A 53410-nucleotide genomic window follows, 5' to 3' on the forward strand; every position below is an offset into this window, starting at 1 on the left:
CGTCTGGCTGCCGTCATGATCAGCGTCCTGCTCGCCGACGACCACGCGATGGTACGCGCCGGCATCGCGGCCGTCCTGTCCGCCGAATCCGACATCACTGTCGTGGCCCAGGCCGCCGACGGCGCCGCCGCGATCGCCCTGGCAGAGGACCTGCGTCCCGACGTCATCCTGATGGACATCAAGATGCCCGGCACCGACGGCCTGTCCGCCACCCGGACGATCACCACCGCGCTGCCCGGCTCCCGCGTCGTCGTCCTGACCACGTTCGGCCTCGACGAATACGTGTATTCCGCCCTGCGCGCCGGCGCCTGCGGCTTCCTGCTGAAGGACGCCGAGCCCGGCCGCGTCATCGAGGTCGTCAGGCTGACCGCCACCGGCCAGTCGTTCCTCGACCCCGCCGTCACGGGCCGCCTGATCCAGCAGTTCGCCCGCCACCGCCCGCCCAGCCGTTCCGAGGCGCTCGCCGCGCTGACCCCCCGGGAGAACGACGTCCTCGCAGAGGTGGCCCGAGGCCACAGCAACGCCGAGATCGGCGCGAAGCTCGGCATCAGCGCCGCCACCGTCAAGGACCACGTCGCCGCCATCCTGGCCAAGCTCGGCGTCCGCGACCGCCTGCACGCCACGATCTTCGCCTACGACAACGGCCTCGTCCTGCCGGGCGGCGACTAGTACGCTGAAGTGATCGCGCGGTCGCGAGGGAGGACCCATGGTCTTACGGATCACCGTCACCCTGCTCACTGCACTGGCGCTCCCCGCTCAGCCGGGCGCCCCGGGGTTGACCATCAAGGAGAACGCCCACCAGGTCAGAGCCGTAGGCCCCGGCTTCGTCCTGAAACTCACGCCTCACAGACTGTCGGTACGCGTGGACGAGGACCGGTTCGGCGACCCCGGCACCGGTAACCCGATCGTCCGCGAGACCATCGACCTGACCGGCCGCACCCTGCGCCCGTTCGTGTGCGAGCACGGCACGTACACCATCCGGACCGGCACCTTCAAACGCATGTGGCGGATCTCCCAGCTCGCCAAGCGGCCCCAGCCGTACCCGGACGGCTTCGCCACGGCCGCCCCCGGCCTCTTCACCCCGTTCCTGGGCGAACTGGAAGGCACGGTCACCGACGCGGAAGGCCGCACCCTGCGCTTCCTGATCTCCGACCTGGTCCAGGAGGTCCAGGGCCGGCGTGGTTTCTCCGCGACCGCTCCCATCCACGGCTTCTTCGTGGACGAGCGAGGAAGGGTCCGCGACCGGATCTCCCTGACCGGCCGCTTCAACATCGGCCGCGACGGCCGCCCGATCTTCGGAATCGAGGACCGGGGCACCTGCCGCCAGATCGCCGACCTCCCCTTCGGACCGGGAAGCGAACAGGCGGTGGTCACCGGCCCTCTCTTCGTCCTCCCCTTCAAGGCGCCCCTGACCACCCAGGTCCTGCCGTGATGGACGAGGCGTTCTACGACGATCCGCACTCCCGCTACCTCGCCTGGCGGAGCGAGTCCCCGGTGCTCTGGATGGATCAGGCGCCGGGCGGCACGCCGGGCTGGCTGATCACCGGCTATGCCGAGGGGCGGGCCGCGCTGGCCGATCCCGCGCTGTCCAAGGCCAACGCGAACGTCGAGGCCGCGCTCGCCCGGCACGGCGCGCGTGCGATGATCAGCGGTCAGTGGCTCACGCAGAACATGATCAACTGCGATCCGCCCGACCACACCAGGCTCCGCCGCCTGGCGGCCAAGGCGTTCAGCCCGAAGGCGATCGACGCGCTCCGCCCCCGGATCGTCGAGATCACCGAATCGCTTCTGGACGGCCTCGTCCGGGACGGCGGGGTGGTCGATCTCATGGCCCGCTTCGCGGGGCCCCTGCCGATCACGGTGATCTGCGAGATTCTCGGCATCGTCCCCGGCGAGCGCGGCGACTTCGAGGCCTGGACCGACGCGCTGATCGGCCACGCGCCCGCCGAGGAGAAGGCGGCGGCGACCGCCGCGATGGTCGGCTACCTGTCGGCACTGGTCGCCGCCAAGCGGGCCGACCCGGGCGAGGACATGCTGTCGACGCTGGTCCAGGCCCGCGACGAGGGCGACGCCCTCACCGAGCGGGAGCTGATCGCCACGGCGTTCCTGCTGCTCGTCGCCGGGTACGAGACCACCGTCAACCTGATCTGCAACGCCCTCAACGCCCTGTTCGACCATCCCGGCCAGCTTGCCGCGCTACGCGCGGACCCGTCCCTGGTCCCGGGCGCGGTCGAGGAGTTCCTGCGCTTCGACGGCCCGGTCGGCCAGGCGAGCCTCCGGGTGACGACCGCGCCGGTGTCCTATGGCGGCGTCAAGATCCCGGCCGGCGAGGTCGTCCACGTGTCCTTGCTGGCCGCCAACCGGGATCCGGCCCGTTTCACCGAGGCCGGCCTGCTCGACGTCAGGCGACCCGCCTCCGGCCACCTGGGGTTCGGCCACGGCATCCACCACTGTCTCGGCGCGCCGCTGGCCAGGATGGAGGCGGAGATCGCCTTCAGCGCGCTGCTGGCCCGCTTCCCCTCCTTCTCCCGCGCCCCCGGACGCCCTCCGGTCTGGACACGAAGCGACCGCCTTCGGGGGCTGCGTTCCCTCTGGGTGGATCTGGGACCACCTGCTCAGGCGCTCACCCCCAGCCGCAGCGGCCGGTAGATCAGCCCGTCGGAGCTCCACCGGACCGACGCCAGATCCTCCGTCGCCCGCAACCCGGGCAGCCGCCCGGTCAGCGCGCGGAAGGCCTCCTGGAGTTCCATCCGAGCCAGGTTCGCGCCCAGGCAGTAGTGCGTCCCATGCCCGAAGGACAGATGCGGATGAGGCGGGGACGTGGCGAAGCGCCGGATGTCGAACCGGCCGGGATCGGCGTACACGGACGGGTCGTGGTTGGCGGCCGACGGGTTGGGCAGCACGACCGAACCGCCGGGCACGACCCCGCCGGACAGCTCCAGGTCCCTGGTCACCAGCCGCAGGAGCCCGTTGCCGCCCGACCCCTCGTAGCGGAGGATCTCCTCCACCGCGGGTTCCAGCAGTCCGGGGTACGCCACCAGGTGCCCGTACTGCTCGGGATGGCTCAGCAGGCGGAACACGCCCCTGATGATGATCGAGGCGGTGGTCTCGTGCCCGGCCAGGATCAGCGTGAACACCATGTTGGTCAGCTCGTCCTCGCTCAGCCGGTCGCCCTCGTCGCGGGCCTCGATGAGCAGGTCGAGCAGATCGTCACCGGGCTCGGCCCGGTGGGCGGCGATGAGCTCGCGGGCATAGTCCAGGAACGCCGCGAACTCCACGCCCCTGGCCTCGGCGTCGGCGTCGGAGGTGGACAGGAACGTCTCGGTCCAGCCGCGGAACTGCTCGAAGCGGTCCATGGGGACGCCGAGCATCTCGCAGATCACCCGGGCAGGCAGCGGCAACGCGAAGCCGGTCACCACGTCGAAGTCCGCGCCCGCCCGGTCGAGCAGCTCGTTCGCGATGGCCGCGGCGCGCGGACGCCAGCGCTCGATGTGCCGGGGCGTGAACGTGCCCTGCATGATGCGCCGGTACCGGGTGTGCTCCGGCGGGTCCTGGTTGATGAGGGCGGCGGGGTCGTCGTCCACGCTGGTGCCGCTGACCATCCTGGGCAGGCCGGGGGTCCGCAGGTTCCGGCTGCACGACGGCGAGGTCATCAGGGTACGGACGTCCTCGTACCGGACGGCCATCACGATCTTGTCGCCACTGGGCATCGTCGTCGGCTCCAGGGGAGCCTCGGCGTGCCGGCGGGGCAGGTCGGGCGAAGGTGAGCCGAGGGGGCCGGGCGGCAGGTCCGGCCAGGGCCATGTGGTGCTGGACTGTTCCATTGAGGTCGCCTCCTGGCGATACGTCCAACGCGCTGAATGGAACGTACGAGACCGTCCGTAGCTGGTCAATCTCTCCAGGTGTTTATGGCGTACGACACCAAGATTAAGAGCCGCAAAATTTCATTCGACAAAGATTGAATGAAGACAACCTTCGCCACTATCTTCATGATCTATATCGGGGGACCGCACCCCCCGAAATGCGCCTTCAGAGAGGTGAGCATGCCCACCACCTGGCCGAAGCTCCTCAAGTCCGCGACCGTCACCGCGTTATGCGCGCTCGCTGTCGCGACGATCCCCCAGGTTGCCTCGGCACAGGACGCGAGTGTCCTGGCCGTGTCCCACAAGAGCCCGTTCAACTGCGGGAAGACCTTCAGCGCCAATAACTGGACCCCGAACCACAACCCCGGGGGCTCCATCGACTGGCAGAACCACAACGGCGACGACATCAACGGTGAAACCGTGCGCGCCACCGCCGCCGGGACCGCGTACTTCCACGACGCGGGCGGCGTCAGCTACGGAAAGTGGGTCGAAATCCGCCACGGTGACGGCAGCAGGACCCGGTACGCGCACCTGTCGAGCATGGTCCGGGGCGCCGGGGGCTCGATGAGCGTCGGCCAGGGCGCCGTCATCGGGGCGGTCGGCTCGACCGGCGGCTCCAAGGGTCCGCACCTCCACTACGAGCAGCGGACCTCCGGCGGTGCGATGGACACCAGCCCGACCGTGGAGGGCGTGACCGTGTCGCTGGGCCAGAGGAGGCCCGTCAGCAGCACCAACGGCTGCGGTGGCGGCGGCAACCCGCCCAACCCGACCAACCCGTACACCCCCGAGAAGGCCTGCGGCAGCGGCTACGCGGTCATCGACTCCGCCGCGCTCACCGGCGGCCGTACCTACCTGCTCTACAACGCGGGCAACGGCAACAACTGCGTCGTGACGATGAAGTCGACGAGCCTCGGCACGGCGTCGGCGGTGTCGGCCTTCCTCGAACCGCAGGGCGAACGCCGTGCCGCCGACTCGGGCAACTACGGCTACTACGCCGGTCCGGTCCGGTCGAACGCGGCCAAGCAGTGCGTCAGGTGGGGTGGCTCGGTCGGCAGCAGCGCGTACACCAGCCCGTTCGAGCACTGCGGCTGACCCTTCGGAGCGGCCTTTCTCCGGAGCGGCTTTCTCCGGAGCGGTCTTCTTTCGGAGTGGGCTTTCGGGAGGCCGCTGCCCGGGTCACCGGGGAGTGGCCTCCGCCAGCACGGCCTGTTCCTCGGCCGCCGTGAACCCGCTGCGCAGCGGCGGCTCGCCGCGCTCGCGATCCCACGCCAGGACGTCGGCCGCCGTCGTCTCCAGCGGGGTCGCGGGCAGGCCCGCCGCTCGGGCCTTGGCCGGGCTGCGTTGCTGTGAGGCCCGGTTCGGGCGTACGAGGGGGAAGAACGGCGGCACCGACTCGGGCGGAACCGGGACGATCTCCACCTCGCTGCCCGCCACCCGCGCGCAGGTCTCGATGAGCCCGCCGAGCGTGGTCGGCTCGGGCGGACCCACCGCGTGGAACGCGCCCGGTCGTTCGTCTGCGAGCAACCGCACCACCAGGCGGGCCAGGTCGCGCGAGTCGACGATCTGGATCGGCTGCCCGGGGGCCGCGGGGAGCGCCACCCGGCCGCCTTGCGCGGCCCGCCGTACCCAATAGGTGAACATGTCCGACGGGTCGTACGGCCCGGCCACCTTGCCCGGTCGCACGATCGTGGCGCGCGAGCCGTACCTGGCCATGACGGCGTCCTCGCACGCGACCTTGAGCGGGCCGTAGGTGTCGTCGTCGATCTCCTCGGCCTCGCGCAACGGCGGCCTTCTCGGAGTGTCCTCATCCGAGCCAGGTCCCACGCCCGTGCGCTGGTAGACGGCATGGCTGGAGATGAACAGATACCGGCCCACCCGATCTTCCAGCGCTTCCATCGCCTGTTCCACGTGGCGCGGGAAATAGCCGCTGACGTCCACCACCGCGTCCCACGTCCCGTCGCGCAACGCGGCGTAGTCGCCGACGTCCCGGTCCCCTCTGTACCGGATCGCCGACGGGAACAACTCCTGCCCGGTCTTCCCCCTCCCGAACAGGCTCACCTCGGCGCCCGTCCGCAGGGCGTCCTCCACGATGGCCCGGCCGACGAAGGACGTGCCGCCAAGAACAAGGATCCGCATGGTCGGCGACGTTACCAAGCTGCCAGGATAGAACGCCCCGCCTAAGGAGCCTTCCATGCGCCTGGCCGTTGCCACGATCGCCATCGCGGCGCTCATCTCAGGTTGCGCCGGTGCCCCGGCTCCTCCCCGTGCTTCTCAAAACGTTCGTATCCCGCCGGTTCCGGGCCCGGAGGCATGGGCCGGCTACATCCGCGAACTGGACACGATCGACCGGGACATCGTGCACGGCGACGAGCAGAAGGCCGTGGACCGGGCGCGCAACCAGTGCCCGTGGCTTCAGCAGTGGCCGAAGGTGCGGATGGACGCGCTCATCCAGGTGGACAAGCGCTTCACCTCCCCTGATCACCCGAAGGGGTTCGGCGCGGCGAAGGGGAACCGCATCAACAACGCGATCAAGAAATACATCTGCCCCTCCTGACCTCTTAGGAAACTTTCCTTAAAGAAATCTCAGAGAGGTCCCCAGGCGAATCCTGGACGCCAACATTCAGCAGGCCCAGAGGAGCCATGCATGAATCTACGAAAATGGGTCGCAACCACGGCCGGGCTGTCCGCAGCCCTGATCGTGGGCCTGGCCACACCGGCCATGGCCACCCCCACCGGATGCACGTACCAGCTCAGCTCAGCCTCGGCGTCCAGCACCTGCACCGGCGGCACCGGCGAACACCGCATCCACGTCGTCCAGCGACACTTCTCCCCAGAGGTGGGCCTCATCGCGATCGAGGGCCCGTGGGCCCCCGTGGGATCCGTCTCCTTCACCCGGATCACCCCCCACACCACGATCAGCGTCTGGGTTGAGACCAGAGGCTGACCTTCATGGGTACGGTCTCCGGCCTCGCGCCGCTCCTTCCCGCGTCGGTACGGCTTGGCACGATGCCGTAAGAGCTGGACAGCACCGGAGACCGTCACCTTTGGGCATGAGTACAGAACCGACTGATCCTTCAGCTCTCCAACGGGCCGTGAAGGATGAGCTGGCGAGCACGGCAGGAGCCTGGGCCGGTCGCGGATGGCGACCTCCCCGGATGGGAAGAGGAATGCCGGGAACTCCGGCACGTGCTGGATCGGCACGGCATCGTCTTGCCGGCTCACGGATACTCGCCCTTCCCCTGGACCCGCGCCTCCGGGTGGAAACGGTGCTCGATGCCTGGTTCCACTGGATCGACTGACCATGGAGGCTCAACAGCCTTTCCCTGAGAATTCTTGTTGCTGAACACCGGTTGCCCTGCCTACCGTGGCGGCGATGAGAGAAACCAGTGAATCGAGCGGCCCCACCCTGCTGTGCATTGTCGGACCACCCGCGGTCGGCAAGATGACCGTCGGCAATGAAATCGCCGGCCGGACCGGCTACAAGCTGTTCCACAACCACCTGTCCATCGAGCCGGTGCTGCGCTTCTTCGATTTCGGCACAGAGCCCTTCGGAAGACTCGTAGGAGAGTTCCGCAGGCGAATATTCGAGGAGGTGGCCGCCAGTAGCATCCCCGGCCTGATCTTCACCTATGCCTGGGCCTTCGACGTCCCAGAAGACCAAGCCGAACTGGAAGGTTACACCGCCCCATTCCGCGACAACGGCAGCCGAATTCTCTACCTGGAACTCTCCGCCACCCAAGAAGCGCGCCTGGAGCGAAACCAAGGAGAACTCCGCCTGGCCGAAAAGCCCTCCAAACGCGACCTCGCCCGCTCAAGACAGCACCTGCTGGACGCCGACGCCCAATATCGCCTCAACTCCAACGGCGAGTTCGACGGCCGAGACGACTACCTGCGCATCGACAACACCGCCCTGTCGGCAGAAGCGGTCGCGATCCACACCATCAAGCACTTCGGCCTGCCCGGAAAAACAGGTCACCCCGGCACCGCCTGACCAGCCTCAAGACCAGGACGCCACCCCATCCACTGACAGCGGGCTCAACAACAGACACTTTCCACACCCTGTGGACAACACTTCTGGATAATGCCCACAGCCCGCGCAACCGACTCTGCATTGGCACGGTCCGCGGGCACCCGCCACCGATGAGGCAAATCGGGGCCAGTTGTCCGCAGGAGACGCATCGGCTCGGGCACGGACGCCGGCTGACGACGGCGCATCCTCCCTCGAAATCCCGCGCCGAGCCGAAAGCCACTCACGAATAAAGCATCCCGGACATTACGAACATGACACCGCAAACCCTGCGCTACTCGGCCAATTCCGGGGCGACGGCGACAAGGAATCAGCCTTTTCCGCTTGAGTCCTCAACGCCATCGATCATCCAGCAGTCAAGGAGGCCCCAGTGGCGGCACAATGAAACGCAAAGGCGGCCGAGCGGAAGGCAGTTGTCGATGTCCGATGTCCAGCGAGTTGATCACGGCACTTGCACCGTCCTGCGACTCGTCGGCGCGTTCGGCAGAGAAGCTGAGCCGACGATGCGGCTTCAAGAAGTAATGGACCTGCTTCCCCCTCCCGCATGCGTGGTGCTCGACGTAACCGACATGACGAAATGGGACGAGACGACAGTCAGCGCCCTCATCTCCGCCGGAAAGCAAGCCTGGTCCGGGGCCGGATGGCTGGTAGTCGCCGCCGCACCACCGGACCTGGCCGAACGTTTCCACGAGGCGGCACTCCCGTTCGTGCTGTACGACACGACAGCAGACGCCATAGCCGCCTTCGGCAGCCATGGCTAGGGGCGCCGGCGCTCGAGCTACACCCGGGATCAGCCAGAAGCAGACGCGATCAGCACCTGCCCATCGCCTGCGACTACCGCTTCTCAGCCCGGTAGCGCTTGAGAAGCGCTGTGATCCTGTCGTGGTCCCGGGCGCCGTTAAGCTCGCCGAGCAGATCATCAGGACATAGCTCATAGAGGTCACCCCACCAGCGGCGCCCCTTGTTGTCCCAGATCCGATAGCCGCCGGAAACGCCTCTAGCGACGTAGCGTCTCCTGCTCATAGTCGGCCACCGTGCCATCAGTCACTTCAGAGGGCAAGGCCATTTCAGAGGGCGAGGTCGGCGACCATCATGGGATCGAGTCGGTGGCCTCGCCGTACGACATGTCCGCGAAGCCGAGCGCTCCGACCCTGAAGGCAAGTCCTTGTGGCGGGGCAAGGCAAACGACAACGCGACCGAGACCCCAACGAAGGTTGCCGTGCGGAACCCACAGGCCCTCCATACATCAGGTCCCCGGTCTAACACGCCGGCCCATGGCCGCGGTGATCGCTCTGGAACACACCACCTTGAGACCTGGTGAGGTGGCAGCTGCGCTTCTCGCCTGGACACAGGACGTAATCCCAGGCACCGCCACCGAACTTCCACCAACGTGCTCATGCGATGGATGCTCTTGGGAAGATCCGCGCGGACACCTCGAACGGATACTCGCGGCGCTGCCCCGCTGGGCGAGGCCCTACCTCGACGGCCTACTACTTCCCATCGACATAAGCCTCCTCACCCGAACGTCGCCGGACCCCACCTGACGTGCCATAGGCAAAACCTCAAGAGATGATGAATGCTGTGCCCGACCTGTTGTGGGATGACGTGAAGGTTCTCTTCGACCCCGAAATCAGCGGAGCGTTGCCTGATGTGGTCGTAGAAGGGACGTCTGTCGAGGACTGGCAGATGCTGCTGGACCTCGTTCAGACGCAGGGTTGGCAGCACGCCTACTCGCTGGATGGCGAGCCGACCGAGCAGGTTTCGGCTGCCGATATGGCCGCGGGTGGCGCATCCGAGTTCAGCGCAACGCCCGAGCTGAGGGTCTGGCCGATCCCCGAGGTACTCCTGATCTTCCGGATGTATCAGGTTGAGTCCATCGACTTCGATGTTGATCTCAGAGAGCTGCATGGACAGGAGCGGCTGGACGTCCTGGTGGACGTGTTCCGGCTGATCGGACGGCGTCTCGGGAAGTCCGTATGGATGTCTGCGGAAGGCTCTCCCGGTCATCCGGATCTTGGGTTCGATGTCGAGGTTGACCGGGTGGTACTGATGGCGGCACCGGGCGGGTAGCGACTGTTGCGGGGCTTGGATCGGAGACTCATGTTCACCCCACGTGGCGCGCCCACAAGAACGGGCCGCAAACTCGGACAGCATCCCCGGTGCAGCCGGTCAAGTACGACTGCCCCCCGCAGGGCCGCGGAGCCGACCGGCCCCACTCAACCCGCGGCCGGTAGCCGGGCGTTTCAGGTGATGCGGCCGGTCCAGTAGGAGGCTGCGGCGCGGTAGACGCTGTTCAGTACGGTGTCGAAGTACGGGGAGACCCCCGTGTCGTAGCGGCCGTCGCCGTCGGTGTCGGAGACTCCCACGGTGATGCCGTTGAGGTAGCCGAGGCCCTGTTCGTCCTGGTAGTCCTGCAGCCAGGCGGAACCGAGCGAGCCCTCACCGGTGAACGGCGACTCCACACCGACCAGCTGGTCGGCGGACGGGCTGGTCAGGTTCGTCGCCGACACCTGCCCGGCGGAACGTTCGAGATTCTGGCCGGAGTAGGGCCGGGTCCCGTCGGGGTGGGGGCCGGCGGGGTAGCCGAAGAGGTTCACGGCGGGGGCGGTCGTCTCGTTGATCGTTCGGTTGTAGGCCAGGCCTTGCATGCCGACGATCTCCCCCAGCCGGCCGTTCGTCGTCAGCGTGCCGTCGTCGGAGGGGACGACACCGCTGTAGACGTTGACGAAGGCGACATCGCGGTCGGGGTCGCGGTACTGGGTGAAGTCGTAGTGGGTGAACACCTGTTTGCCGGCGTAGATGCCGAACGGGGCCGTGCCGTCGGTGGCGGGGCCCGGGATGAAGACCCAGTGGTAGTTCGTGGCGGGTGCGCTCACCATGTCGTACACACAGTGCGCGGCTGTGGCGACGAGGTTGCGGTACTGACTGTAGACGGAGACGCCCGAGCACCAGTGCGGCTGGTGGTCGCCACCGACGAAGTACACCTTGCCCGCGGTCTGCGATGGTTCGTCCTCCGCCAGCGGGGCCATGGGGCTGAACTGGATGGGTTTGCCGGACGGCACGATGGGCTCGGAGACGCGTTCTCCCTGGATGTCGTACGGCTGGCCGAGGGGAGTGGCGGTCTTCAGCTTGGCGCCCCCGTCGGCCAGCCAATACGCCACGGCCTGCTGGGCCGCCGGCACACCGAAGACGAGCGGGGCCGACACCACGTCCGCCGCTTGCGCGTGCGCGGCTGGAGCGGCGGTGGTGAGCAGGCATAACGCGAAACCGCACGCGAGCAACTTGCGTCTCATCTCGATCTTCCCCGTTCCTCGATGACGGCCTCTGTGGAGCAGCATGAAGATCGTAAACGCCGGAGGTCGTACAGGGAAGACTTTATCGAACTGGCTTTCTATAGCTGTATCGAGCCACTGCACGCCCCGAGTGTGGCCATCCGTACGTTTATGCAGGTCAGCATGCCAAGCGCCCTGGCAGCGTACGCCTGAGCTGGTAGGGACCTGACAGCTCCGCGACCTCGCTCGCCGCAGGAGGGCTCGCGAACCCGGACCCAGGATTCGGTCAGAAGTCGTAGCGGTGGTAGTCGGCGGCCTTGGCCTCCTTCTCCGTGCAGAAGAACGCCTCGTCGAACGGTGCCACCGCGTAGTTCTCGTCCCCGGGGACGTTGTAGCTCATGGCGGCCGCAAAGCCGGTGGCGACGACGGGCAGGCCACGTGGCACGGATAATGGACCAACGCGATCACGTAAACGACCACGGCCGCCACCAGCCATTCCCAGCGCGGCAGTCCGATAACGAACACGGCCAGCCGCGCTTCGCTCGCTGAAATGACCAGGCGATTCGATTATGGATGGCATAGGTAATGAGGTCAGGTTCTGAACCACAGGGGGCAAGTGGCGGCGGACCGGAGCGTTCGACGCTGGAACACCTCCACTTGAGCGGCCCGCCGAGACGGAACACACGATTTCAAACAGGTCGCTGATTCGCCGGAGGCCACGTTCGGCTTGTTGGCAGACGCTCTTGTGTGTTTCGTGAGCGCTCGTTCGCTCCCACGGTGGCGGGAGTCGGCAGGGCAGTCTGTGCCTTCTGAACATCGCGCACTGCCTCGTGTAGGCGATATCGCCTCAAGGCCCGCCGGCTCTCGAGCGGTAAGAAGGGACGTTGCCGGGAGCGAGGTGTTCGCCCTCGTGGTGTTCCCTCGCACATAGGAACGAGCTCAAGAAAGGGCCTTTGACCAGGGTGGGATCCAACTGCCCAACCACCCAGCTGGGCAACGGGCGGGCCGGGAGGGCGTCCGACCGGAGGGAGGTCCTTCAGGGGTCGAGCTTCAGCTCGACTGGAGAAACAGTCTTGCCCCCCACGCGCGAAGCGCACATGAGGGGCAAGACCATTGCCTGTGGAGCCTAGGAGATTCGAACTCCTGACATCCTGCTTGCAAAGCAAATCGAACACTTGTTCTATTGCAGCTTGCATGCTTTGGACCTGCGGCGGAGGCCGCTCCCATCGTCCGCTGGCGTCCACCGACGTCCGTCAACGTCTACGACGATTGTCACCCAGTTCGTCACTCCCCAGCGAGGAAGGCCAGAAAGGCGCTTCGCGCGTCTCCTCAGGCGTGCTTCGCACGCGAAAAGCGGCTGAGGAACACTAGGGGGCATTCACGACGTCCCTGACGGCATCATCACGGTTGCTCTAGTAAAGACATCAGGACAAAGCTGTACGTGGCTGTACGGCGCTCTCAGCGCCTCACGCACCGCATGTGGATCCAAGAGTGTTCCTCAGCCGCTTTTGATTTCCGCGCGAAGCGCGCCAGGAAGACGAGCGAAGCGCCCCTTCTATCTATCCGGGGACACCGGGGACACTGGCGAGTGTCCCCCATGATCTATTCCGTTGACGCTGGTCAGCCCCGGTTGGGGGACACCGGGGACACGGGGGGACACTTCCCTTCCGTCTCTTCGGGGACACGGGGGACACCGGTCAATGGTGAGTGTCCCCCGCGCCCGGTTTCGTTTGTGCTGGTCAGCCCCGGTTGGGGGACAGCGGGGACACGGGGGACACCCAGGGCGCGGCCCCAGCGCCAGGCTACGAATCGGAGCCGCCGGCCGAAGGGTGTCGCCAATAGATGATCGTGGCGTCGTCGGACATCTTGTTCCGCGGCCAGCGACGGCCAGACGAGTCTTCGCGCTCGGCCTTGCGGATGTGGCGAAGCACGGCCTCTGGTCCTTCGGCTGCTATCACAGACATGAGTCCCCGCCAGTCCATCAGCTTGAACGGGTCTACAGGCCGTGCGGCGCCGTCGGTGAGAACAGCAAGTTGGCGCACGTCCGCCAGGCTTTGCTCACCTGTCACGGCATGGCTCACGACCGTGGGGTCGGCCGCTGCGACCCAGTATCCATCGCTTGAGTTCCGCACAGCCAGTTCGGCGTGCTTCCTACGGATGAGCCCGATCTCCCTCTCTGGCGAATCACCAGCGGGCACATCTATCTCGGCATGGATGGAGGCATTCACCCTGGCCAAGCGATCGTCTGCAATGACGTGGGACCGTTCGTCCCCGTCGATCAGCAGCGTGATATCTCCCAAGATGAGATACCTGATCTGGGAACTGAAAAATTGAACAAGGCCGACCGCTGCGGCCGGCGTTCCCGGATGTGACAGATCACAGGTCCCGGCATGTAGTGATGCGGTCTCCCTGACCGCATCACTGAGAATCTCGACCGGAGTAGAGTGCCCGTCCTGCTTCATGACCGCGCTGGCCAGCGTGTTGACGTACCAGACCACTCCATGGACACACCCCGACTCCGTGCGCTGAGTAAGCCCGTCCAGGATGAGCAATCGATCCGGCCCAACCACGGCCAGGTCTTCGTTCGATTTGAAGGGCGATCCCGCCTCGCTGGCGACCTGAACACTCATCGGGCTCAACTTTCATGCCGGTAGATCGGGCTCACCTGCTCGACAGAGCGAAGCGCCAACTGGTTCCCAGGCTCGAACTCGTAGCGAACGATCGTGGAGAATCGCCGCGTCTTCAACTCCTTGTAGAGCGACGCGTAGTTATCCACAACAAAGTGTGCAGCTCCAAGGGTGCCGGGCGCGTGAGTACCCGCCAGGTAGAGGAAGCTGCCCTTACCGTCAGGGCGCGGAAGGCGGCCCACGTACCCGTAGTCCGCCGACTCTCCCTGATCGCGCGGAGATCGGTACTCCTTCTTCTCGGTGAGATCGATCAGATACCACCCCTTGTCATCAGAGACGTACCGGATGTGTGGGTCCGCTTCCATGACCTGGCTGAGGAATGGCAGGAGCCGGGGATTGGTGAGGACGATGAGGTTGGGACGATTGAGATGCACTAGACCGGGTGCCGGTACGACCTCGTTGGCCGCGTCGAGCCCGACCCCTCGTGCTGCGTCCGCGAGTAGCTCATAGGCGGTGAAGGACTCCGCGGACAGCGTGTCGCTGGGGTCGGTTCGGTTCGTCTCACGCTTTGCGCCGATGGCGACGGTGATCTTTCCGTTTCCGAAGAACGCACGCTCGGGTTTGATCCCTGCGGACAGCAGTTGAGAGATCCGTCCCTTGGACATGTCCAGCAGGGCCGCAATCTGGGACTGCGTCATCCCGGCGGCCAGCATCTCCTCCATGGCCTCACGCCGGACGCGCGACAGCTCGGCAATCGCGACCTGATGTTCGTCGATCAGTGTGCCTACCGCCTTGGCTCTCTCTCCTGGGTCTGCCATCGCCGCCAGATGCTCAAGCTCGTTCATCGTCGCTCCCGGTCTAGGGCCCTAACGACACCCTAGCTGTGTTTAGAGGGCTATGGGAGACCCACACGATCACCCCCCAACACTTTTCTGGTTTATGGGGGTTGACGCATGCGGTTTAGAGGTGCTTACTTGGAATCACCCCGGCAAACCGGAGCGGTTCGTAGGGGTAAACCAAGCAAGGCGGCGCCAGGCACTTGGAAGGTGATCCGACGGGATCACGCGCCGATGGTGACGGATGGCTCTGGCTGACGGGTCGGATGCACTCGCTGCTTTGACAACTACATGGCTACCGCCTCCCGACCGACAAAAAGGCGGCCCGATCAGGCACATAGGACCTGGTCACCACTCATGCCCGTGACCCGTCAAGGGAGCCCTTCACCATGGACACCGTCACCAAAGGCACGACTCAGAACACCTCTGACACCGGTCAGGCCCGCCGCTACATGTGGCTGATCACCGTTCAGTGGCCCACCGGCAGCGGGTTCGCCCAAGCCACTCTCCGCAGCACAGTTCTCATCCCGGCCGGCGCCTCCCGCCTGGACATCTTCACCCAGGTCTGTGAGCTGGCCCAGCGGGAGATCGGCGTGGACACGCCCACCGTCCTGTTCTTCTCGCTGGAGCCCGACCGGCTGAACGGCTAGCGCTCTACCGCCCCGATGGTCGTAGGCAGGGTTCGACTCCCAGCCGGGGCACTCCCGAGTTCACCGCCCTCCCCGCTAGCGGCCAACACGGGCCTGCCAGGGCTTTCATTCCGGGGCTGGTCTTCCGTCCCTCGCCTGATCCGGCACCTTCCTGTGAGGAGAACCGAGCATGAGCACCTGCACGACCTACACGCATCCGGACGTGTTCACCCGCGGCATCAGCGAAGGGTGGGCAGACCCGGAGACCGACCCCGCCCGCATCGACTGGACGGCCCGCCAGATGGCCGCCGCGATCCCGTTCGCCGTGATCGACGGTCGCCCGGTCAACCCGTGCGAGAGGACCGGCGTCCGCTACGGCCGTAACGAGCTGGGGCACTGGGGCGAACAGCTCGCCGCTGACGCCATCGTCACCGCCGACACCGCCGGTGGTCGCTGGCTGCTGCTGGTCGAGCGTTCGGACGGTCACGGATGGGCGCTGCCCGGCGGTTACGTGGACCCCGGCGAGCACCCGCAAGCGGCGGCCGTGCGCGAGCTGGCCGAAGAGACCGGCCTGGTCCTGGCCGACGTGACCCGCCAGGCGCTTCCCGCCCGGTACGTGCCGGACCCGCGCGCCAGCGACGAGGCGTGGATGGTCACCGTGCCGGTCAGGTTCGATCTGGGCGCCGTGCGCTCCACCGACCTGCCCGCCGTGGTCGGCGCGGATGACGCCAAGCGCGCCCGGTGGGTGCGCGCCAACAGCTACGCCGACCTGGTCAACCAGCTCACAACCTTCTACGACGGCCAGGTGTTCCGCGCACACCGGCCCCTGCTGCGCGACGTGCTCGGCTAACCGCTCTTTCCGCTCTACCGCCCCGGATGGTCGCGGGCAGGGTTCGACTCCCTGCCGGGGCACACGGGCTCACTCCGAGCCCCGCACCATCACACGTCTTTCCACTCCGGAAGGGGTCATCTGATGGCCAAGAACACCGCTCGCAGCGGCTTCACCGCGATTCAGGTCGGTTCGGTCGGCCCGAAGGACGCCAAGAAGGCCAAGAACAAGCCTGAGGCCAAGGGCAGTGTCGTCAACGTCTGCACCGGCGGCGCTCGCGTGGGCGTGCAGGCCGATGTGGTGGTGGGTGACCTCACCATCGATCTCAGCCGGTAGCCGCACCCCCGGCCGACCCGTCCGCTCTACCGCCCCGATGGTCGCAGGCAGGGTTCGACTCCCTGCCGGGGCGCTGGCATCGATCGCTCACACCGAAGGGATCACCCCATGAAGCGGCGTAAGGCCATCGAGTTCTACAGCCCGGACGGCACGGAGACCTGGGCCGGTGACTGCCCGAGATGGATTGCCATCACCCGCCGCATGCGCCCTGACCTGCGTGAGCGCAGGGTCATCGTCTACGGCAAGCCGTGGGCCTGCTCTAGCTGCCACCCCTCGCACTGATCACCTACAGCCCCGATGGTCGCAGGCAGGGTCCGACTCCCTGCCGGGGCGCTCCGGCTGTTTCGCCGATCCCACCCGCCATCCCCCGCCCGTTCGGCCGACAGGACGAAGGAGACGATCACCGTGAGTCTGTTCGACAACGCGCGCAAGCAGGCCAGCAAGGCTCTGGACGAGCAGAACTTCTACGAGGCGCGAGCGCGTAAGGCGCGTACCCCGCTGGCACGCCAGCGGCTGTCCGGCAAAGCGCGTGACGCAGAGATCAAGCGGCGCGTGATCAACGGCGAATCGACCGCCGGTATCTGACCCGCTCGAACCCCTGGACGGGGGCGGCCCCCCGAACCGCCAAGAACGCGAGGCCGCCCCCTGTCTGCACTCCCAAAGGAGCACATCCATCATGACCTACGACAGCACCCTGACCGAGGTGGACGTGCAGTTCGTCTGCGCTGTCTGCGAGGGCCTGGAGGTGGCCGCGCCCGGCACGGAACCTCCGTGCCCGCCCATCTGCCACACCTGCGCCCGGCTGACCACGGCCGACCTGCTGGCCGATCGGCTGGACGGTCTGGAGGTGGCGTGGTGAAGCGCACCGCAGACCTGCGCGCCCTGCTGGACGCCGTGCTCGCGGCCGGTCAGGCGTGCGGCCCCGACACCGCCGAGCTGTTCACCGACCGCGACGGCGAGTCGTTCGAGGACCGCTACGCGCGTGAGCAGCAGGCCAGGGCGATCTGCCGGTCCTGCCCGGCGCGGGCGGCCTGCGAGACCTACTACCAGGCGATTCGTCCCCGCGACGGCGTGTGGGCCGGTTTGAGCCAGGAAGACCGCGACAGCCTGCGCGCTCAGGCGGTGGCGTGATGGCCGCCGCCGCTACGCGATGCGTCGTGTCCGGCCGCAGGCGACGCCTGCCCTTCCCCCGTCCCCTACCTCGTGCCCTGCGCCTAACCCCCGAAAGGCCGCTGCGATGAGCGAGAACACCGACCGGTGCAGCGTGTTCTGGTCTACCGACTTCGACCGGTACGCGTCCGGAGAGCTGCGGGTTGAGCGGGTGCGCTGCGCGCTGTGTCAGCACGCGCCGTGTGACTGCCCGCCCTTCGGCACCGACGAGTACTACGCCCTGATCGACGCCCGCCACGGACAAGGCAGGGGCGGACGGTCATGACCTCCTTCCTCATCGTCCTGGGGGCGTTCCTGGTCGGCGTGCTGGCCGGTGACCTGATCCGCATCGGCCAGGGCCGCCGCGACATCGCCCGCATCCACCGCTCGGCCGATCTGGCGTGCCGCATCTGGTCGGCCGACCCGGCCAACTGGTGTGACCGGCCCGGCTGCCCGCGCTGCTGGGGAGATGCCGCATGAAGCGCACCCATGGGTGCCGGATCACGTTCGTCCCGGCCGACGGCAGTCCGGAACTGGACTGCACCCGCACCGGCTGGCACGGCCCCTTCCACGCCACCGACCGCGAGAGCTTCACCAGGGTGCCCGGTGGCGCGCTGGTCACGCTCAAGGACACCGCCCCCGATCGGAGGACCGGCAGATGAGTACCGTCGCCAACCCCGACCCGCCGCCCGAGCCCGGCCCGGAGGAGACCGCCCGCGCGCTGGCCGAGCTGGAGCTGTACGCCAACCACACCACCCCCGACCCGCGGCCCACCGCCCCGCCCGCTCCTGTCGTTCCGGCCGCGGCGCCGCCGGGGGTGACCAAGCGGGTGCGCAGGCTGCGCGCGGAGGTGGCCGAAGCGCACCTGCTGGCCGATCTCCAAGGCGATGACACGCCGTTGCTGCTGGACACGCCCAAGGTGCGCAAGCGCCGCAAGGCCGCCCAGCAGGCCGCCCGCCTGCACGCGCTGGCCCAAGACCCCGAGATGCGCGCCTGGCAGGCCGCCCGCATGCGCCGCCTGCTGGTCGCCGCGGCGCTGGTCTCGCTGACGCTCGCGCTGGCCTGGTCTACCGCCGGTGTGCAGTTGTTCGCCGCTGACGGCGCTCCGGCCTGGTCACCCGCATGGATCTTCGCCTGGCTGGTTGAGCCGTTCCTGTCGCTGGCCCTGCTGGTCGTCGTCGGCGCCCGTGCCTATCTCGGCACCCGCGGCCAGCCGCTCAACGACCGCAAGCTGATCCGCATCGAGTGGTTGTTCCTGGGGCTGACGCTCGGCATGAACGCCTGGCCGTACCTGCCCGGGGGCCTGCCGGACGGGACCGACTTCTCGCTGCCGCGGCTTGTGCTGCACATCCTGGGTCCCATCGTCGCGGTGGCTATCGTCACCGCCCTGCCCGTCATTCTGGCCGCGTTCTCCCGCCTCAACCACGACCCCGCGCACGGCCGCGACGGCGGGCTTACCGGCCTTACGTACAGCGCCGATACCGCCCGGCTGATCGACCGGACACAGGCGCTCATCACCGCCGGCGAACTGCCCGACAGCCCCAGCGCCTACAAGATCCAGCGCGCCCTGCGGTGCGGCATGGACGACGCCCGCGCCGTGCGTGACGCCTTCCGCACCCACGACGGCTAGGAGACCGACCATGCTCGCCTACGCCACCCTGGCCACCGTCGCCGTCGCGGCCATCCCCGCCGCGGCGCAGGCCCGCATCTGGCTGCACGGCCGGCGCGACCGCGCCGAGATCCGCGCCAGCTTCACCGACCACCGCCGCACCTGCGGCGGCCCCCACCCGACCGACACGCAGGGCGCGGCCCCATCCGCCAAGACAACGGCCGCGCCCTGCAACCCCGCCCCCTGCAACGGAAACGAGGCGACCCCATCATGACCCACCTGCCGAACGAGCCCGACCCGCCGCACGGCGACACCCCCGTCACCAGCCTCAACGGCGCCAAGGTCGCCACCCTGCCCGACGCCGGACAGCTCGCGCCCGCCGACGCGCCGCCGGCGAAGGTGTCGGACACCTCGTATGAGATCGAACTGGACGACGCTCCGCCCGACGACGCCGTACCGGTTGCGGTGGATCTGCCCGAGGCCGACCAGCCGCCCGCGGCGGCCAAGGACACCCGCAAGCCCATCATCCCGGCCGGGCTGCGCCGCGGGAACCGCGCCACCACGCTGCGGCTGGCCGCCGGCCGCTACGGCTACGTGGCCGCCTTCCACACCGTGCGCGCACCCCTCTACCTGGCCAAGACGCTGTGGTGGGCCGTCGTCGGCATATTCCGGCTGGTCGGACGGCAGATGCGATGGTGGTGGGTCAGCGATGAGTACCTACTGCGTCAGCAGGCCGCCAACGCCAACGACCCGGCGATGTGGCTCAAGCTGCTCAAGGAGGCCAAGGCCACCCGCCGCTGGCGCGGCATCGTCTTGTTCGTCCAAGCCGTCGCGTTGACCGTAGGCGCGCTGCTGGCCGCCCGGCTGCCGCTGATCTGGCAGCTCGTCATCGCCGCCGGCCTGGTGCCGTTCCTGGCCCACCACGGCCGCCCCGCCGGACGCGCGATCGTGGCGCCGGCCCTGGTGACCCGCCGCTACCGCAGGCTGAACAGCGACATCGTGCTGCGCGCCTACTACTCCGCCGGGCTCGGCCACCCCGACAAGCCGAACCAGCGCATCGAGTTCGGCACCGCCATGGCGCGCGAGGGCAACGGCTCCAAAGTGCTGGTCAACCTGCCCTACGGCAAGACGTTCGCCGACGCGGTCAACGCCCGCGAAAAGATCGCGTCCGGTCTGGACGTCGCGCTCGCGCAGGTCACCATCTCCCGCGACCCCGAAAGCCACCGCTCGCACTGGCTGTGGGTGGCCGACTCCGACCCCCTCGCGACCGCCGCCGGACGTACGCCGCTGCTGGCCTGCAAGCAGACCGACATCTGGCAGCCCGCCCCGCTCGGCCTGGACGAGCGCGGCCACCTGGTCACCCTGCTCATGCTGTGGGCCTCCATCCTGGTCGGGGCACAGCCGCGCCAGGGCAAGAGCTTCACCGCCCGGCTGCTGGCCCTGTACGCCGCCCTCGACCCATACGTGCGCCTGGACGTGTTCGACGGCAAGGGCTCGCCCGACTGGCGCAAGTTCGCACTCGTGGCGCACTCGTGCTCCTTCGGGTTCACGATGACCCGCGACGGCGACCCGCTGGAGGTCTTCGTCCAAACCCTGCGTGACCTCAAGGCCGACGTGCAAAGCCGCTACCAGCGGCTATCCGAGCTGCCGGTGGACATCTGCCCCGAGGGCAAACTCACCCGGCAGATCGCCCGCGACCCGCAGTACGGCATGCCGGTGCGGCTGGTCATCATCGACGAGTGCCAGGAGTACTTCGACACCGGCGACAAGGAGCTGAACAAGGAGATCGCTTCCCTGCTGGTCTTCCTGGTCAAGGTCGCACCCGCGGCCGGCGTCATCGTGCTGGACGCCACCCAAAAGCCCGGCGGGGTCGGCACCAACGACGTGGCCACCGCGTTCACCAGCTTCCGCGACAACCACCAGGTGCGCATCGCCCTGCGCACCGGCTCGTGGCAGGTCTCCGACCTGGTACTCGGCTCTGGCGCCTACTCCGAGGGCTTCGACTCCTCCACCCTGCTGCCCTCGTACAAGGGTGTCGGGCTGCTGCGCGGCGCCGGCGACGACACCCCGACCGTGCGCTTCCACCTGGCCGATGCCGAAGACGCCGAGAAGATCCTGCTGGCCGCGCGCAAGCTGCGCGAGCACGCCGGCACCCTGTCCGGCATGGCAGCCGGGCAGACCGCCATCCGCGAAGTGCGTGACGTGCTGGCCGACGCCCTGACCGTCTTCCAGGGCAGCGAGACCGGCCTGCCCTGGGCCGTGCTGGCCGCCCGCCTGTCGGAGCGCATCCCCGAGCACTACGCCGACACCACCGGTGAGGCGATCTCGGCTCAGCTTCGCGCGCTCGGTGTGCCGAGCGTGGACATCAAGCGGGACGGCAAGGCGCTCAAGGGAGCCCGTAAGACGGCCGTCACGGCCGCGATCGAGCGGCGCGACACCACCGCCGGCTGACACCGACCGGCCCCCGGCGAACCCCCGCGGAAGGGGTTCGCCGGGTCGCGACTCGCCCGCGACCGGTCGCGGCTGCGCGACCCGCGCCGCGACCGGCCACACCCACGCTGATCAGCCCGAATACCCGCAGGTCGCGGGTAGCGGGCACAGCCTCCCACGCTCGGAAACCGCTCCTGGAGCCTCCCCATGACCCTCTACGCCGCGACCGCGACCCCACCCGCCGCGACCTACGCCTGGCTGGTTCTGGCCGCCCTCGTGTGGGCGCTCATCTACACCGCCAAGTGCGCCGCCGCCCCGTTCACCGGCTGCCGCCGCTGCCACGGCGCAGGCAAGAAGATCAAGCCCAACGGCCGCATCAAACGCTGGTGCCGACGCTGCGACGGCACCGGCCTACGCCTGCGCTGGGGCCGACGCGCCTACAACTACCTGCGCCGCCTACGCCGGGACGGCACCCGATGAACGGCCACACGTCGCCTCCCACCGTGGTGACACACGACGCGTCGCCTACAGCGGCCGCACTACGGGACACGTCGCACCCGCCGTCGGACACGACGCGTCGCACGCGGCCCGAGACGACGCCCCCATCGGCACTGCCCTCGCGCACCTGCGCCTGGTGCACCGGCCCCATCCCCGCCACCGCCCGGCGGGACGCGCTCTGCTGTTCGGTGCGATGCAGGCAAGCCCGGCACCGCTTCACCCGCACCGTGGGCGCCGCGCCAGGCGTCGCGGCTGGCCACCCGCTACGGCTCGCCTACGCAGACCCGCCCTACCCCGGCAACGCCCGCCTGTATCGCGGCCACCGCGACTACGCCGGCGAAGTCGACCACACCGCCCTCATCGCCACACTGGCCAGCTACGACGGATGGGCGCTGTCCACCTCCGCCGCCGCCCTGCCCACCGTGCTCGCCCTCTGCCCGCCCGGCGTGCGCGTCGCGGCCTGGCACCGCGGTGAACGCCCCACCGCAAGCCGCTGGCCGCTCAACGCCTGGGAACCCGTCATCTACCACGGCGGACGCCCGAACGACCCGTCGCGTCCCACCGGCGCGACACGACGCCTCGACTCCCTCATCCACGGCGTCTCCCCAATGACCACCCTGCCCAGCAGGGTCATCGGCGCCAAACCCGCCGCGTTCTGCCGCTGGCTGTTCGACCTCCTCGGCGCACAACCCGGCGACAGCCTCGACGACCTGTTCCCCGGCTCTGGCGCCGTCACCCGCGCATGGACGGCCTTCACCAACGCCCCCGACCCGTCGCCACAGGCCCTAACCGACACGTCGCGTCCGTCGCCGAGAGACGCGACGCCTCACCGGGGTGATGCCACATGAGCGCCGACCCCAACATCGTCCTCTACCAAGGCAAACCGCGGCGCCTGTGGCACGGCCGAATCGTCCTCAACTGGACCAAACAACGCGAGCGTTGGAACGGCGGACGCGTCCGCCCGTGCCGGTACTGCCTGCAGCCGTGTCACCTGCTGGACGACGACGACCGCCCGGTCCACAAGGTCTGCCTGGAGCTGGCCATCACCGCCGCCCTGCTGGCCGAACGCGGCAAGGAGGCGGCATGAGCACGCCCGGCACCGTCTACCTGCTGCACTTCGCGCAGCCGTACAAGCACGCCCGCCACTACATCGGATGGACCGGCGACCTGGACGCCCGACTGGCCGAACACCAGGCCGGCCGCGGTGCGCGCCTGCTGGCCGTGGTCAAGGCCGCCGGCATTACCTGGACGCTGGCCCGCACCTGGAACGGCCCCCGAAGCCGCGAACGCGCCCTCAAACGCCAAGGCGGCGCAAGCCGCTGCTGCCCCCTGTGCGGCGTACGCCCCCGCCCCGACAACCAACCCCCGCCACCACCACCGACTGCTGCCAAGCCGGTCGTCATCGCCCGGCCGCGGCCCGGCGACCCGGACCTTCTCGCCAAGGTGGCCGCCGCCTTCCGCGAGGCCGAAACCCTGCTGCCCGTCCACGAGATCGCCCAACGGCTACCCGTGCGCCCCGGCGGCCCCTGCTTCGACTGGGAAACCCCCGTCATGGCCGCCACCCTGCGCCGTAACGCCATCCCCATCCACCACCACACCCACCCGGCCGGCGCCATCCTGCTCACCGAACTGCGCGCTGCCCTGTGTGACGAGGTGGCGGCATGACCGACCTGACCCGCTTCTACTTGGGTGCGCACCAACCGCACTGGCTGTGGACCACCGACATGCCGCTGTTCGTCAGCCACCGCCAGCTCGCGCGAAAGGTGACGCTGCAACGTGCACGCTGCCGCTGGGCGTTGGACTCCGGCGGGTTCACCGAACTGTCCCTGCACGGCCGGTGGATCACCACCGCTGAACAGTACGCCGAAGCGGTCACACGGTACGCAATACACGTGGGTCGGTTGGACTTCGCCGCGCCACAGGACTGGATGTGCGAACCCGTCATGCTCGCCACCACCGGCCTCAGCGTTCGTGAACACCAAGAACGTACCGTCGCCAACTACCTCCACCTCAGCGCCATCGCTCCCGGCCTGCCGTTCATCCCCGTCCTGCAAGGCTGGACCCTGACCGACTACCTGGCCTGCGCAGACCTCTACCGATCGGCCGGCATCGACCTCACCACCCTGCCGCGCGTCGGGCTCGGCTCGGTCTGCCGCCGTCAATCCACCGGCGAAATCGCCACCATCGTCACCACCCTCAGCAACATCGGACTGCGCCTGCACGGCTTCGGAGTCAAGACCGGCGGACTACACCGCTACGGACACCACCTGGCATCAGCCGATTCCATGGCATGGAGCTACGCCGCCCGCCGCGAAGCCCCGCTGCCCGGCTGCGCCACCCACAAGAACTGCGCCAACTGCCTGCGCTACGCCACCGCGTGGCGCACCCGTCTCCTAGCGCGCCTAGCCCGGCACGGCCGCCAGCAAGACCTCTTTGATCTCACCGCCGAAGGGCTTCCCGCATGAACACCTGCACCCGCTACGCCCTGGCCGCCGCCGCCCGCGGCTGGCGCGTCTTCCCGCTGGCCTACCCCAGCAAGGTCCCGATTCAGGACTGGCCGTGGAGGCAACGCCACACCACCGACCCCGACGCCATCACCCGATGCTGGCAACGCCACCGCTACAACATCGGAATCGCGTGCGGGCCGTCCAACCTCGTGGTGATCGACCTCGACACCCCCAAGCCCGACGACACCCCGCCACCCGCAAGGGACCGGCCCGGCATCACCGACGGCACCGACGTGTTCGCCGCCCTATGCGCCGAGCACGGCCAACCGCTACCGCTGGAAACCTTCCAGGTCCGCACCCGCCGCGGCGGCCTGCACCTGTACTACACCGCCCCCCACGGCATCAGACTCGGCAACACCCAGGGCAGCCGGGGCGGACTCGGCTGGCTGATCGACACCCGCGCGCACGGCGGGTACGTGGTCGGCCCCGGCAGCTTCGTGGACGACAAGGACGGCACCGGCACCTACGAGGTCCTGCACGGCCCGCCGGCCGCGCCGCTGCCCGGCTGGCTAGCCGACCTGCTGCGCCCCCGCCCGCTGCCCGAACAGAAGCCCGTCACCATCGACCTGGCCGCCGACCGGCGCGGCGCCTACCTACGCGCCGCCGTCCAAGGCGAACTCGACCGGGTGCTGAACTCCCCCGAGGGCGGCCACAACAACGCCCTCTACGTCGCCTCCGTCGCGCTCGGGCAGCTCGTGGCCGGGGGCGAACTGTCCGAACACCAGGTCACCGACTGGCTGACCAACGCCGGCGTCCAGGTCGGCCAGCCCTACCGCGCGGCCAGCCGCACCGTCACCTCCGGGCTACGGGCCGGTGCCCGCCGGCCACGAACGGTCGCGGCATGACCAGCCAACGCCCGCCGCACCTGCGGCTGGTCGCCGGGGACGCGGTGCCCGTCCCCGGCGGCCCGCCCGGGGCGGCGCCGTTCCGCACCTCGTGGACCGCCGACGAGCTGATGGACCTCACTTTCCCCGAGACCCGATGGGCGGTGCCCGGCGTCATCGCCGAAGGGCTCAACCTGCTCGCCGGCCCGCCCAAGGTCGGCAAGTCCTGGCTGTCGCTCGGCACGGCCATCGCCGTGGCCGCCGGGGGCAAGGCGCTGGAGGCCATCGAGGTGGAGCCCGGCCCCGTGCTCTACCTGGCGCTGGAAGACACCCCGCGCCGGCTCCAGTCCCGCATGCGCAAAATCCTGGCCGGGCGGCGCGCACCGCGAGCGCTGACCCTGGCCACGAGCTGCCCGACCCTGCCTCAGGGCGGAGTCGAGCGCATCGCGCACTGGCTGGACAGCAACCCCGGCGCCCGCATGGTCGTCATCGACGTGTTCGCCAAGGTCCGCGGCGCCACTCCGCCCGGCCTGTCCGCCTACGATGCCGACTACACCGCGATGGGGCACGCCAAACGCCTGGCCGACACCTACGGCGTGGCCGTCGTCCTGGTCCACCACGTCCGCAAGATGGGCTCTGACGACTTCCTAGAGCAGGTCTCCGGCACCAACGGCCTGGCCGGCGCTGCCGACGCCACGCTCGTCCTCAAACGCGCCCGCAGTACCGCCGACGGCGTGCTGCACGTCACCGGCCGCGACGTCGAAGAAGCCGAGTACGCGCTGTCCTTCCAGCCCGCCGCCGGCGTCTGGCACCTACTCGACGGCCCGCCCGAAGACCTCGCGCTGGGGGAGACCCGCGCGGCCATCACTCGCTACGTCCGCGAACACCCGAACAGCACACCGAAGGTCATCGCCGAAGCAACCGGCCTCGTACACAACACCGTCAAGCGCACCTGCCAGCGCATGGCCGCCGACGGCCAGCTATGCGCCGACGCAGGCGGACGCTATCGGCTACCGGGGACAGCCACGGGGACAGAGCACCCCGAAAGTGCCCCCCGTGTCCCCGCTGTCCCCCAACCCGACCTGACCAGCGCAAACGAAACCGATCAAGGGGGACACCCGCCGCACCCCGGTGTCCCCCGTGTCCCCGCTGACAAGGAGAGCCCGGACTCATGACCACCCCGACGCCGGACCCTCTCCGGCTCAGCGACCTGGAGCTCTACACGGTCAAGGACGCCGTGCGTCTGCTCAAGCTCAGCCGCTCCGAGATCTACGTGCTCCTTCGCTCCGGCCGACTGGCATCCGTCGCGGAAGGCCGCGCACGACGCATCACCGCCCAAGGCATCCGCGACTACATCGCCCTACTCAACAGCGAAGCACAGGAGAAGGCAGCATGACCAAGCGACGCAGCAGGGGAGAAGGCGGCCTGCACTGGGACGACAAGCGGCAACGCTGGATTGCCAGCCTCACCATCGGATACACGCCCGCGGGCAAGCGCATCGTCAAGAAGGGCAGCGGCAAGACCAAGACCGAGGCCAAGAACAAGCTCAAGGAGATCCTGCGCGACCACGACGACGGCCTGACGGTCAAGTCCGGCGTCACCGTGGCGAGCGCCGTGACCTACTGGCTTGAGCACGGGCTCAACGGCCGTTCTCGGCGAACCGTGGAGCTGTATCGGGAGTTCGCTCGCATTCACATCATCCCGGCGCTGGGCAAGCGGAAGCTCAGTGAACTCTCCGTGGAAGACGTTGACCGGTGGCTCGCGCACAAGGCGAAGACCCTGAGCACACGGACGTTGAAGTTGATCCATGGCATTCTCAACCGGTCCGTGAAAAACGCCATGATCCGCGACAAGGTGAAGCGCAACGTGGTTGATCTGTGCGAAGTACCGGAGGGCCGGGCAGGCCGCGCGTCCAAGGCGTTCACGCTCGCGGAGGCCGAAGCTGTTCTTGACGCTGCCGACGGTGCGGGAACCCGCATTCGCGCCTACATCGTCCTGTCGCTCCTGACCGGAGGACGAACCGAGGAACTCCGGGGACTTCAGTGGTCCTTCCTGGTCGCCTACAACGAAGACGAGGGCCGTTGGGTCCCCGTCCACGAGGTGGGATGGGATCACGAGGCGTTCGCCATCTACGTGTGGCGCTCGGTTCGTAAGGGTGGCGACACCAAGACGGTGAAGTCCCGCCGGACGCTCAAGCTTCCAGGCCGGTGCGTGGACGCTCTGCGCGTGCTCTGGGAGAGCGACAAGGCGGAATGTGAGGCTCAGGGACGAACCTGGAACGGGCAGGGGTACGTGTTCAGCACGAGCACGGGAACCATGCTCAGCGCGGGCAACGTCCGACGGGACTTCAAGAAGGTCGTCAAGTCGGCCGGTCTGGACGAGAAGGAATGGACGCCACGCGAGATGCGCCAGAGTTTCGTCTCGGTTCTGTCGGACTCGGGGGTACCGATCGAGGTCATCTCGCGCCTGGTCGGGCACACTCATTCGCTGGTCACCGAGACGGTCTACCGCCAGCAGATCCGCCCGGTCATGCAGGAGGGCGCCACCGCCATGGACGTCATTTTCCGGGCTTAGTCACCCAGTTAGACACTCACGCCCCGTTCCCTGATCAGGGAACGGGGCGTTTTCGCAGGTGGAGCCTAGGAGATTCGAACTCCTGACATCCTGCTTGCAAAGCAGGCGCTCTGCCAGCTGAGCTAAGGCCCCTTACGACGCACTAGCTTACCGGCCCGCAGTGGCTACCTGGTGCGTACCCAAGTCTTCGATCAAGATCAAATCAGGAAGGTCGGCGATCGAGTCCAGTATGTGGGTGGCGCCGCCCTTGAGGAGGCGTTCCCGGCTGTGTACTCCGGTCATCACTCCAGCCACCACCGAAGCCCCGGCCCGCCGCCCGCACAGCATGTCGCTCTCGGAATCTCCGACGACGGCGACCTGCCGGACATCCTCGATTCCCAACCGGAGTACGGCATGCAGCACCATATCCGGCCAAGGCCTACCCCGCCCCCCAGCATCCTCGGGGCAGATGGCCAGATCGACCCGGTCATGCCATCCGAGCACGCCAAGCACCCGGCCTAAGGTGGCGCGGCTGAATCCGGTGATCAGGGCGAGCTGCACACCGGAGCCGCGCAACTTGTCGAGCGTCTCCAGCACGCCAGGGATCGGGACAAGCCCGGCACGGTCCAGGGCGCCCTCGTAGGAGCGTTCGAACGTCAGGTTCGCCGCTTGTGCCTGGGCCTCGTTGCCGGGGAAGATCCCGCGGAAGACCTCGATCTTGGGACATCCCCGGGACCGGTGCACGTGAACCATGGCACGCGCATAGGCCCCGGTCCCGGGGACGATGCCCTGAGTTGCGATCGCTTCGGCGAACGCACGCTCGACCATGGCGATGTCACCGATCGTTGTGCCGGCGAGGTCGATGCACGCCAGCTTGATGGGGACGACGACGTCGCTCATCGCCTCGCCAGGTCGGTTAGTTCTCGCTGCCGGTCGCCTCGGTCCAGAGGTCGAGCTCGGCGCGGTCGGCCTGCACCTTACGCCAGATCAGCAACCCCCCAAGGGCGATCAGCGCCAGAACGATCAGCTTCTTCACGGTGTGACCCCACTTCTTCGACGGTCTCACCTGCCGGGGTGAGACCCAACGGTTGGATGCAGCCTAGCAAGTGATGGCCGTACTCCCGCTGTCGAGCACCCATGAACCTCCCGAATCAGGCAAGTAGACAAACCCCCATGGGGTATGTTACGTTCCTCGCCGTCGAGATACCCCATGGGGGTATAAGCGCAAAGGAGAATCGCAGTGGCTACCGAAAATCCCAGGCGGTGGTGGGCGCTACTCGTGCTCGCGACCGCCCAGTTCATGGTGATCATGGACACGTCCATCATCGGTGTGGCGCTCCCGGAGATGCAGCGGCAACTGGGGTTCACCCCGGGCGGGCTCCAGTGGGTCTTCAACGCCTACGTGATCGCGTTCGGCGGTCTGCTCCTGCTCGGTGGCCGGCTGTCCGACCTGCTGGGCGCGCGCAAGGTCTTCACCACCGGCTGGATCATCCTGATCGCCGGCTCGGTGCTGGCCGCCGCCGCGAGCACGGCGTGGGTCGAGGTGCTCGGCCGCGCCGTACAGGGAGTGGGCGGGGCGCTCATCGCGCCCGCGGCGATGACGCTGCTCATGATGCTGTTCGGGCACAGTCAAAAGGAGCTCGGCAAGGCCATGGCCCTGTACGGCGCCGCCGCCCCCGCGGGCGGTACCGCCGGAGTCTTCCTCGGCGGCGTCATCACCGAGTACCTGAGCTGGCCGTGGGTCTTCATCGTCTACATCCCGATCGGCCTGGCCACGCTGGCCGCCACCGGACTGCTCCCCGCGGTCAAGGGCAGGCGCGGCTCGGTGGACGTCGTGGGCGCGATCTCGGTCACCGCCGGCCTGGCGCTGGTCGTGTACGCGATCGTGGCGGAGAACCTGATCGCCGGAGCCGCGGGCGCGGCGCTGCTGGTGCTGTTCCTGATCGTGCAGCGCATGGTCAAGCAGCCGCTGATGCCGCTGTCGATCTGGCGTACACCCGGCCTGGCCACCGCCAACCTGGCCATGGCGCTGCTCGGCGCCGCCTGGATCCCGATGTGGTACTTCCTGAACCTCTACCTGCAGCAGACCCTCGGCTTCGGCGCGTTCGCCAGCGGCGCGGCGCTGCTGCCGATGACGGTCGCGGTCATGATCTTCATGATCGGCATCACGGCCAGGCTGCTCGGCCGGTTCGGGGCCAAGCCGCTCATCGTGCTCGGGCTGGCGGTGCTGGCCGCGGGCGTGGCGGGGCTGTCGTTCGCGCGGCCGGGCGGGACGTTCGTGGCGGACGTGCTGCCGGCGAGCCTGGTCGCGGCCGTGGGCATGTCGCTGGCCTACATCCCGGCCATGATCTCGGCGATGTCCGGCGCCAAGCCGGAGGAGGCCGGGCTGGCCTCGGGCATCGTGAACACCACCTACCAGGTCGGGTCCGCCGTCGGGCTGGCCGTCATGACGGCAATCGCCACGTCGCAGGCCGAACTCATCGACGGCTTCCAGGGCGCCTTCGTCGGCGCCGCGGTCGTGGCGGGGCTCGGCGCCCTGCTGAGCGTGGTGCTCATGCGCCGGCCGCGCGCCGCCGTTCAGGATCAGGGAAAGGTTTCCGTGTAGCCCCGAAATACCCTAGGGGGGTACGGTGTTACACTCAGAGGCAGACAGAGAAGCTAAGGAGATCGACATGACCAGCGCCACCTACACCGTCAAGGGCATGACCTGCGGCCACTGCGTCAGCTCCGTCAAGGAAGAGGTCAGCGAGGTCGCGGGAGTCTCCTCAGTGGAGGTTGACCTGGCCAGTGGACTGCTGACCGTGGAGAGCGTGAGCCCGATCGACGCCGCGGACATCCGCTCGGCCGTCGAAGAGGCCGGATATGAGCTGGTGACGAAGTGAACACCGCCGCGAAGCTCGGGACATATGTGCTCGGTCTTGCGGTCGTCTTCGGCGGAACCTGGGGCGTCGGCAACCTGGTCGGCCCCCAGGCCACCCCGCAGAAGCCCGTCACCGCAGGTCATGACATGTCGCAAATGTCAAAGCAACCAACCTCCGAGCAGCCAGTAACAGCACAAAGCGCTAGTGATACCCCTGGGGGGCTCCAAGTGTCGCAGAACGGCTACACCCTCAACCCGCTCACCGCCGCCAAGGCCGGTGCGCCCACAGACTTCCAGTTCACCGTGACGGGCCCCAGCGGCAAGCCGGTGACCGACTACCAGGTCGAGCACGACAAGAAGCTCCACTTCATCGTCGTCTCCCGTGACCTGTCCAGCTTCCAGCACGTCCACCCCGAGATGAGCGCCGACGGCACCTGGTCGGTCAAGATCGCCTTCCCGGCCGCCGGAACCTTCCGCGCGTTCGCCGACTTCACCCCGACCGGCGGCCAGGCCCTGACGCTCGGCGCCGACATCCAGGTCGCGGGCGACTTCCAGCCCAAGCCGCTGAAGGCGGTCAGCCGCACCTCCGAGGTCGACGGCTACACCGTGACGCTCGACGGAGACCTGGTCCCCGGCCAGTCGAGCAAGCTCACGCTGAACGTCAGCAAGGACGGCAAGCCGGTCACCGACCTGCAGCCGTACCTCGGGGCGTACGGGCACCTCGTGGCCCTGCGCGCCGGTGACCTGGCCTACCTGCACGTGCACCCCGACGGCGCGCCCGGCGACGGCAAGACGCAGCCGGGTCCGGGAATCACGTTCTACGCCGAGGCACCCAGCGGCGGCGACTACCGTCTGTTCCTGGACTTCCAGCACGGCGGAGCCGTACACACCGCGGACTTCACCGTGAAGGCCGGCGAGGGCGCCGCCGAACCGGGAGCCAAGCCGAGCGCGAAGAACGACCACGACTCCACCCCGCACGGCCACTAGCAGGACGCGACGTACAGAAAGGAGAGGTGATGTCCTCCCTCACCGACGACCAGCCCCAGGGCGCCGTCGAGCTATCGATCGGCGGCATGACCTGCGCGTCCTGCGCCAACCGCATCGAGCGCAAGCTGAACAAGATGAACGGCGTGACCGCGACGGTCAACTACGCGACGGAGAAGGCGAAGGTCACCTTTCCTGAGGGTCTGGACCCCGAGCGGCTGATCGCGACGGTCGAGTCGGCCGGTTACACCGCGGCGCTGCCCAAGGTCGAGAAGGCCGAGGCGGGAACCACCGGCGAAGAGGACGACGAGCTCAGGCCGCTGCGCAACCGGCTCATCACCTCGCTCGTCCTCGGCATCCCGGTGATCGCGATGGCGATGGTCCCGGCGCTGCAGATCGAGTACTGGCAGTGGTTGTCGCTGACGCTGGCCGCGCCGGTCGTGGTCTACGCGGGCTGGCCGTTCCACAAGGCCGCCTGGACGAACCTGCGCCACGGCGCCGCCACCATGGACACCCTGGTCTCCATCGGGACGATCGCCGCGTTCCTCTGGTCGGTCTGGGCGCTGTTCCTCGGCACCGCGGGCGTACCGGGGATGACGCACCCGTTCGAGTTCTCGATCGAGCGCACCGACGGCTCCGGCAACATCTACCTTGAGGCCGCCGCGGGCGTCACCGCGTTCATCCTGGCCGGCCGCTACTTCGAGTCGCGCTCCAAGCGCCGCGCGGGCGCCGCCCTGCGCGCGCTGCTGGAGCTCGGCGCCAAGGACGTGGAGCTCGCCGACGGGCGCCGCATCCCCACCGACCAGCTCGCCGTCGGGGACACCTTCGTCGTACGGCCCGGCGAGAAGATCGCCACCGACGGTGTGATCCAGGAAGGCAGCTCCGCGGTAGACGCCTCCATGCTGACCGGCGAGTCCGTCCCGGTGGAGGTACGGCCGGGCGACCCCGTCACCGGCGCCACCGTCAACGCCGGCGGCCGGCTCATCGTGCGGGCCACCCGGGTCGGCGCCGACACGCAGTTGTCCCAGATGGCCAAGCTCGTCGAGGACGCGCAGACCGGCAAGGCCGCGGTGCAGCGCCTGGCCGACCGCATCTCGGGCGTCTTCGTCCCGATCGTGATCGCGCTGGCCGTGGGCACGCTCGGTTACTGGCTCGGCACCGGCAACGGCGCCGGTGCCGCCTTCACCGCGGCGGTCGCCGTCCTGATCATCGCCTGCCCCTGCGCTCTGGGCCTGGCCACGCCGACGGCCCTGCTGGTCGGCACCGGCCGGGGCGCCCAGATGGGCATCCTGATCAAGGGCCCCGAGGTGCTGGAGTCCACCCGGAAGATCGACACGATCGTCCTGGACAAGACCGGCACCGTCACCGAGGGCAGGATGACGCTCACGGACGTGCACCTGGCCGAGGGTGAGAACCGCGACGAGGTGCTCAGGCTGGCCGGAGCGCTTGAGCACGCCTCCGAGCACCCGATCGCGCAGGCCGTCGCCAAGGCCGCGCAGTCGGATGCCACGGTCGAGGACTTCGCCAACGTCGAGGGCCTCGGCGTGCAGGGCATCGTCGACGGGCACGCGGTCCTGGTCGGGCGGCCCAGGTTGCTGGAGGAATGGTCGCAGCACCTGCCCGCGAACCTGGTCGAGGCGCTGGAGGCCGAGCAGAACGCCGGCCGTACCGCCGTCGCGGTCGGCTGGGACGGCAAGGCCCGCGCGGTCCTCGTCGTGGCCGACGTCGTGAAGCCGACCAGCAAGGAGGCGATCGAGCGGCTGCGCGCGCTCGGCCTGACCCCGGTGCTGCTCACCGGCGACAACCAGGCCGTCGCGGCCACCGTCGCCGCCGAGGTCGGCATCGACCAGGTCATCGCCGAGGTGCTGCCGGCCGACAAGGTCGACGTGGTCAAGAAGCTGCAGCAGGAGGGCAAGGTCGTGGCGATGGTCGGCGACGGCGTCAACGACGCCGCCGCGCTCGCCCAGGCCGACCTCGGGCTGTCGATGGGCACCGGCACCGACGCCGCCATCGAGGCCAGCGACCTGACCCTCGTCCGCGGCGACCTGCGGGTGGCGGCCGACGCGATCCGCCTGTCCCGCAGGACGTTGAAGACCATCAAGGGCAACCTGTTCTGGGCGTTCGCCTACAACGTGGCGGCGCTGCCCCTGGCGGCGCTAGGCCTGCTCAACCCCATGATCGCGGGTGCGGCGATGGCCTTCTCCAGCGTTTTCGTGGTGTCCAACAGCCTGCGGCTGAAGGCCTTCAAGTAGATTCTCAGTTCTAGGCGCCGGCCCCGACCTCACAGGGGGCCGGCGCCTTTCACGTGCTCGAGTATCGCCTTCGTGACCACGTCCGGGCGGGCGCGGTGCACGTAGTGCCCGGCGTTCTCGGCCACGATGTGCCTGCTGCTGGTCGACAGGCCCGTCAGCTCCCGCTGCATCGGGAACCAGACGCGGTAGTGGCGGCTGAAGCTGGCGGCCTGCTCGGGCGTCCTGTTGTCCTCGTTGTGCTCGCTGCACGTCACCACCGTCAGAGGGATGTCGCCCAGGGTGGGGGCGCGGCGGCCGGTCTCCGTGCCGATCTGGGCGCGCAGGGTCTGCTCCCACCACGTGGTGCGGCGCTGGCGGTCGCCGAGGTCGAGGTGGCCGGGGCTGTCCAGGAGGCCGAGGTCGACGGCCAGGCGGCGCAGGCCGTACGGGGTGATCCGCTCGATGAGGGCGCGCCTGACCGTGGTGAGGTGGTAGCCCGGGTAGCGCCTGGCCTGGTCGTGGTGGCTGGAGTCCACGAGCACCACTCCGGACACCTCGCCTGCGTGGGCCGCGGCGAACAGCCGGACGACGTAGCCGCCCATCGAGTGCCCCACCAGCACGTACGGCGGGCCGTACCCGGCCAGGGCGAGGGTTTTGCGCAGGTCGGCGGCGGCGTCCAGCATGGCCAGCGGCGAGCTGACGGGGTCGCTCCATCCCATGCCGGCGCGGTCGAAGACCACGGCCGAGGTTTCCTGGCCTAGGACGGGCAGGAGGGGGGCGTACTCGATCGAGGTCGTCCCGAGCGCCGGGACGATCACCACGGTGGGGGAGCCGCGACCGGCCTCCAGCATGTGGATCATGCGTCCGCCGACGTCCACGAGGCGTCCTGGCGGCGGGTGCCGGAGTCGGTCCTGATGTGAGCGCCAGCTCTGGTAGAGGGCGCTGGCGAAACCGGTTAGGGCGAAAGCGGCAAGCGATCTTCTCAGAAGGGCCACTCTCACCATCAAAGCAATGAGCGGGCGTTTGTCCAGTTCAGGACAGTATCCACTCAACCCCCCAAAGCCTACCTTTTAGGGGGAAGGGTGCAGTGAAGGGTCGGATAAATACATTGGCGCATCCGGAAAACGTCCGGCTATCTTAGTGATCGTTCGTGACACAAAAGCCTTTATCGAGAAAAGTCGTCCTGAAAGAACAGGGACGCGGCCTCCGGCCTGCCCGACGGGAATGGCGCCCCCCGGGTGGACGCGGAGACCACCAACGCCCCGGGAACGCGCCCACGCCAGCCGCTCCCGGGGCACAGAAATCGTCAGGCGCGCACGGACAGGCCGTGGTGGAAGACGCCGCGGGGGTCCCAGCGTGCCTTGACCCGCTGCAGGCGGGCGTAGTTCTCCCCGTAGTAGAGGGTGGACCAGGGGACGCCGGAGGTGTTCCAGCGCGGGTCCGCATGGTCGATGTCGGGGTAGTTGATGTAGGCGCCGCCGCAGTTGCCGCCGGGCACCGGGACGCCTCCGGTGTGCGCGAACGTCTTGCCGTGCAGGCCGCGGACCCATTCCAGGTGGGCCTTGCCGTCCTGTTCCGGGGCCCATCCGGCCAGGTGGATGACCTTCAGGATGGACGAGCGTTCGTGGGTGGCCGTGGCGGTGGGGGCGACGGTGTTGATCCGCCCGCCGTACGACAGGAGCCAGAGCATGCCGCCGTCGGCCACCGGGCCGGGGGCGGTGAGGTGGTCGTAGGCGACGTCGGCCTGCGCGTCGGTGAACCGTTCGCGGAGATGGGCGGACTTGGCCTTGTAACGGCCGGACTCCTGCTCCGCGCCGAGGGAGAGGTCGCGGACCGCCCGGAACCAGGGCTGCTGCAGGAGGGGCGGGACGAAAGCCTCCGGGGTGACGCCCTCGCCGACGGCGGCGAAGAAGTCGCGTAGCAGGCGCTCGGCACCGGGCACGTCCCCGGCGATCTGGGTGGGAAGGATCATGCCTCCGGGGTCGTCGCCGGACTTGCGGCCGGGAATGATCAGCGAGCCCCACATCCCGGCGTAGGGGGAGCCGGGGGAGCTGTTGCGCTCGTGCCAGGTTCCGTGGTTGCGCAGGAGCCGGCGGAAGGACTCCTTGGTCATGCCCGCCCAGGACCAGATGGCCACGCCGGACACGACCTTCGCGGGCGGCTTCGGCAGCAGCTTGCCCGGGTCGTCGCCGCGGGCCGCCGGGTCGCGCAGCCAGTAGCGGGTGACGATGCCGAAGTTGCCGCCGCCTCCGCCGGTGTGGGCCCACCACAGGTCGTGGTTGGGGTCGGACGGGTTTCTGGTGGCCACGACGGCGCGGGCCCGGCCTGACGCGTCGACGACGACCACCTCGACGGCGTGCAGGTAGTCGACGGTGAGACCGTGCCGGCGCGACAGCGGGCCGTACCCGCCGCCGGCGATGTGGCCCCCGGCGGCCACGCCCCCGCATTGGCCGCCGGGAAGAGTGACGCCCCAGCCGAAGTAGAGGGTGCGGTACGCCTGCATGAGCGTCGCACCCGCCTCGACCAGGAAAGCCCGGCGCTTCTCGTCGTAGGTGACCTCCTTCATCTCGCACAGGTCGATCACCACCTGCGCGCCGTCGCCGACGAAGTTCTCGTAGCAGTGGCCGCCGCTGCGGACCGTGACGCGGCGACCCGCCCGTACCGCCTGGTTGACCGCGGCCACGACCTGCTCGGTGGAGCCGGCCATGTGGAAGTAGTCGGGCTCGTGGCGGAAGCGCTGGTTGGTGCGGCGCTCGGCCAGGTCGTCGTAGCGGGGGTCGCTACGCTTGACGATCACCGGACCGATGGCCGGGCGGTCGGCGGCGGCGCCGTACGCGCTGTCCGCCAGTACCGCCGTGCCGCCCACGGCCGCCGTGCCACCGATGAAACCTCGACGCGTGACATTCATATCAATGACGCTAGAAGTACGGCACGGCCCCAGGAATGCACTCAGATGCACGCCAGGGTGGAGCTAGGTCCACCCGGCCGAAAAGGAGGGTGAAGAGTGGACTTCCACGTCAGCCTCGAAGGCCGCGGCGACCTGGCCGCGCGAATTTACCGGCAATTGCTCGACGCGATACTCGACGGCCGCCTCAGACCGGGCGAACGGCTGCCGCCCACCCGCGAGCTGGCCGCTCGCCTCGACGTCTCGCGCAACACCGTGGCCGTGGCCTACGACCGGCTGGTGGCCGACGGCTTCCTGGCCGGCCGGGCCGGGGCGGGCACGTTCGTGACGGGAGAGCCGGTCAGGGGAAGGGCCGCGCCGAGAGGCGTGGTGCGGCCGAGGGCGCTCTGGCGCGACGCGGCCGAGCCGCTGACGCCGCCGCGCGGCCGGGCGCACCACGACTTCACGGTCGGGCTGCCGGACCCGAAGCTGTTCCCGATCGCGAGCTGGCGGCGGCTGCTGGCGCGGGAGCTGCGGGTGAGCTCGGCGGGCTACCTCGACCCCGCGGGGGACGGCTCGCTCAAGGAGGCGATCGCGCGGCACGTGGGCATCAGCCGCTCGGTACGGGCCGGCGCCGACGACGTGATCGTCACCCAGGGCGCCCAGCAGGCGCTCGACCTGATCGGCCGGGTGCTGATCGAGCCCGGGGCGTGCGTGGCCGTCGAGGAACCGGGCTACCCGCCGGCCCGCCGGCTCTTCCGCTCGCTCGGCGCCCGCGTGGCCGGGGTGCCGGTGGACGAGGAGGGCCTGGACGTCGCCGCCCTGCCCAAGGCCGCCCGGCTGGTCTACGTGACGCCGTCGCACCAGTTCCCGCTGGGTGTGCCGATGTCGCTGGCCCGCCGTACCGCGTTGCTGGAGTGGGCGCGGCACCGCGACGCGGTGATCATCGAGGACGACTACGACAGCGAGTTCCGCTTCGGCGAGCGTCCGCTGGAGCCGTTGCAGAGCCTCGACGGCGCCGGCCGGGTCGTCTACGTCGGCTCCTTCTCCAAGACGCTGCTGCCGACGCTACGGCTGGGCTTCCTGGTCGCGCCCGCCTCCCTCCGTACGGCGCTGCGCGCCGCCAAGCAGCTCACCGACTGGCACGGCGACCCGTTCGCGCAGGCCGCGCTGGCCCGCTTCATCGACGAGGGCCTGCTGGCCAGGCACATCAGGAAGGCCACCAAGGAGTACGCGGCCCGGCACGCGCAGATCACCGCCCTGCTCGCGGCCGACGCCCGTTTCCAGCTGGTCCCGTCCGCCGCGGGCCTGCACGTCTGCGCCCGCCTCGACCCCACCCTGGAGGTACGGCCGGCGCCGTCGCTGGCCGTGGAGTCCCTGGCCTCCTATTACGCGGAGGGCGCCCCCGGCCACGGCGTGGTCCTGGGCTACGGCGGCATCTCCCGGACCGCCATCCCCGAGGGCGTCCGCCTGCTGACAACCGTTCTAAAGCGAATCGATAACCCTCGCGTCTAGCGTCTCCCCTGTTCGCGGATACGAGGGGAATCAAGATCATGCGAGTTCGTACAGTGGTCATGGCGGTTGTGGCGGCGGCCGGGGTGACGGTCGGCGTCGGGGCGGCGGCCCAGGCCCAGAACCCGCCCTGCTACGCCCAGGGGGACGGCAGCCTGAAGTGCGGCAACTACGCGCCCAGGCCGATCTACAACAAGACCAGCTGGGGCGACCCGGACAACCAGCAGACCTGGCCCAGGAGGGTGGACACGCTCCGCTCCAACCCGAGCTGGTTCAAGTGCTACATCAGGGGCGAGAAGCACAGCGGCGGCAACAACGTCTGGTACTACACCCAGGGCGACGACAGCGGCAGGTACGGCTGGGTGCCGGCCAGCACCCTCTACACCCCGAAGGACCCCTTCCCGGGCGTGAAGAAGTGCTGACGCTAGCCTGACGCCCATGGATGAGCTCGACGGGGTGGAGGTCCTCGCCTTCGCCGACGGCCCGGCGTTCGAGGGCTGGCTGGCCGGACACCACACGCGGCAGGAAGGCGTGTGGATCAAGGTGGCCAAGAAGAAGTCGGGCATTCCGACGGTGACCGAGGACGAGCTCGTCGACATCGGGCTCTGCTACGGCTGGGTCTCCGGGCTGCGCCGTTCGCTGGACGAGCGGTACTACCTGCAGAAGTACGTGCCGCGCCGGGCCAGGAGCCTGTGGTCGCAGGTGAACGTGGACAAGGTCGCCATGCTGGCGGCGGCGGGCCGGATGCGCGAGCCCGGCCTGGCCGAGGTGCGCAGGGCGCAGGAGGACGGCAGGTGGGCGGCCGCATACGAGTCGCAGAAGGCGGCCACGGTGCCGCCTGACCTGGCGGCGGCGCTGGAGGCGGACCCCGCCGCCAAGGAGGCGTTCGAGCGGCTCGACAAGACCGGGCGCTACCTGGCCATGCTGCCGGTGCTTCAGGCGCTGACGCCGGAGGCCCGCCAGGACCGGTTGGACAAAGCCCTGCATCTCCTGACAAATCGCCCGGTGTAAGTCAACGGCTCCAGAATCGTCGGTGCCCGCGTTCGCCCGAGACCTCCGGCTCGTTGGGCGGCGCGGGCTCACGCACGATCACCACCGTGGCCCGCGCGTGGCGGGCGCAGTACATGCTGGTCGAGGGCAGCAGCATCCGGCTGAGCAGGCCGCGCCTGCTGCGGCCGAGCACCAGCAGGTCGCACTCGCCGGCCAGGTCGACCAGGTGGTAGCCGGGGTCGCCCATCCGGCCGACGACCGCGGTCACGATGTCGGTGGGCACACCGCCGCACACCTCGACGAAGGCGTCGGTGACCACCTCCGTACTTCGAGTCTCCTCTCCGGCCCTGGCCGCGTGCTGCAGCGGCAGTGCCTCGGGGAAAGGATGGATCGGCGCCCGGCTCACGTGCACGGCGACCAGCGGCATGCGGCGTAGTCGTGCGGCGCCGATGGCCCAGGCCAGCGCCAAGCGCGCGGCCGGCGATTCGTCCACACCGACGATCACGCGCGCTCCGCCGGGCAGGTCTTGATCCACGGCGCCCTCCTCGGAAAGAGGTACCTGACCATAGTGCTCCTCTCTGCGCGTGAACGGGAGGTGGCACTTTCCGAACTCTGGAGTCGCCCGCGAAACGGGGCGTAACATGCGGGGGTGGAACGCGGGTGGGTGCGGCCCCGTCCAGCCCTCGACCGGCGGCTCGACGGTGCGCTGACGCACAGGCTCACCACGCTCGTCGCGGCCACCGGCTACGGCAAGTCGATCGCGCTGGCCGGTTGGAGCCAGGCCGTCGGCGGCGTGCTGCACCGCTTCGGTCCGGGCGACCGGGAGCTCGCGCCGTTCTCCGCCGCGGTGATCGCGGAGCTGGCCACGCGCGTGCCCGACCTGCCCGCGGAACTGCCCGCCGCCGCAGACGCCCCGCTCGGCCCCGACGCCGACGAACCCGCCAGGGCGGCGGCGCTGGCCGGCGCGCTGGCCGAGGCCCTGCGGTTACGGCTGCGGCGTGGCCTGGTGATGGTCTTCGACGGCATCGACGTGATCGCCGGCGCGCCGGGACCGGTGCGGTTCGTGGAGACGCTGGTGCGCGCGGCGCCCCGGCACCTGCACATCGTGACCGCGTCCAGGGCGCCGCTGCCGTTCCCGACGGCGCGGCTGCGCCAGGACCTCGAAGTGCTGACCTTCGACGCGACCGACCTCGCCCTGAGCGTCGGGGAGTGCGCCGACTGGGCCCGCGACCGGCTCGGCGCGTCCGGCGCCGCCGTCGCCCCCGCCCTGCACGCGGCCAGCGGCGGCTGGCCCGCCGCGGTGCGGGCCGCGCTCGACGCCATGGCCCGCGCCGAGCCCGCGCTGTGGCCCGCGATGGCCTCCGGCCTGGCCGCCACCTCCGACACGCTCGAACGCCTCACGCTCGACGCCCTGCGCGACCTGCCCGCCCAGATGCGCGAGCTGCTGCGGGCGGCGACGGTCCTGCCGGTGCTCACCGCCGACCTGGCCGCCACGCTCGGCGTGCCGCCCGACACGCTGACCTCGCTGACCGGCCGCGGACTCTTCCTGGAAGCGGCCCAGGGCGGCCACCGGCTGACCGCCACCAGCCGGCACGTGCTGGCCAGGCACGCGCCGCTCGACCGGCACGAGTCCCACGACACGGCCGAGGTGGCGGCCCGCTGGTACGTCGAGCACGACCAGCCCGAGCAGGCGCTGCGCGCCGCCGTCGCCACCGGGCACACCGAGCTGACCGCGTCGCTGCTGACCGCGCACGGACCCCGGCTGGCCGAGCGCGGCGACGACGTCCTGGCCGGGCTGGCGCTGCTGCCGGAGGACCGGCGGGAGAGCCCGGCCATGCTGCGGCTGGCCGGAATCGCCGAGCAGAACCGCGGCGACTGGCGCCGCGCCCGCGAACTGCTCGCCAGAGCGGCCGACAGCCCCGCCTTCGACGCCTTCCTGGCCCGGCGCCTCGGCTTCATCGACCACCTGCGCGGCGACCTCGACGCCGCCATGGCCATGTACCTGCGGGGAGCCGAGCACGGCTCGCCGCCGGCCGACGCGGCCATCTGCACCGCCTCGGCCGCCTCGGTGCTGTGGCTGCGCGGCGACCGGGCGGCCTGCGCGGAGACGGCCGAACGCGCGCTCGACGCCGCCGCGCTGCTGGGCGACCCGGGCGCGCTGGCCGCCGCCACCACGGTGATCGCCATGGTCGCCGCGCTCGACGGCGACCGCCGCGCCAACGACGCCTACTACCTGCGGGCGCTGGAGTACGCCGAGCGGGCCGGCGACATCCTCCAGCTCATCCGCATCCGGGCCAACCGGGCATCACGCCACATCGACGAGGCCGACTACCACGCCGCGCTGGCCGACGTGGACATCGCCGGTCGGCTGTCCGACCTGGTGGCGTTCGCGCCGTGGGCCGCCCTGGCCGTCTCCAACCGGGCCAAGGCGCTCATCGGGCTCGGCCGCCTCGAAGAGGCCGCCGTGGACGCCGCCGACGCCGTGGCGCGCTGGGAGGCCATGGGCTCGCGCATCGGCTACGGCCTGCTGCAACTGGCCAGGATCCAGACGCTGCGCGGCGAGCGCGGCGCGGCCGCTGCCACCTACCGCCGGGTCCAGGTGGAGGCCGGGCGCTCGCGTGACGCCCAGGCCCTCGGCAACACGCTGACCGAGCTGGCCGAGCTCCTGGCCGCCGAGGACCCCGACGAGGCCGCCCGCCTGGCCGCCGAGGCGCTCAAGCACACCGAGGGCATGGCCGCGGTGAGCGCCCGGGTGGCCGCCGCCCGCGTGGCCTTCGCCGCCGGCCGCGCGGAGGCCGCCAGGAAACTGCTCGACGAGGCGGAGCCCATCGCCGCCGAACGCCGCCACCACACCGGCCTGGCCGCCATCGCCGAGCTCCGGGCCGAACTGGACAAGGACCACGACCGCGCCGACGACGCCGTACGCATCTGGAGCACGCTCGGCGACCCCGTCGGACGCGCCAGAGCCGAACTGGTCAGAGCGGCACTCGCCGACCCCGCCGTCGGCGCCGAGGTGGCCGGGCAGGTCGCCGAGCGCATGCACGCGATCGGCTGCCGCATGCTCGACGACCGCATCGACGCGCTGCTGGCGCGCGTCACTCCCGCCTCGGGCGCGCGGGTGACGGTCGAGACGATGGGAACCTTCCGCGTGCTGCGCGGCTCCTTCCCCGTCCCGCGTACGGCATGGCAGTCCCGTAAGGCCCGTGACCTGCTGAAGATCCTGGTCAGCAGGAGAGGCAGGGCGATCGGCAGGGAGCGCCTGGTCGAGATCCTCTGGCCGGACCAGGAGGACGAGGCGGTCGGGCTCAAACGGCTCAACGTGATGGTCTCCACGCTGCGCGCGGTGCTCGACCCGGCGCACGAGGTGGAGATCGTGGTCTCCGACGAGGGCGCGCTCCGGCTCGACCTCGACCACGCCGACGTGGACATCGAGCGGTTCCTGGGGCTGGCCGGCGCCGCCGTACGGCTGGAGCAGGCCGGGCGCGGCGGTGAGGCGCTGGCGCGGTGGAAGGCGGCCGAGGCCGCCTACGGCGGGGAGTTCTGTGAGGAGGACCCCTACGCCGACTGGGCCGTGGGGCTGCGCGAGCAGGCCAGGCTCGCCTACGTGCAGGCGGCGGCGCGGCTGGCCGGCGCGAGGGCGGAGGAGGGACGCCACCACGAGGCGGCCCGCTACTGGCTGCGGCTGCTGGAGCGCGACGGCTACGACGAACGCGCCCACCTGGGGCTGATCCGCTCCCTCGACCAGGCGGGACGGCGCGGCGACGCCCGCCGCCGCTACCACGTCTACACCGAGCGGATGCGCGAGCTGGAGGTCGAGCCCGCGCCCTTCCCCACCTGAAAACCCACCCGAAAACCCACCTGAACCAGACCTGAACCGCGCCGGTGGATCGTGCGGGCATGAGGACGGTCATCGTACGCCTGGTAGAACCCGAGCAGTCCGGCGGCCAGCTCCGCGGGCTGCTCGAGGAGGTGGGCGGCGAACCGGTGCCGTTCAGCGGGACCGACGCGGTGGTGGATCTCCTGCTGACGGCGGCGGGACTGAGGACCTGAACCTCCCGCGAACCGGGATCCCGACGATGAGATCCGGGAGGAGGGCTGCGATGAGCAATCGATGGCCATTCATCGGACGGCAGGGCCCGCTGGCCGCCGTCCACCGGGCGCTGCGATCCTGCACGGGAGCGATGATCGCGGGCGAGGCCGGAGTGGGGAAGAGCAGGCTGGCGGCCGAGGCGGCGGCGGGCCTGACGGAGCACTGCGTGGTACGGGCCCTGGGCACGGAGACCGCGGCGATGATCCCGTTCGGGGCGTTCGCGCACGTGCTGGGCGGGCCGCCGGACGGCGGCGAGAACCTGCTGGGCTGGGCCGCCCGGCATCTGCGGACCCGGGCGGGACAGGCGCCGCTGCTGGTCACCGTGGACGACGCGCACCGGCTGGACGCCGCCTCCGCCGCGCTGCTGCACTACCTGGCCACGCGCGGCGAGGCGGCATTGCTGGTCACCGTGCGGACCGGAGAGCCCGTGCCCGAGCCGGTGGCCGCCCTCTGGAAGGAGGAGTTGGTCACCAGGATCGAGCTGGCGCCGCTGACCCGCGACGAGGTCGGCCGGGCGCTCACCGCGGCGCTGCGCGGTGACGTGGCGGCCGAGACCGTACGCCACCTGGCGAGGGTGAGCGAGGGCAACATGCTCTACCTGCGCGAGCTCGTCCACGCCGGGCGCGACATCGGCTGCCTGGCCGAGCAGGGCGGCCAGTGGCGCTGGCGGGGCGGGCTGTCGATGACCACCCGCCTGCGCGAGCTGGTCAGCGAGCGGATCGGGCATCTCGACCCGGACGAGCGCGAGGTGCTGGAGCTCGTGGCGTTCGGCGAACCGCTCGGCACCGACCTGCTGGTCACGATGGCCTCGGCGGGCGCGGTCGAACGGGTGGAGGACCGCGGTCTCATCGTCGCCGACGGACCCGGCATGCGGCTCGGCCATCCGCTCTATGGCGAGGTGGTGCGGGGGCGCTGCCGTACGCTCAGGGCCCGGCGGCGGCTGCGCACGCTGGCGGAGTCGCTGGAGGCCAGCGGGATGCGCGGGCGCGACGACATGCTGCGCGCGGCCGTGTGGCGGCTCGACAGCGGCTCGCCCGCCGACCCGCGCATGCTCCTGGTCGCCGCGCACCTGGCGTGGGGGCGCCAGGACCCGCACCTGGCCGCCCGGCTCGGCCGGGCCGCGGTCGAGGCGGGCGCCGGCATCGAGGCGGTCGCGCTGCTCGGGCAGGTGCTGACGATCCTCGGCGACACCGGCGGCGCGCAGGAGGTGCTGCGCCGTCAGGACGGGCCCGGCGCCACCGACGCCGAACGCGCCCAGCACGCGCTCGCGCTCGGCGTCAACATGCTCTGGTCCGGCGACACCCACGAGGCCGGCCGCGTCTTCGAAGGCGCCGCCGACACACTGGCCGACCCGGCCTGGCGCCAGGAACTGCTCGTCTACCGCGGCGTCGTCGACTTCTTCACCGGCCGCCTCGACGCCGCCGGGCGCACGCTCACCCGCGCCCGCGACCTCGCCCCCGACACCGCGCGCGGCAGCGGGCACCTGGCCGCGCTGGAGTCCTGGGTGAGCGCCCACTCCGGCCGCAGCGCCCGCTGCGTGTCCGTCGTGGAACGTGCCATGGCCGGCGCGGACGCCTGGCGCGACCGGGCCCCGCACGCGCTGCCGGTCATGCTGGACGCGCGGTGCGCGGCCCACCTGTTCGCGGGGGAGCTCGCCGACGCCGCCCGCATCGCCGTCCAGGGCACCGAACTGGCCGCGCCGGACCTGTCGGTCTGCGGGTTCGGCGCCTACCGCGCGCGGATCTGCCGCCTGCGCGGCGACGTGGCCGCCGCCCTGCGCTGGTGCCGCGAGGATGTCGTACGGCTGCGCGCCCGCTCGCCGTACCTGGGCAGGTGCCTGGCCGAACTGGCCCACTCGGCGGCGCTGCTGGGCGACCTGGAAACCGCCAGAAAGGCGTTGACCGAAGCCGAAGAACTGGCCGGATGCTGGAACTACACGCTCCAGCCCGTGCTGCTGGCCAAGGCCTGGCTGGCCGCCGCCGACGGCGACCTCGACGGGGCCGTGCGCACGGCGCTGTCCATGGCCGCCGACTGCCCCTACCTGGGCTACCGGATGCTCGCCCTGCACGACGTCGTCAGAATGGGCGCCGCCGACCTGGTGACCGGCTCGCTGGACGAGCTGGCCGGCCGGATGGAGGGCCCCTTCGCCCAGATCTGCGCCCGCCACGCCCACGCCGCCGCCCGCAACGACCCGCCCGGCCTGCGCGCGGTGGCGGCCGAGTTCGAGTCGCTCGGCATGGTGTTGTACGCCGCGGAGGCCACGGCGCAGGAGGCCGCCGCCTACCGCCGGATGGGCCGCGGCTCCGCCGCCAAGGGCGCCCAGACCCGGGCCTGGGCCCTGGCCCGGCGCTGCCCAGGCGTCACGACCCCCGCCCTGGTCGAACTCGCCACCCCGGACCTGACCCCGCGCCAGCGGGAGATCGTCCAGCTCGCCGCGGCCGGCCTGACCAACCGCCAGATCGCCGACCGCCTCACCCTGTCCATGCGCACCGCCGCCAACCACCTGCAGGCGGTCTACGACAAGCTGGGCGTCAACGACCGTGCGGAGGTGGCCCGCCTGCTGGGGACGAGCTTCTAGTCCCGCCCACGTACCAGAGCACCGCCGCCCCCACCAGACACAGAAGAGCGGCCGCCGTGATCGGATAGGAGAACTCCATGTGCGCGGCGATGATGTTCAGCGCCAGTGAGGCCGACACCAGCAGGTTTCCCCAGCCGCTGATCCGGTTGAAGTGGTGCCTGCGCAACCAGGGGGTCCAGGGCGGGAAGCGGTCGAAGAAGATGACGTACGCGGCCACGACGGTGTTGGCGGCCACCAAACCGAGGGTCACCCAGGTTAAGGCGATCATCATCTGTCCAGTATGACCCGTTCCAGGGTGGTGAGGCGGACGTGCGGGCCGCTGATGGTGGCGTGGGCGAGGTCGGCGGCGGGGATCTCGGTGGTGCCCGGTGCCTCGCCCGCGTGGTCGTCACACCAGGCGACCACCTTCTTGGGGTCGGTCAGCGGCGCGGCGAAGTGGACCAGGCTGATGTACCAGCGCTCCCGGGGCCACGACTCGAACGCCCCGCGTGCCCCCAGCGCCTCGGCGTACCGCCGCTGGAGGGTCCAGATCGTGTCGTCCTCCGGATAGCCGAAGGCCAGGACGCCACCGGCGTGCGGGCTGACGCCCTCGACGCGCATCCGCACCGGCGGCAGCCCCCGGGCCGCGGAGCGCAGGGCGGCGGCGTAGGTCAGCAGGGCCGGGTCGGCGGCGGGGATCACCCGCCGGTACGGCTCCAGCGAGCGCAGGGTGACGTGCAGGACGCCGCGGCCGTGAGTCCAGTGGCCGGGGCCGGCGGCGGCGCCCGCCGCTCTGGCCAGCGACTCCAGCCGGTCGAGCGTGGGGCCCGTCGGGCGCAGGACGGTGGTCATGCCCCAGCGCGGGCTTCCTTCGGCGAAGGGCAGGTCGTGGGTGGCCTCGCCGTCGAGCAGTGCCCGCCGCCCCCGGGTCTGGAACGCGGCGTAGTCGGCGGTGAGCTCGTCCCGGCTACGCATCCGCGGCAACCGCATAGGTCCCCAGGGAGGGCTCCAGCAGGTCGAAGGCCATGCGCCCGGCCTCGGTCAGCGCCGCGGCGATCGCGTCGTGGTCCTGGCCGTCGAGCACCCGGGCCAGCGTCTCGTCGAACAGCAGCCGGTGCGCCGCCCCGAGTTCCGCCGCCGCGAGCCGGGGCAGGAAGCCGGGCTCGGTCTCGGCCGCGAGCCGGGCGGCCAGGGCGGCCTCGCGCTCGTCGTGGAACTCGCGGAGCCTGGCCACCAGCGCGGGACTGTCGGTGATCATCCGGGCGAACTCCAAAGGAGCGAAGCCGATCACCGGGTCCTTGCGTTCCACCGCGGCCAGGAAGGCGGCACGGAGCGCGGCCAGCGCAGACCGGCCGGCCGCCCGCTCGGCGACCGTGCGCGCCAGCCCGGAGACGAACGCGTCGCCCAGGTCGAGCGCCAGGTCCTCCTTGCGGGGGAAGTAGTTGGTCACCGTCATCTTGGCCACCTGCGCGGCGGTGGCGACGTCGGCGATCGTCACCTTGTCGTAGCCGCGTTCCAGGAAGAGCCTGGTGGCGTGCTGGGAGATGTTCTCCCTGGTCTGCTGCTTCTTCATCGCGCGGAGCCCTGTCGTCATGCCGCCATTTTGGCATGACGGACTCAAGTTTGTCATTGACCTAAATTTAGGTTTCCGCTCTCTGGCTACCTTGGCGGGGTGAGCACCTCCGCCCTCGAAGCGCTCGGCTCCCGGCCGCTGCCGTTCCTGCGTTCGTCCTGGCCCTGGCGGGCGCTGGCGTACCTGCTGGCCGGCGCGGTCTTCTGCGTCGTGCCGCTGGTGGTGGCGGCGGTGTCCGAGGTGCTGCCGGGGTGGGCCGCGGCGGGTGCCGGGATCGTCGCGCTGGTGGCGTTCGGGCCGTTCGTGTCGCGCTTCGAGCGGTGGCGGATGCGGCTGGTGGACCTGTCGCCGGTGCCCGGGACCCGGGAGCGGCGGCGCGAGATCGGGCTGGCCGTGCTCACGCTGGTCGCGTTCTGGTGGATCGACCTGGCGATCGTCGGCGTCGCGGTGGGCGGGCCATCGCTGCTGGTGCTCTCGCCCGTGGTGCAGCCGGAGGCGGCGGGGGCGATCGCGGTGGCCGCCTCGTTCGTGGGAGTGGCGCTGGTGCCCGTGGGGGCGTACGTGCTGACGGCCTGGGCGGGGGCGCGCGCGGCGATGGTCAGGGCGGTGCTCGCGCCCGAGCGGGCGGAACTGGAGGAGGTCAGGCGGTCGCGGGCGCGGCTGGTCGACGCCTTCGAGGTCGAACGGCGCCGGATCGAGCGCGACCTGCACGACGGGGCGCAGCAGCGGCTGGTCGCGCTGACCATGACGCTCGGGCTGGCCAGGCTGGACGTTCCCGACGAGGCCCCGCTGGCGCGTACGCTCGACCGGGCGCACGCCGAGGCCAAGCAGGTGCTGGCCGAACTTCGCGAACTGATCCGCGGGGTGCACTCCCAGGTGCTGACCGACCGCGGCCTGGCCGCCGCCGTCGGCGAACTGGCCGCGCGCTCGGCCCTCCCCGTGACCATCAAGACAGATCTGGACGTACGGCTCCCGCCGCCCGTGGAGATCGCCGCCTTCTACGTGGTCAGCGAAGCCCTCACCAACGCCACCAAGCACAGCAACGCCACCAACATCACGATAAGAGTGGAAAAATCGCGCGAAAGCGTGTCGATCGCCGTCACCGACGACGGCCGCGGCGGCGCCGACGCGGCGGCGGGAACCGGGCTCACCGGGCTGGCCGACCGGCTCGACGTGGTCGGCGGCAGACTGTCCCTGTCCAGCCCGCCCGGCGGCCCGACCACCATCAGAGCGGAGATCCCGTGCGCGTAGTCATCGCCGAGGACGCCGTCCTCCTGCGTGAGGGCCTGGTGAGCCTGCTCGAACGCTTCGGCCACCAGGTCGCCGCCGCCGTCGGCGACGCGGACGCCCTGCTCGCCGCGGTCCGCGAGCACGCGCCGGACATCGTGGTCACCGACGTGCGCATGCCGCCGGGGTTCGCCGACGAGGGCCTGCGCGCCGCCCTGGAACTGCGGCGCGACGGCCTGCCCGTGCTCGTGCTCAGCCAGTACGTCGAGCAGACCTACGCCGCCGAGCTCCTGGAGACCGGTACCGGCGTCGGCTACCTGCTCAAGGACCGGGTCGGTGACGTGAAGGAGTTCGCCGACGCCCTCGACCGGGTCGCCGCCGGCGCCACGGTCGTGGACCCCGAGGTCGTCCGGCAACTGCTCGGCCGCCGCCGCGATCCGATCTCCCGGCTCACCCCGCGCGAGCGCGAGGTGCTGTCGCTGATCGCCGAAGGCCGGGCCAACGCCGCCATCGCCAGGGAACTCGTGGTCACCGAGGCGGCCGTCGCCAAGCACATCGCGAGCATCTTCGCCAAGCTCGACCTGCCGCCCACGCAGGACGGTCACCGCCGCGTGCTGGCCGTGCTGGCCTACCTCACTAGGTGACGCAGAACTCGTTGCCCTCGGGGTCGGTCATCGTCACCCAGGAGTGCGGTCCCTGCCGTCCCCGGTGGGAGAAGCTCGCGCCCCTGGCGGTCAGCCGTTCGACCTCCGCCTCGACGTTGTCCTGACCGACCTGGACGTCGAGATGGACCCGGTTCTTGACGGTCTTGGCCTCGGGCACGAGCTGGAAGAGCACCCGCGGATGCCCCTCACTCCGGATGGCCACGCCTTCCCGCCAGCGAAGCTGCCCGTCGTGCACGATGGTGTCGGCCTCGGTGGCGAACCCCTTGGAGACCATGTCGCGGATGAAGTCGGCGTCCTGGGGTTCCACCTCCCAGCCGAGCGCGTCCGCCCACCAGTCGGCCTGCGCGTGCGGGTCGGCCGCGTCGACGCTCACTTGGAAGCCATAGCTCATGTTCGACAACATAGGCCAGACCATGCCTGAAACGATCCGCCGCGCCGAGCCCCGCGACGCCGGGGCGCTCACCGCGCTCATGCACGCCTCCAGCGCCTACCACGGCGAGTACGCCACGATCCTGGAGGGATACCAGGTCACCGCCGCCTACCTCGCCGCCCACCCGGTCTTCACCACCGACGACCATCTCGGCTTCTACGCCCTGGTCGGCGACGAGCTCGACCTGCTGTTCGTCGCCGACCGGGCGCAGGGCACGGGTCTCGGCCGCCGCCTGGTCGAGCACATGCTGGACCAGGCCCGCGCGGCCGGGCTGACCCGGGTCCGGGTGGTCTCCCACCCGCCCGCCGAGGCCTTCTACCTGCGCATGGGCGCGGTACGTGTGGGCACGTCGCCGCCGAAGCCGCCGAGGATCACCTGGGAACGGCCCGAGCTGACCTTCGGGACGGGCGCGTGAACGAGCAGTGGCAGGAGATCGGTGACCGGGTCTTCGTACGCAGGCACGAGTCCGTCGACCTCAACGTGGGCCTGGTCGTCGGCGACGGGCACTGCCTGGTGTTCGACACCCGCATGTCCCACCGGGAGGCCACGGACCTGATCGCCGCCGTCCGCCGGATCACGCCGGACCCGTGGACCGTGGTCAACAGCCACGCCCACTGGGACCACTTCTTCGGCAACGCGATGTTTCTGCCCGCGGAGATCTGGGGGCACGCCCGGTGCGCGGAGGAGATCCGGTCCGGCGGCGAGGCGCAGCGGGCGGGCGTGCTGGGTTTCGTGGCGGAGGAACGGCGGGCGGAGATCGAGGAGATCGACCTGGTCGTGCCCGACCACACCTTCACCGACCGGGCCACGCTCGACATCGGCGGGCGGGCCGTACATCTGCGGTATTTCGGGCGGGGACACACCGACAACGACATCGTGCTGCACGTGCCGGACGCCGGGGTGGTCTTCGCGGGAGACCTGGTCGAGGAGGGCGCGCCGCCGGCTTTCGGCGACTCCTACCCGCTCGACTGGCCGGTCACGATGTCCGCGATGCTGGCCGGCCTGCCGGAGCCCGTGATCGTGCCCGGTCACGGCGCGGTCGTCGACCGCGCCTTCGCGCGGGGCCAGCGTGACGAGCTGGCCGAGGTCGCCGCACTGGCCCGCCGCGCCCACGCCGAGGGCCTGCGCGACCTGATCGGCCGCTTCCCCTACCCGGAGGACGTGGCCCGCCAGGCGATCGAGCGCGCCTTCAAACAACTCGACTAGGCGGCACGCACTAGTGCATAATGCAATATAGAAGGAGGCAACATGGCGCGCCGTCCCGATCTGGTGGGCCTGACGGTGCTGGCCATGCTCTCGGTACGCGCCAGCCACCCGTACGAGCTGCACCGCTTCATCGTCGACACGCACAAGGACTACGTGACCGGGCTGCCGAGGAGCCTCTACCACGCGGTCGAGAAGCTCACCGGCGACGAGCTGATCGTCGCGGTGGAGACCACCAAGGAGGGCCGCCGCCCCGAGCGGACGGTCTACGAGATCACCGACGAAGGCCGCAAGGAACTGTCCACCCGGCTCAGGTCGCTCCTGCAGAGCCCCGGCGGTGACCGCCGCGCGTTCACCGCGGCGGTCTCGCTGATCGGCTGCCTGCCCGTGCCCGAGGCGCTCAACGCGCTGCGGGCCAGGGCGGCCTCGGTACGCGGGCTGATCACCGCCATGGACGGACACGTCGCCGCCATGCGCGACAGCGGCCTGCCCGAACTGCTCATGATCGAGGTCGACTACGAGCGGACGCTGAGCCAGGCCGAGCTGTCCTGGATGGACGGCCTGATCGCGCGGCTGGAGAAGGGCGAGCTGTCCTGGCAGGGGACGCTCGCGCGCGAGCTGATGGAGAAGACCCTCGAATAGGAGGAAACCATGAAGAAGCTCATCACCGAGGTGTCCGGCGTGGTCGAGGCCCCGGGCGCCGAGGTCTGGGACGACCTGGCGCGCAGCCTGCTGCCCGACGGCCACGAGGAAGGCCGCTTCACCGTGGAGGACTTCCCCGGCCACACCTCGACCGTCGAGGTCGCCGGGCGGACCATCGCCTTCCAGGGCGGCTGGTGGTACCGGGGCGAATGGAGCGTCGAGCCGCACCCGCTGGGCTCGCTCCTGGTCCACCGCGTCTTCAACGTGGCGACCTGGATGCGCTGGGGCGTACCGCTCGCCAACCGCTTCTTCGTCGGCTTCAAGGAGTCCACCAGAAAGGGCTTCGCCGAGCGGCTTGTCCAGCTGGGAAATCGTTTGGGGTGTTCGACCACGCTGGCTTAGGCTGCCGCACCATGAGCATCACGTGGGGGCCGCTGCGCAAGGACGACGCCGGACGGTGGGCGGAACTGACCGCCGCGATCCAGGCCGTCGACCAGGACGGCGAGAACTACGGCGCAGAAGACCTCACCGAGAGCCTCACCAGCCCGCTGGTCGACCTCGCCGAAGGCACGCTCGCGGCCAGGGACGGCGACCGCCTCGTGGCCTTCGCCTTCCTCCCGATCAGGCAGACCGCACCGGAAGTGCACCGGATGGGGCTGTGGGCCGGCGTCCACCCCGAGCACCGCCGTACCGGCCTCGGCACGCGCATCCTCGACTGGGCCGTCGAGGCCGCGCCGCGTCTGCACGAGCGCGCGTACCCCGGAAAGCCGCTCGAAGTCCAGGTCCACACCCGCGACACGCAGATCTGGGCGGCGAAGCTCTTCGAGAGCAGGGGCTTCGCCCAGGCGCGCTGGTTCTTCCAGATGGAACGCGACCTGGCCACGGAGATCGAGTCCCGCCCGCCCGTCGCCGGACTGCGCCTCACCACCTGGACCCCCGACCGCGACGCGGGCGCTCTGAACGTGCGCAACGAAGCCTTCAGCGGCCACTGGGGCACCACCCCCCACACCCCGGAAAGCTGGACGGAGAAGATCACCAGCACCCGCGCCTTCGTCCCGGAGGGCTCCTTCCTCGCCCTCGACGGCGACGAGGTCGTCGGCATCCTGATCACCCACTACTTCGCCGCCGACACCGCCGTGACCGGCGTGCGCGAGGCGTGGATCCAGATCATCGGCACCCTCGCGCCCTGGCGCGGCAAGGGCGTGGCGAGCGCGCTCATCTCACACGCCCTCACCGAGCTCAAGAGTCAGGGGTACGGCAGAGCCGGCCTCAGCGTCGACGCCGACAACGGCACCGGGGCGCTCGGCGTCTACGAGCGCTCCGGGTTCACCGTGGTCCAGCGCACCTCCGCCTACACGAGGATGTTCACGCCAGCCTGATCTTGCCGCCCGATACCTTGATCTTCTTGCGGGGGAGCGCGCGGGTGGCGGGGCCCTGGACGACCGCGCCGGTCGAGATGTTGAACTTGCTGCCGTGGCACGGGCAGTTGATCGTGCCACGGCTGACGCTCGCCAGCGTGCAGCCCTGGTGGGTGCACTTGGCGCTGAAGCACCGGAAGACGTTCTTCCTCGGC

Annotated in this window: 65 protein-coding genes and 2 tRNA genes (2 of these 67 running past the window's edge); 49 read left to right on the top strand and 18 right to left on the bottom strand. The window is 69.9% G+C overall.

From position 1 onward, the window contains the following. The 4 genes in view from ACIBI5_RS14680 to ACIBI5_RS14695 are tightly spaced (at most 37 nt apart) and all read left to right on the top strand, a layout consistent with a single transcriptional unit that may run on beyond the window. Window positions 1-19, top strand: the 3' end of a protein-coding gene (locus ACIBI5_RS14680; protein WP_397246917.1) for a sensor histidine kinase. Its footprint begins 1919 nt before the window's first position; the window shows 19 of its 1938 coding nt (coding positions 1920-1938); its start codon lies off the left edge, out of view; the stop codon is at window positions 17-19. Continuing rightward, window positions 16-669, top strand: a complete 654-nt coding sequence (locus ACIBI5_RS14685; RefSeq protein WP_397246919.1) for a response regulator — start codon at window positions 16-18, stop codon at window positions 667-669. The genes ACIBI5_RS14680 and ACIBI5_RS14685 overlap by 4 nt, the downstream gene beginning before the upstream one ends. A gap of 37 nt (window positions 670-706) precedes the next feature. After that, entirely contained in the window at window positions 707-1432 is a 726-nt protein-coding gene (locus ACIBI5_RS14690) for a hypothetical protein (RefSeq protein ID WP_397246920.1), read from the top strand. Next, complete coding sequence (locus ACIBI5_RS14695) at window positions 1432-2649, top strand: cytochrome P450 (protein ID WP_397246922.1); 1218 nt, start codon at window positions 1432-1434, stop codon at window positions 2647-2649. Before ACIBI5_RS14690 ends, ACIBI5_RS14695 begins: the two co-directional genes overlap by 1 nt. Here ACIBI5_RS14695 and ACIBI5_RS14700 read toward each other — a convergent pair. Then, window positions 2616-3824: a cytochrome P450 gene (locus tag ACIBI5_RS14700; protein ID WP_397246924.1), complete on the bottom strand. Its 1209-nt coding sequence runs from the start codon at window positions 3822-3824 to the stop codon at window positions 2616-2618. The two genes, ACIBI5_RS14695 and ACIBI5_RS14700, sit on opposite strands and share 34 nt — an antisense overlap. A gap of 219 nt (window positions 3825-4043) precedes the next feature. On the opposite strand from ACIBI5_RS14700, the gene ACIBI5_RS14705 reads away from it, so the two are divergent. Beyond that, entirely contained in the window at window positions 4044-4955 is a 912-nt protein-coding gene (locus ACIBI5_RS14705) for a M23 family metallopeptidase (RefSeq protein WP_397246925.1), read from the top strand. Window positions 4956-5039: 84 nt separating this feature from the next. Here ACIBI5_RS14705 and ACIBI5_RS14710 read toward each other — a convergent pair whose 3' ends face one another. Continuing rightward, complete coding sequence (locus ACIBI5_RS14710) at window positions 5040-5999, bottom strand: NAD-dependent epimerase/dehydratase family protein (protein WP_397246927.1); 960 nt, start codon at window positions 5997-5999, stop codon at window positions 5040-5042. 55 nt (window positions 6000-6054) lie between these two features. Between ACIBI5_RS14710 and ACIBI5_RS14715 the strand changes: the two genes are divergently transcribed. From ACIBI5_RS14715 to ACIBI5_RS14735, 5 genes are all read left to right on the top strand, one after another. Then, window positions 6055-6417: a hypothetical protein gene (locus tag ACIBI5_RS14715; RefSeq protein ID WP_397246929.1), complete on the top strand. Its 363-nt coding sequence runs from the start codon at window positions 6055-6057 to the stop codon at window positions 6415-6417. 90 nt (window positions 6418-6507) lie between these two features. Continuing rightward, window positions 6508-6807 carry a hypothetical protein gene (locus tag ACIBI5_RS14720; protein ID WP_397246931.1) on the top strand — a complete coding sequence of 100 codons (300 nt, stop codon included), beginning with the start codon at window positions 6508-6510 and terminating at the stop codon, window positions 6805-6807. Between the two features lie 429 nt (window positions 6808-7236). Then, complete coding sequence (locus ACIBI5_RS14725; RefSeq protein ID WP_397246933.1) at window positions 7237-7854, top strand: hypothetical protein; 618 nt, start codon at window positions 7237-7239, stop codon at window positions 7852-7854. A gap of 455 nt (window positions 7855-8309) precedes the next feature. Next, on the top strand, window positions 8310-8651 hold the full coding sequence (locus ACIBI5_RS14730) for an STAS domain-containing protein (protein ID WP_397246934.1): 342 nt from the start codon (window positions 8310-8312) through the stop codon (window positions 8649-8651). An 820-nt stretch (window positions 8652-9471) separates the two neighbouring features. Then, window positions 9472-9960 carry a hypothetical protein gene (locus ACIBI5_RS14735; RefSeq protein WP_397246936.1) on the top strand — a complete coding sequence of 163 codons (489 nt, stop codon included), beginning with the start codon at window positions 9472-9474 and terminating at the stop codon, window positions 9958-9960. Window positions 9961-10133: 173 nt separating this feature from the next. On the opposite strand, the gene ACIBI5_RS14740 is transcribed toward ACIBI5_RS14735, so the two are convergent. The 5 genes from ACIBI5_RS14740 to ACIBI5_RS14760 form a co-directional block, all read right to left on the bottom strand. Further along, complete coding sequence (locus ACIBI5_RS14740; protein WP_397246938.1) at window positions 10134-11183, bottom strand: trypsin-like serine peptidase; 1050 nt, start codon at window positions 11181-11183, stop codon at window positions 10134-10136. A gap of 265 nt (window positions 11184-11448) precedes the next feature. After that, window positions 11449-11607: a hypothetical protein gene (locus tag ACIBI5_RS14745; protein WP_397246940.1), complete on the bottom strand. Its 159-nt coding sequence runs from the start codon at window positions 11605-11607 to the stop codon at window positions 11449-11451. A gap of 675 nt (window positions 11608-12282) precedes the next feature. After that, a tRNA-Ala gene (locus tag ACIBI5_RS14750) sits at window positions 12283-12344 on the bottom strand. 620 nt (window positions 12345-12964) lie between these two features. After that, a complete protein-coding gene (locus ACIBI5_RS14755) occupies window positions 12965-13792 on the bottom strand; it encodes an integrase (RefSeq protein WP_397246942.1) in 828 nt (275 codons plus the stop codon). Window positions 13793-13797: 5 nt separating this feature from the next. Further along, on the bottom strand, window positions 13798-14634 hold the full coding sequence (locus tag ACIBI5_RS14760) for a hypothetical protein (protein ID WP_397246944.1): 837 nt from the start codon (window positions 14632-14634) through the stop codon (window positions 13798-13800). Window positions 14635-15014: 380 nt separating this feature from the next. Between ACIBI5_RS14760 and ACIBI5_RS14765 the strand changes: the two genes are divergently transcribed. The 22 genes from ACIBI5_RS14765 to ACIBI5_RS14870 all read left to right on the top strand — a co-directional run bounded on the left by ACIBI5_RS14765 (window position 15015) and on the right by ACIBI5_RS14870 (window position 28010). Beyond that, window positions 15015-15275: a hypothetical protein gene (locus ACIBI5_RS14765; RefSeq protein WP_397246945.1), complete on the top strand. Its 261-nt coding sequence runs from the start codon at window positions 15015-15017 to the stop codon at window positions 15273-15275. A 169-nt stretch (window positions 15276-15444) separates the two neighbouring features. Continuing rightward, a complete protein-coding gene (locus ACIBI5_RS14770; protein ID WP_397246947.1) occupies window positions 15445-16104 on the top strand; it encodes an NUDIX domain-containing protein in 660 nt (219 codons plus the stop codon). Window positions 16105-16227: 123 nt separating this feature from the next. Beyond that, complete coding sequence (locus tag ACIBI5_RS14775; RefSeq protein WP_397246949.1) at window positions 16228-16419, top strand: hypothetical protein; 192 nt, start codon at window positions 16228-16230, stop codon at window positions 16417-16419. 108 nt (window positions 16420-16527) lie between these two features. Then, on the top strand, window positions 16528-16701 hold the full coding sequence (locus ACIBI5_RS14780; RefSeq protein ID WP_397246951.1) for a hypothetical protein: 174 nt from the start codon (window positions 16528-16530) through the stop codon (window positions 16699-16701). 123 nt (window positions 16702-16824) lie between these two features. Then, the gene (locus tag ACIBI5_RS14785) at window positions 16825-17004 is read left to right on the top strand and encodes a hypothetical protein (protein ID WP_397246953.1); all 180 of its coding nucleotides are present in this window, start codon (window positions 16825-16827) and stop codon (window positions 17002-17004) included. A 91-nt stretch (window positions 17005-17095) separates the two neighbouring features. Next, on the top strand, window positions 17096-17278 hold the full coding sequence (locus tag ACIBI5_RS14790) for a hypothetical protein (protein WP_397246955.1): 183 nt from the start codon (window positions 17096-17098) through the stop codon (window positions 17276-17278). Next, window positions 17275-17550 (top strand): WhiB family transcriptional regulator, encoded by a 276-nt coding sequence (locus ACIBI5_RS14795; protein ID WP_397246956.1) that lies wholly within the window; start codon window positions 17275-17277, stop codon window positions 17548-17550. Before ACIBI5_RS14790 ends, ACIBI5_RS14795 begins: the two co-directional genes overlap by 4 nt. A gap of 106 nt (window positions 17551-17656) precedes the next feature. Then, on the top strand, window positions 17657-17854 hold the full coding sequence (locus ACIBI5_RS14800; RefSeq protein WP_397246958.1) for a hypothetical protein: 198 nt from the start codon (window positions 17657-17659) through the stop codon (window positions 17852-17854). Continuing rightward, complete coding sequence (locus ACIBI5_RS14805; protein WP_397246960.1) at window positions 17851-18048, top strand: hypothetical protein; 198 nt, start codon at window positions 17851-17853, stop codon at window positions 18046-18048. The genes ACIBI5_RS14800 and ACIBI5_RS14805 overlap by 4 nt, the downstream gene beginning before the upstream one ends. Next, a complete protein-coding gene (locus ACIBI5_RS14810; RefSeq protein WP_397246962.1) occupies window positions 18045-18230 on the top strand; it encodes a hypothetical protein in 186 nt (61 codons plus the stop codon). Before ACIBI5_RS14805 ends, ACIBI5_RS14810 begins: the two co-directional genes overlap by 4 nt. Next, the gene (locus ACIBI5_RS14815; RefSeq protein ID WP_397246963.1) at window positions 18227-19198 is read left to right on the top strand and encodes a hypothetical protein; all 972 of its coding nucleotides are present in this window, start codon (window positions 18227-18229) and stop codon (window positions 19196-19198) included. The genes ACIBI5_RS14810 and ACIBI5_RS14815 overlap by 4 nt, the downstream gene beginning before the upstream one ends. Before the next feature lie 10 nt (window positions 19199-19208). After that, window positions 19209-19451: a hypothetical protein gene (locus ACIBI5_RS14820; RefSeq protein WP_397246965.1), complete on the top strand. Its 243-nt coding sequence runs from the start codon at window positions 19209-19211 to the stop codon at window positions 19449-19451. Beyond that, window positions 19448-21628, top strand: a complete 2181-nt coding sequence (locus ACIBI5_RS14825; protein WP_397246967.1) for a hypothetical protein — start codon at window positions 19448-19450, stop codon at window positions 21626-21628. Before ACIBI5_RS14820 ends, ACIBI5_RS14825 begins: the two co-directional genes overlap by 4 nt. 186 nt (window positions 21629-21814) lie before the next feature. Beyond that, a complete protein-coding gene (locus ACIBI5_RS14830; RefSeq protein ID WP_397246969.1) occupies window positions 21815-22087 on the top strand; it encodes a hypothetical protein in 273 nt (90 codons plus the stop codon). 206 nt (window positions 22088-22293) lie between these two features. Then, on the top strand, window positions 22294-22953 hold the full coding sequence (locus tag ACIBI5_RS14835) for a hypothetical protein (protein WP_397246971.1): 660 nt from the start codon (window positions 22294-22296) through the stop codon (window positions 22951-22953). Next, window positions 22950-23192, top strand: a complete 243-nt coding sequence (locus ACIBI5_RS14840; RefSeq protein WP_397246972.1) for a hypothetical protein — start codon at window positions 22950-22952, stop codon at window positions 23190-23192. Before ACIBI5_RS14835 ends, ACIBI5_RS14840 begins: the two co-directional genes overlap by 4 nt. Beyond that, window positions 23189-23770, top strand: a complete 582-nt coding sequence (locus ACIBI5_RS14845) for a hypothetical protein (protein ID WP_397246974.1) — start codon at window positions 23189-23191, stop codon at window positions 23768-23770. The genes ACIBI5_RS14840 and ACIBI5_RS14845 overlap by 4 nt, the downstream gene beginning before the upstream one ends. Next, window positions 23767-24570, top strand: coding sequence for a hypothetical protein (locus ACIBI5_RS14850; RefSeq protein ID WP_397246976.1), 804 nt, complete (start codon window positions 23767-23769; stop codon window positions 24568-24570). The genes ACIBI5_RS14845 and ACIBI5_RS14850 overlap by 4 nt, the downstream gene beginning before the upstream one ends. Further along, complete coding sequence (locus ACIBI5_RS14855; RefSeq protein ID WP_397246978.1) at window positions 24567-25457, top strand: bifunctional DNA primase/polymerase; 891 nt, start codon at window positions 24567-24569, stop codon at window positions 25455-25457. The genes ACIBI5_RS14850 and ACIBI5_RS14855 overlap by 4 nt, the downstream gene beginning before the upstream one ends. Next, window positions 25454-26611, top strand: coding sequence for an AAA family ATPase (locus tag ACIBI5_RS14860; RefSeq protein ID WP_397246979.1), 1158 nt, complete (start codon window positions 25454-25456; stop codon window positions 26609-26611). Before ACIBI5_RS14855 ends, ACIBI5_RS14860 begins: the two co-directional genes overlap by 4 nt. Next, window positions 26608-26832 carry a helix-turn-helix domain-containing protein gene (locus ACIBI5_RS14865; RefSeq protein ID WP_397246981.1) on the top strand — a complete coding sequence of 75 codons (225 nt, stop codon included), beginning with the start codon at window positions 26608-26610 and terminating at the stop codon, window positions 26830-26832. Before ACIBI5_RS14860 ends, ACIBI5_RS14865 begins: the two co-directional genes overlap by 4 nt. Beyond that, window positions 26829-28010, top strand: a complete 1182-nt coding sequence (locus ACIBI5_RS14870; RefSeq protein ID WP_397246982.1) for a tyrosine-type recombinase/integrase — start codon at window positions 26829-26831, stop codon at window positions 28008-28010. The genes ACIBI5_RS14865 and ACIBI5_RS14870 overlap by 4 nt, the downstream gene beginning before the upstream one ends. 59 nt (window positions 28011-28069) lie before the next feature. Here ACIBI5_RS14870 and ACIBI5_RS14875 read toward each other — a convergent pair. From ACIBI5_RS14875 to ACIBI5_RS14885, 3 genes are all read right to left on the bottom strand, one after another. Continuing rightward, window positions 28070-28142, bottom strand: a tRNA-Ala gene (locus tag ACIBI5_RS14875). Between the two features lie 15 nt (window positions 28143-28157). Then, the gene (locus ACIBI5_RS14880) at window positions 28158-28889 is read right to left on the bottom strand and encodes an HAD family hydrolase (protein ID WP_397246984.1); all 732 of its coding nucleotides are present in this window, start codon (window positions 28887-28889) and stop codon (window positions 28158-28160) included. 16 nt (window positions 28890-28905) lie between these two features. After that, a complete protein-coding gene (locus tag ACIBI5_RS14885) occupies window positions 28906-29025 on the bottom strand; it encodes a DLW-39 family protein (RefSeq protein WP_214319204.1) in 120 nt (39 codons plus the stop codon). 204 nt (window positions 29026-29229) lie between these two features. On the opposite strand from ACIBI5_RS14885, the gene ACIBI5_RS14890 reads away from it, so the two are divergent. The 4 genes from ACIBI5_RS14890 to ACIBI5_RS14905 all read left to right on the top strand — a co-directional run bounded on the left by ACIBI5_RS14890 (window position 29230) and on the right by ACIBI5_RS14905 (window position 34085). Then, complete coding sequence (locus ACIBI5_RS14890) at window positions 29230-30594, top strand: MFS transporter (protein WP_397246986.1); 1365 nt, start codon at window positions 29230-29232, stop codon at window positions 30592-30594. A 67-nt stretch (window positions 30595-30661) separates the two neighbouring features. Further along, window positions 30662-30871, top strand: a complete 210-nt coding sequence (locus ACIBI5_RS14895; protein WP_184959061.1) for a heavy-metal-associated domain-containing protein — start codon at window positions 30662-30664, stop codon at window positions 30869-30871. Between the two features lie 206 nt (window positions 30872-31077). Then, window positions 31078-31836 (top strand): hypothetical protein, encoded by a 759-nt coding sequence (locus tag ACIBI5_RS14900; protein ID WP_397246988.1) that lies wholly within the window; start codon window positions 31078-31080, stop codon window positions 31834-31836. A gap of 29 nt (window positions 31837-31865) precedes the next feature. Continuing rightward, window positions 31866-34085, top strand: a complete 2220-nt coding sequence (locus ACIBI5_RS14905; RefSeq protein WP_397246990.1) for a heavy metal translocating P-type ATPase — start codon at window positions 31866-31868, stop codon at window positions 34083-34085. A 29-nt stretch (window positions 34086-34114) separates the two neighbouring features. Here ACIBI5_RS14905 and ACIBI5_RS14910 read toward each other — a convergent pair whose 3' ends face one another. Together ACIBI5_RS14910 and ACIBI5_RS14915 are read right to left on the bottom strand one after the other, a co-directional pair. Beyond that, on the bottom strand, window positions 34115-34942 hold the full coding sequence (locus ACIBI5_RS14910) for an alpha/beta fold hydrolase (protein WP_397246992.1): 828 nt from the start codon (window positions 34940-34942) through the stop codon (window positions 34115-34117). Window positions 34943-35370: 428 nt separating this feature from the next. Further along, window positions 35371-36972 carry an FAD-binding oxidoreductase gene (locus ACIBI5_RS14915; protein WP_397246994.1) on the bottom strand — a complete coding sequence of 534 codons (1602 nt, stop codon included), beginning with the start codon at window positions 36970-36972 and terminating at the stop codon, window positions 35371-35373. Window positions 36973-37068: 96 nt separating this feature from the next. Between ACIBI5_RS14915 and ACIBI5_RS14920 the strand changes: the two genes are divergently transcribed. From ACIBI5_RS14920 to ACIBI5_RS14930, 3 genes are read left to right on the top strand one after another with little or no spacing between them, the layout of a single operon-like run. Further along, window positions 37069-38463 (top strand): PLP-dependent aminotransferase family protein, encoded by a 1395-nt coding sequence (locus ACIBI5_RS14920; protein ID WP_397246996.1) that lies wholly within the window; start codon window positions 37069-37071, stop codon window positions 38461-38463. Between the two features lie 38 nt (window positions 38464-38501). Then, window positions 38502-38882, top strand: a complete 381-nt coding sequence (locus ACIBI5_RS14925; RefSeq protein ID WP_397246997.1) for a hypothetical protein — start codon at window positions 38502-38504, stop codon at window positions 38880-38882. A gap of 16 nt (window positions 38883-38898) precedes the next feature. Next, on the top strand, window positions 38899-39471 hold the full coding sequence (locus tag ACIBI5_RS14930) for a YdeI family protein (protein ID WP_397246999.1): 573 nt from the start codon (window positions 38899-38901) through the stop codon (window positions 39469-39471). A 1-nt stretch (window position 39472) separates the two neighbouring features. Here ACIBI5_RS14930 and ACIBI5_RS14935 read toward each other — a convergent pair whose 3' ends face one another. Beyond that, window positions 39473-39985 carry a universal stress protein gene (locus tag ACIBI5_RS14935; RefSeq protein ID WP_397247001.1) on the bottom strand — a complete coding sequence of 171 codons (513 nt, stop codon included), beginning with the start codon at window positions 39983-39985 and terminating at the stop codon, window positions 39473-39475. A 114-nt stretch (window positions 39986-40099) separates the two neighbouring features. Here ACIBI5_RS14935 and ACIBI5_RS14940 point away from each other — a divergent pair, with 114 nt between their 5' ends. From ACIBI5_RS14940 to ACIBI5_RS14950, 3 genes are read left to right on the top strand one after another with little or no spacing between them, the layout of a single operon-like run. Beyond that, on the top strand, window positions 40100-43288 hold the full coding sequence (locus ACIBI5_RS14940; RefSeq protein WP_397247003.1) for a BTAD domain-containing putative transcriptional regulator: 3189 nt from the start codon (window positions 40100-40102) through the stop codon (window positions 43286-43288). A gap of 59 nt (window positions 43289-43347) precedes the next feature. Then, window positions 43348-43500: a hypothetical protein gene (locus ACIBI5_RS14945; RefSeq protein ID WP_397247005.1), complete on the top strand. Its 153-nt coding sequence runs from the start codon at window positions 43348-43350 to the stop codon at window positions 43498-43500. Between the two features lie 50 nt (window positions 43501-43550). Beyond that, the gene (locus ACIBI5_RS14950) at window positions 43551-46118 is read left to right on the top strand and encodes a LuxR C-terminal-related transcriptional regulator (RefSeq protein ID WP_397247006.1); all 2568 of its coding nucleotides are present in this window, start codon (window positions 43551-43553) and stop codon (window positions 46116-46118) included. Here ACIBI5_RS14950 and ACIBI5_RS14955 read toward each other — a convergent pair. Genes ACIBI5_RS14955 through ACIBI5_RS14965 form a run of 3 tightly spaced genes read right to left on the bottom strand, consistent with a single transcriptional unit; the run spans window position 46072 to window position 47691 of the window. Further along, on the bottom strand, window positions 46072-46389 hold the full coding sequence (locus ACIBI5_RS14955; RefSeq protein WP_397247008.1) for a hypothetical protein: 318 nt from the start codon (window positions 46387-46389) through the stop codon (window positions 46072-46074). The two genes, ACIBI5_RS14950 and ACIBI5_RS14955, sit on opposite strands and share 47 nt — an antisense overlap. After that, window positions 46386-47072 carry a hypothetical protein gene (locus tag ACIBI5_RS14960; protein ID WP_397247010.1) on the bottom strand — a complete coding sequence of 229 codons (687 nt, stop codon included), beginning with the start codon at window positions 47070-47072 and terminating at the stop codon, window positions 46386-46388. Before ACIBI5_RS14960 ends, ACIBI5_RS14955 begins: the two co-directional genes overlap by 4 nt. After that, window positions 47065-47691, bottom strand: a complete 627-nt coding sequence (locus ACIBI5_RS14965) for a TetR/AcrR family transcriptional regulator (protein WP_397247011.1) — start codon at window positions 47689-47691, stop codon at window positions 47065-47067. Before ACIBI5_RS14965 ends, ACIBI5_RS14960 begins: the two co-directional genes overlap by 8 nt. Before the next feature lie 78 nt (window positions 47692-47769). Here ACIBI5_RS14965 and ACIBI5_RS14970 point away from each other — a divergent pair, with 78 nt between their 5' ends. Together ACIBI5_RS14970 and ACIBI5_RS14975 are read left to right on the top strand one after the other, a co-directional pair. After that, window positions 47770-48921, top strand: a complete 1152-nt coding sequence (locus ACIBI5_RS14970) for a sensor histidine kinase (protein WP_397247013.1) — start codon at window positions 47770-47772, stop codon at window positions 48919-48921. Continuing rightward, complete coding sequence (locus ACIBI5_RS14975) at window positions 48912-49541, top strand: response regulator (protein WP_397247015.1); 630 nt, start codon at window positions 48912-48914, stop codon at window positions 49539-49541. Before ACIBI5_RS14970 ends, ACIBI5_RS14975 begins: the two co-directional genes overlap by 10 nt. Here ACIBI5_RS14975 and ACIBI5_RS14980 read toward each other — a convergent pair. Next, window positions 49534-49953, bottom strand: a complete 420-nt coding sequence (locus ACIBI5_RS14980) for a VOC family protein (RefSeq protein WP_397247016.1) — start codon at window positions 49951-49953, stop codon at window positions 49534-49536. The two genes, ACIBI5_RS14975 and ACIBI5_RS14980, sit on opposite strands and share 8 nt — an antisense overlap. 22 nt (window positions 49954-49975) lie before the next feature. Here ACIBI5_RS14980 and ACIBI5_RS14985 point away from each other — a divergent pair, with 22 nt between their 5' ends. Genes ACIBI5_RS14985 through ACIBI5_RS15005 form a run of 5 tightly spaced genes read left to right on the top strand, consistent with a single transcriptional unit; the run spans window position 49976 to window position 53216 of the window. Beyond that, window positions 49976-50407 carry a GNAT family N-acetyltransferase gene (locus ACIBI5_RS14985; RefSeq protein ID WP_397247018.1) on the top strand — a complete coding sequence of 144 codons (432 nt, stop codon included), beginning with the start codon at window positions 49976-49978 and terminating at the stop codon, window positions 50405-50407. Beyond that, window positions 50404-51198 (top strand): MBL fold metallo-hydrolase, encoded by a 795-nt coding sequence (locus ACIBI5_RS14990; protein WP_397247020.1) that lies wholly within the window; start codon window positions 50404-50406, stop codon window positions 51196-51198. Before ACIBI5_RS14985 ends, ACIBI5_RS14990 begins: the two co-directional genes overlap by 4 nt. A gap of 42 nt (window positions 51199-51240) precedes the next feature. Beyond that, the gene (locus ACIBI5_RS14995; protein WP_397247022.1) at window positions 51241-51837 is read left to right on the top strand and encodes a PadR family transcriptional regulator; all 597 of its coding nucleotides are present in this window, start codon (window positions 51241-51243) and stop codon (window positions 51835-51837) included. Between the two features lie 9 nt (window positions 51838-51846). Beyond that, a complete protein-coding gene (locus tag ACIBI5_RS15000; RefSeq protein ID WP_397247024.1) occupies window positions 51847-52239 on the top strand; it encodes a hypothetical protein in 393 nt (130 codons plus the stop codon). A gap of 11 nt (window positions 52240-52250) precedes the next feature. After that, window positions 52251-53216 (top strand): GNAT family N-acetyltransferase, encoded by a 966-nt coding sequence (locus ACIBI5_RS15005; RefSeq protein WP_397247026.1) that lies wholly within the window; start codon window positions 52251-52253, stop codon window positions 53214-53216. On the opposite strand, the gene ACIBI5_RS15010 is transcribed toward ACIBI5_RS15005, so the two are convergent. Beyond that, window positions 53203-53410, bottom strand: the end of a protein-coding gene (locus ACIBI5_RS15010) for a Rieske (2Fe-2S) protein (protein WP_397247027.1). It continues 212 nt past the right edge of the window; the window shows 208 of its 420 coding nt (coding positions 213-420); its start codon lies off the right edge, out of view; it ends in the stop codon at window positions 53203-53205. The two genes, ACIBI5_RS15005 and ACIBI5_RS15010, sit on opposite strands and share 14 nt — an antisense overlap.

Origin of the sequence: Nonomuraea sp. NPDC050540 (assembly GCF_044457485.1) — a bacterium.
Taxonomy (GTDB): Bacteria; Actinomycetota; Actinomycetes; order Streptosporangiales; family Streptosporangiaceae; genus Nonomuraea.

Excerpts from the sequence above, each read along its gene's own strand:
- ACIBI5_RS14685 (WP_397246919.1), top strand. The coding sequence starts at position 16 with ATGATCAGCGTCCTGCTCGCCGACGACCACGCGATGGTACGCGCCGGC.
- ACIBI5_RS14690 (WP_397246920.1), top strand. The coding sequence starts at position 707 with ATGGTCTTACGGATCACCGTCACCCTGCTCACTGCACTGGCGCTCCCC.
- ACIBI5_RS14695 (WP_397246922.1), top strand. The coding sequence starts at position 1,432 with ATGGACGAGGCGTTCTACGACGATCCGCACTCCCGCTACCTCGCCTGG.
- ACIBI5_RS14700 (WP_397246924.1), bottom strand. The coding sequence starts at position 3,824 with ATGGAACAGTCCAGCACCACATGGCCCTGGCCGGACCTGCCGCCCGGC.
- ACIBI5_RS14705 (WP_397246925.1), top strand. The coding sequence starts at position 4,044 with ATGCCCACCACCTGGCCGAAGCTCCTCAAGTCCGCGACCGTCACCGCG.
- ACIBI5_RS14710 (WP_397246927.1), bottom strand. The coding sequence starts at position 5,999 with ATGCGGATCCTTGTTCTTGGCGGCACGTCCTTCGTCGGCCGGGCCATC.
- ACIBI5_RS14715 (WP_397246929.1), top strand. The coding sequence starts at position 6,055 with ATGCGCCTGGCCGTTGCCACGATCGCCATCGCGGCGCTCATCTCAGGT.
- ACIBI5_RS14720 (WP_397246931.1), top strand. The coding sequence starts at position 6,508 with ATGAATCTACGAAAATGGGTCGCAACCACGGCCGGGCTGTCCGCAGCC.
- ACIBI5_RS14725 (WP_397246933.1), top strand. The coding sequence starts at position 7,237 with ATGAGAGAAACCAGTGAATCGAGCGGCCCCACCCTGCTGTGCATTGTC.
- ACIBI5_RS14730 (WP_397246934.1), top strand. The coding sequence starts at position 8,310 with ATGTCCGATGTCCAGCGAGTTGATCACGGCACTTGCACCGTCCTGCGA.
- ACIBI5_RS14740 (WP_397246938.1), bottom strand. The coding sequence starts at position 11,183 with ATGAGACGCAAGTTGCTCGCGTGCGGTTTCGCGTTATGCCTGCTCACC.
- ACIBI5_RS14755 (WP_397246942.1), bottom strand. The coding sequence starts at position 13,792 with ATGAGTGTTCAGGTCGCCAGCGAGGCGGGATCGCCCTTCAAATCGAAC.
- ACIBI5_RS14760 (WP_397246944.1), bottom strand. The coding sequence starts at position 14,634 with ATGAACGAGCTTGAGCATCTGGCGGCGATGGCAGACCCAGGAGAGAGA.
- ACIBI5_RS14765 (WP_397246945.1), top strand. The coding sequence starts at position 15,015 with ATGGACACCGTCACCAAAGGCACGACTCAGAACACCTCTGACACCGGT.
- ACIBI5_RS14770 (WP_397246947.1), top strand. The coding sequence starts at position 15,445 with ATGAGCACCTGCACGACCTACACGCATCCGGACGTGTTCACCCGCGGC.
- ACIBI5_RS14775 (WP_397246949.1), top strand. The coding sequence starts at position 16,228 with ATGGCCAAGAACACCGCTCGCAGCGGCTTCACCGCGATTCAGGTCGGT.
- ACIBI5_RS14780 (WP_397246951.1), top strand. The coding sequence starts at position 16,528 with ATGAAGCGGCGTAAGGCCATCGAGTTCTACAGCCCGGACGGCACGGAG.
- ACIBI5_RS14790 (WP_397246955.1), top strand. The coding sequence starts at position 17,096 with ATGACCTACGACAGCACCCTGACCGAGGTGGACGTGCAGTTCGTCTGC.
- ACIBI5_RS14800 (WP_397246958.1), top strand. The coding sequence starts at position 17,657 with ATGAGCGAGAACACCGACCGGTGCAGCGTGTTCTGGTCTACCGACTTC.
- ACIBI5_RS14805 (WP_397246960.1), top strand. The coding sequence starts at position 17,851 with ATGACCTCCTTCCTCATCGTCCTGGGGGCGTTCCTGGTCGGCGTGCTG.
- ACIBI5_RS14810 (WP_397246962.1), top strand. The coding sequence starts at position 18,045 with ATGAAGCGCACCCATGGGTGCCGGATCACGTTCGTCCCGGCCGACGGC.
- ACIBI5_RS14815 (WP_397246963.1), top strand. The coding sequence starts at position 18,227 with ATGAGTACCGTCGCCAACCCCGACCCGCCGCCCGAGCCCGGCCCGGAG.
- ACIBI5_RS14820 (WP_397246965.1), top strand. The coding sequence starts at position 19,209 with ATGCTCGCCTACGCCACCCTGGCCACCGTCGCCGTCGCGGCCATCCCC.
- ACIBI5_RS14825 (WP_397246967.1), top strand. The coding sequence starts at position 19,448 with ATGACCCACCTGCCGAACGAGCCCGACCCGCCGCACGGCGACACCCCC.
- ACIBI5_RS14830 (WP_397246969.1), top strand. The coding sequence starts at position 21,815 with ATGACCCTCTACGCCGCGACCGCGACCCCACCCGCCGCGACCTACGCC.
- ACIBI5_RS14840 (WP_397246972.1), top strand. The coding sequence starts at position 22,950 with ATGAGCGCCGACCCCAACATCGTCCTCTACCAAGGCAAACCGCGGCGC.
- ACIBI5_RS14845 (WP_397246974.1), top strand. The coding sequence starts at position 23,189 with ATGAGCACGCCCGGCACCGTCTACCTGCTGCACTTCGCGCAGCCGTAC.
- ACIBI5_RS14850 (WP_397246976.1), top strand. The coding sequence starts at position 23,767 with ATGACCGACCTGACCCGCTTCTACTTGGGTGCGCACCAACCGCACTGG.
- ACIBI5_RS14855 (WP_397246978.1), top strand. The coding sequence starts at position 24,567 with ATGAACACCTGCACCCGCTACGCCCTGGCCGCCGCCGCCCGCGGCTGG.
- ACIBI5_RS14860 (WP_397246979.1), top strand. The coding sequence starts at position 25,454 with ATGACCAGCCAACGCCCGCCGCACCTGCGGCTGGTCGCCGGGGACGCG.
- ACIBI5_RS14865 (WP_397246981.1), top strand. The coding sequence starts at position 26,608 with ATGACCACCCCGACGCCGGACCCTCTCCGGCTCAGCGACCTGGAGCTC.
- ACIBI5_RS14870 (WP_397246982.1), top strand. The coding sequence starts at position 26,829 with ATGACCAAGCGACGCAGCAGGGGAGAAGGCGGCCTGCACTGGGACGAC.
- ACIBI5_RS14880 (WP_397246984.1), bottom strand. The coding sequence starts at position 28,889 with ATGAGCGACGTCGTCGTCCCCATCAAGCTGGCGTGCATCGACCTCGCC.
- ACIBI5_RS14895 (WP_184959061.1), top strand. The coding sequence starts at position 30,662 with ATGACCAGCGCCACCTACACCGTCAAGGGCATGACCTGCGGCCACTGC.
- ACIBI5_RS14905 (WP_397246990.1), top strand. The coding sequence starts at position 31,866 with ATGTCCTCCCTCACCGACGACCAGCCCCAGGGCGCCGTCGAGCTATCG.
- ACIBI5_RS14915 (WP_397246994.1), bottom strand. The coding sequence starts at position 36,972 with ATGAATGTCACGCGTCGAGGTTTCATCGGTGGCACGGCGGCCGTGGGC.
- ACIBI5_RS14925 (WP_397246997.1), top strand. The coding sequence starts at position 38,502 with ATGCGAGTTCGTACAGTGGTCATGGCGGTTGTGGCGGCGGCCGGGGTG.
- ACIBI5_RS14930 (WP_397246999.1), top strand. The coding sequence starts at position 38,899 with ATGGATGAGCTCGACGGGGTGGAGGTCCTCGCCTTCGCCGACGGCCCG.
- ACIBI5_RS14945 (WP_397247005.1), top strand. The coding sequence starts at position 43,348 with ATGAGGACGGTCATCGTACGCCTGGTAGAACCCGAGCAGTCCGGCGGC.
- ACIBI5_RS14950 (WP_397247006.1), top strand. The coding sequence starts at position 43,551 with ATGAGCAATCGATGGCCATTCATCGGACGGCAGGGCCCGCTGGCCGCC.
- ACIBI5_RS14955 (WP_397247008.1), bottom strand. The coding sequence starts at position 46,389 with ATGATGATCGCCTTAACCTGGGTGACCCTCGGTTTGGTGGCCGCCAAC.
- ACIBI5_RS14960 (WP_397247010.1), bottom strand. The coding sequence starts at position 47,072 with ATGCGTAGCCGGGACGAGCTCACCGCCGACTACGCCGCGTTCCAGACC.
- ACIBI5_RS14965 (WP_397247011.1), bottom strand. The coding sequence starts at position 47,691 with ATGACGACAGGGCTCCGCGCGATGAAGAAGCAGCAGACCAGGGAGAAC.
- ACIBI5_RS14980 (WP_397247016.1), bottom strand. The coding sequence starts at position 49,953 with ATGAGCTATGGCTTCCAAGTGAGCGTCGACGCGGCCGACCCGCACGCG.
- ACIBI5_RS14985 (WP_397247018.1), top strand. The coding sequence starts at position 49,976 with ATGCCTGAAACGATCCGCCGCGCCGAGCCCCGCGACGCCGGGGCGCTC.
- ACIBI5_RS14995 (WP_397247022.1), top strand. The coding sequence starts at position 51,241 with ATGGCGCGCCGTCCCGATCTGGTGGGCCTGACGGTGCTGGCCATGCTC.
- ACIBI5_RS15000 (WP_397247024.1), top strand. The coding sequence starts at position 51,847 with ATGAAGAAGCTCATCACCGAGGTGTCCGGCGTGGTCGAGGCCCCGGGC.
- ACIBI5_RS15005 (WP_397247026.1), top strand. The coding sequence starts at position 52,251 with ATGAGCATCACGTGGGGGCCGCTGCGCAAGGACGACGCCGGACGGTGG.